Origin of the sequence: Alkalihalobacillus sp. BA299 (assembly GCF_017745675.1) — a bacterium.
In the GTDB taxonomy this organism is placed as follows: Bacteria; Bacillota; Bacilli; order Bacillales; family Bacillaceae_F; genus Alkalihalobacterium.
Map to the genome: position 1 here is coordinate 1 of NZ_JAFLJM010000002.1, position 57,671 is coordinate 57,671.

Genomic DNA, 57,671 nt, shown 5'->3' on the forward strand with positions numbered 1-57,671 from the left:
ACACGTTTGATGGACCGAAGCGACCTCGAGCCGATGACACCTGCAGCTAGACAAGAAAAGCGGAAGCGGCCGTTTAGCGACGTACAGACTGGACTGAACCGTAGGAGATAAAGGAAACACGATGAACGTTAGTGAGGCGATGTTGACTTATCGTAAGGAGAAGAGCGAAGTCCACTAGACGCTGGGCGCTGGAGGGCCAGCCTTTATCCTTACACAAAACGACACCCTGTCTGTAAAAATAGACAGGGTGTTTTTTATTAGTAATTTTATTATAAAATTAATTACAAGAATAGTTTGTTCTGTTCTACATAGCGTTTTGCTTTTTCTTCTTGCGCCTCTAAAAATACGTTATATAATTTCGAAAGGAAATTTTTCATATGATGAACCTCCTTTTGTTATTAGGTGATTTCATTTTATCTTGACTTGTTTTTTTATACAAAGCCTGTTATCCCTAATGAAAACGAGAACATTCGAAATGTAAGCGAATAGCTTCTTTTCTTTTCTCTCAATTTCACCCTTTTTCATCATATGTCAATAATTTTAATTCCCAACGTTGAATTTTGGATGTCCTCATATCAAAACCCTACTTTTGCAAATAAAAGTAGGGCTTTTGCAACTGAGCAAGGGAAAGTAAATCCACTTTGCTCCTCTGCTAACATATATAATACAATCATCTAGCTACCCAGCAATCGATAGCTCTGTGTTATTTATTTTGTGTGACGTTCTTCAAGTACGGCTAACACCTCATCAAGCGGTAGCTTTTGCTCGCGTAACAGGACGAGTAAATGGAAGAGTAAATCGGCAACTTCCCATTTTAACTCTTCTGGGTCACGATTTTTCGCAGCGATAATGACCTCTCCAGCTTCTTCGCCAACTTTCTTTAAAATTTTATCAACGCCTTTATCAAACAAGTATGTCGTATAGGATTCTGCAGGCATTTCCGCTTCACGCTCAGCGATCAATGTTTCAAGTCGTGTGATAATCGAAAAACGATCTTCTTTCGCACTTACCTCATCCTTCAATAGGGAATCGGCAAAGCAGGTGTACACCCCTTTATGACATGCTGGGCCACTTGGTTCAACCAAGACAACTACTGCATCCGAGTCACAATCATACCGTAAATCAACAACCTTCTGCGTATTACCAGACGTTGCACCCTTGTGCCAGAGCTCTTGACGAGAGCGGCTATAAAACCATGTTTCTCTCGTTTCGATTGTCTTTTTTAGCGACTCTTCGTTCATATAAGCTAACGTAAGTACTTCTTTACTTTGCGCATCTTGGACGATCGCAGGGATAAGTCCTTTTTCATCAAATTTTAATTCAGTTATGTTCATCGCATGGGCACTCCCTTCTCTTTAAGTAGCGATTTCACTTCCGCTACAGACGTTTCTTTATAATGGAAAATGGAAGCAGCCAACGCGGCATCACATTTCGTCTCCGAAAAAACATCGTAAAAGCATTCCTTCGCACCTGCTCCTCCAGAAGCAATGACAGGTACAGTTACTGCTTCATTCACCGCTTTTGTTAACGGGAGATCAAAGCCTGTTTTTTCTCCGTCTTGATCCATACTCGTCAGAAGAATTTCTCCGGCACCTCGACGAACGGCTTCCTGCGCCCAGTCAATCACTTTCCAGTCAGTCGGTGTCCGGCCACCGTGTGTATACACACGCCACGTGCCTAGTTCTTCATCATATTTCGCGTCAATCGCGACTACGATACATTGAGAACCAAAGTAATCCGCTCCTTCAGTAATCACTTCAGGTCGATTAACGGCCGCTGTATTGAGTGAAACTTTATCAGCTCCCGCGCGCAATACTCGCTTCATGTCTGCTAATGAATTGATCCCACCACCAACAGTAAACGGAATCGCAAGCTTGGCCGCCACTTCTTCCACGACTTCGACCATCGTTTCTCTACCTTCATGAGACGCGGAAATATCAAGAAAAACAAGTTCATCTGCACCTTGCTCATCATAAAAAGCAGCAAGCTCAACAGGGTCTCCTGCATCACGTAAATTCACAAACTGAACACCTTTGACGACACGTCCATCTTTTACATCCAAACACGGAATAATTCGTTTTGTTAGCACTTACTCCACCTCACTTAACGCTTGCTTGAGCGTGAATTGGTTCGTGTACAGTGCTTTACCAATAATCACACCGCGAACACCTTCTGAAGCATAAGGCTTCACTTCGGCAAGGTCGGCCAATTGACTAACACCACCAGAAACAATCACTTCTTTACCTGTAGCATTCGCGAGTGAACGACACGCTTCAACATTTGGTCCTGTTAACATACCATCACGAGAAATATCAGTAAAAATAAATACTTCAGCACCGTGGTCGGCCATTTCTTTGCCAAGTTCTTCGGCTTTTACTTGTGACGTTTCAAGCCAGCCTTCTGTTGCAACATAGCCGTCACGCGCATCAAGGCCAATTGCGATTTTTTCCCCGCCGTATTTGGCGAGCATATCTTTTGTAAATTCAGGATCGTTAACCGCGACACTGCCGAGAATGACACGATCCACCCCTTGCTTTAAATAAAAAGCCACATCTTCTTTCGTACGAATTCCACCACCAATTTGTACTTTTACGTTAAGCTCTTTAGCGACACGAAGAACATACTCGGAGTTGACAGGCTTCTTGGCTTTTGCACCATCAAGGTCAACCATATGGATCCATTCTGCCCCTGCTTCAGCGAACGTTTTTGCCATCTCAAACGGCGAATCTCCATATACCGTCTCTTGATCATAATCACCCTGGATTAGTCGTACACATTTTCCACCACGCATATCAATTGCTGGATAAATGGTTACTTTACTCATTTGACGCGCTCCCCTCTACGACTCTCACATAGTTTGCAAGAATACTCATACCGATCGAACTACTTTTTTCCGGGTGGAACTGAGTCCCCATAATATTGCCTTTCCCTACAACCGCAGGAACTTTGCCATCATAATCACTACTCGCAATGACCACAGTGTCATCTTCTGTGCGCACAACATAAGAGTGAACGAAGTAGACGTGACCATTTTCGACATCTTTTAAAAGCGCATGCTCCGGCTGGTGAAACTCAAGCTGGTTCCAGCCCATATGCGGCACTTTATACGCTTCACCTTGCGCAGTTACGCCAGGAAACCGACGTACTGCACCAGGTAATAGATTCAGCCCCTTTGTTTCCCCGTTTTCTTCACTTTCTTCAAATAACAGCTGCATCCCTAAACAAATCCCAAGCAACGGCTTTCCTGCCTTCGCCCAGTCAATCACAAACTGAGCAAGACCATCGTTCTGTAAAATCTCCATCGCATCACGGAAAGACCCTACACCTGGTAAAATAAGCCCGTCTGCTTTTTGAAGGTCTTCTACTTTTTCAGACACAAAATAATCTTTATTTAAGCGCTCGAGTGCCTTGCTGACGCTATGTAAATTCCCCATCCCATAATCAATGACACCGATCATTTATAACATTCCTTTCGTTGACGGAACACCTTTTACGCGCTCATCGATTTGTGTGGCTTCATCTAATGCACGTGCTAATGCTTTAAATACCGCTTCAATCATATGGTGTGTGTTGTGGCCATAATGAACGATCACATGTAAGTTCATTCGTGCTTCAAGCGCGAGCTTCCATAAAAATTCATGTACTAATTCCGTATCGAATGTGCCGACTTTCTGACTCGGAAATTCCGCACGAAACTCGAGATGCGGGCGATTACTTAAATCAACAACGACTTGAGCAAGTGTCTCGTCCATCGGCACAAATGCATTTCCGTAACGTTTAATTCCGCGCTTATCACCTAGCGCATCTTTCAGCGCAATCCCAAGACAAATTCCGATATCTTCGGTCGTATGGTGATCATCGACTTCCACATCGCCTGTAGCATCGATCGTTAAGTCAAAGTGACCATGCTTTGTAAATAAGTCGAGCATGTGCGTCATAAAAGGAACGTTTGTATTTAGATTGGATTTTCCTTCGCCATCAATACCAAATTGTAATTTAATTTGTGTTTCACCTGTGTTACGCTCAATGCTTGCAGTACGTTCCATGTTACTTTTCCTCCTCTAGTCGCTTATCAATCGCTCGTGCATGCGCTTCTAATCCTTCAAGACGAGCAAGGGTTGTTATTTTATTGCCATTCGCTTGAAGTGCGGCTTGGCTATAGTAAATAATACTGGATTTTTTTGTAAAATCATCAACATTTAACGGACTTGAAAACCGCGCAGTACCATTGGTAGGTAACACGTGATTCGGTCCCGCAAAATAGTCGCCCACTGGCTCTGAGCTGTAAGGGCCGAGAAAAATCGCTCCAGCATGCTTAATTTTTCCTAATAAAGTGAGCGGTTCTTCGGTTAACACTTCAAGATGTTCCGGAGCAAGCTGGTTCACTGTATCAATCGCTTCCGCTAAATCACTCGTAACATAAATCGCACCATAATCACGGATCGACGCCTCCGCAATATCTCGTTTCGGTAAGGTTTCAAGCTGCACAGCCACTTCATCAGCAACTTCTTGCGCAAGCTCTTCACAAGGTGTGACAAGGATCGCAGACGCCATCGGATCATGTTCTGCTTGAGAAAGGAGATCTGCTGCGATAAATACCGGATTCGCTTTTTCATCTGCGAGGACAACGATTTCGCTCGGGCCTGCGATCATATCAATATCGACTTGCCCAAACACTGCGCGTTTTGCAAGAGCAACGTAAATATTTCCAGGCCCAACAATTTTATCGATCGGCGCAATCGTTTCAGTACCATACGCTAATGCAGCAACCGCTTGAGCACCACCGACTTTATACATTTCAGTAACACCGAGTTCATTCGCTGTCACGAGTACCCCTGCTGGCCAAGACCCATTCGAGTGCGGCGGGGACACCATCACGATGCGCTCAACCCCTGCAACTTGAGCAGGAATAACATTCATCATGATAGATGATGGATAAGCCGCTCGTCCACCGGGTACATAGACACCGACCGAATCAAGTGGCGTCACTTTTTGTCCGAGCATCGTCCCGTCTTCTTTTGTCGTAATCCACGTTTCCCGCTTTTGTCTTGTATGAAAATCACGAATATTATTGATCGCCTCGCGAATGGCCGCTAGAGCGTCTGCATCGATTTCGTCATACGCTTTTTCGATTTCTTCGGGTGTTACTGCAAAAGACGCAAGCTTGACCCCATCAAATTTTTCAGTCAGAGCACCGAGCGCATCATCGCCATACGCTTTGACTTTATCAATGATTTCGGTGACCGCTTGTTGTTGGGTTTCCGTTCCTGCTTCAATCGTTCGCTTAAGAGAGACGTCCTTCGTTACGTTTACAATTTTCATAGGTCATCCCCCTCAATGACTTTTGCCAGGCGTTCAACTAAGTCATCAATCCACTCATCTTTCATTCGATAACTGACGGGGTTAACGATCAGACGGGACGTAATGTCCATAATTTTTTCTAATTCAACAAGTCCATTTTCTTTTAACGTCCGACCTGTTGAAACAATATCGATAATTCGATCCGCCAAGCCAACAAGCGGGGCAAGCTCAATCGAACCATTTAGCTTAATCACTTCCACTTGCTCGCCTTGTTCTTTAAAATAACGGATCGCGACATTCGGATATTTCGAAGCGACTTTTGGGGCAATTTCGCTTTTTTTCTCATAGGTTGGCAACCCTGCAACCGCTAAATAACACTCACTAATTTTTAAATCAAGCACTTCATAAACATCTCGTTCTTCCTCTAGCATCGTATCTTTCCCCGCAACACCAACGTCAGCCACTCCATGCTCAACATACGTCGTAACATCCATCGGTTTCGCTAGAATGAAGCGCAATTTTGCTTCAGGTGCATCGATGATTAGCTTCCTAGAAGCATCGAACTCATCAGGCAATGCGTAACCCGCTTTTCTTAATAAATCAGCCGCTTCTTCAAAAATACGACCTTTTGGCATCGCCACCGTTAACCACTCACTCATCACCAGCACCTCCATTCTTCGCTTTTCCAATACAATATACGACCTCTGCAAATTGTTCCGATAGAACATCGACATCATTAATACCAGCTAAATCTTGTAAAATAACGGCTTGGCCTTGCTCTCTTTTTTCCATCGCAAGAGCAATGGCTTCTTTTCTTCGTTCGTTACTAAAAATAATGCATGTTTGTGGTGTTAGCTGTTTTTTGGAGCCGATTGCTTCGATAAGTAAATCGAGACGAATGCCAAATCCTGTTGCCTGAGCCGGTCGATCAAAATTCGCTAGTAACTCATCATAACGCCCACCGCTTCCAAGCGGGATACCTAGGCGGCTGCCATAGCTTTCAAAAACAACTCCCGTATAGTAGCTCATATGCATAACTAAATTTAAGTCAATTTTTAAAAATTCAGTCACACCGTAGCACTCTAACGCTTCCCATAGCTTCGACAAATCTTGTAGCGCTTGTTCTCCAGCTTCGCTTTGCACCAATTCACTTGCTGCATTGATTTTCTCACTGCCCCCACGTAATTGAAGTAAATTTAAGAGGCGACTTTTATCAATAGAAGAAAGTGGTAAGCTCTTTACATGTTGACGATAGCCTACATAATTTTTTTCATATAAATAACGTCTTAAGACATTTGCTCGCTCTTCGTTTCCAACAACTTCAAGCAATAGCGCATTCACATATCCAATATGACCGATCGCTACTTGGAAGTTTTCTACTCCCGCTTTTCGTAGCGTAGCAATCATTAATGCTATGACTTCGGCATCAGCACTTGCTGTTCCATCGCCAACGAGTTCGGCCCCAATTTGCTCAAACTCCGCTGGTTTCCCACCTTCACGCTGCTGTGAACGATACAAGTTCGTATGGTACGCAAGGCGTAGCGGATACGCTTCATTTTTTAAGGTTGAAGCTGCAAGTCTTGCAATCGGTGCTGTCATATCCGGTCGAAGAACAAGTGTGTTCCCATCTTGATCTAATAACTTAAATAGTTGTTGATCTAAAATCGCAGATGCCACTCCGACGGTTTCGTAATATTCCAAAGTTGGTGTTTGAATCGAACGGTAGCCCCAACGAGAAATTTCTTCATTTATTTCATTGGCAATTCTTTGCTTCGTTTCAAATAATTCGGGCAACGTATCTCTCATCCCGATCGGTTTTTCAAACATAAATGGTTTCGACATTTTTCCACGCTCCATACTTCGTACTTTGCTCGTTTTCTGTAGTTTAACAGTTTGTACGTTCAATTTGTACTCTAACCACGACACTTTAGTACGCTAATATACTAACAAGATAAAGGATGTTATTTAGTAGTTTACACGCATCTCCTATAATCGTCAACTCATGTTACGTTGAAATTCATTAATTTGGGCTATAGCACAAGGTAAATATGATAATTCTTTGAAATCTACACAAACTATAGTAACACTATTGGAAATGAAAGGAACGATATTGATGCAAAAATTTTTCTTAATTGCCATAATTATTGGAATTCCATTGTCGTTTCTCGGCGATTTTTTACATTGGTCACATAATTTAATGTTTGCTATCTACGCTGCAACTATTATCGCTCTTGCTACATTTATGGGAAGATCTACAGAAAGTATTGCTGTTCATGTTGGCGAACGGCTTGGTGGACTATTAAATGCAACGTTCGGTAATGCAGTGGAGTTAATCATTTCTATCTTTGCTCTAAAAGTAGGCTATATCTCAATCGTACTCGCTTCATTGACAGGAGCGGTGATTGGCAATTTATTATTAGTTTGTGGCTTATCCTTTTTTGTTGGAGGGTTAAAATACAAGCGGCAGAAATTCAATGTTCATGACTCGCGGCACAACTCAGGTTTACTGATGATGGGAGTGATCATTGCCTTTGTCTTTCCTCATATTTTTGCCAGTCAAACGACACATAATAACGCAATGGTGCTAAGTGTGAGTGTAGCGGTTGTGCTTATCCTCCTGTACATGGCTGCTCTCTTATTCCGTCTCGTCACGCACCGCGGTGTTTATCCGAACATAGAAGAAGGAACTGAACACGAAGTTGCCGAGTGGACAAAACGAAAATCATTTATCATTCTCTTATTGTCAACCATTGGCGTCGCCTTTGTCAGTGAAAAGCTCGTCCACACCTTTGAAACTGTCGCGGAATCATTTGGCTGGAGTGAAGTATTTATCGGGGTCATTGTCGTCGCCATTGTCGGAAACGCAGCCGAGCACGCTTCAGCTATTTGGATGGCCTACAAAAATAAAATGAATGCTTCGATTGAAATAGCGATTGGCTCATCTATACAAATCGCGATGTTTGTTACGCCAGTCCTAGTTTTGCTATCCTTAACATTTGGCAATCCAATGCCTCTCGTTTTCACGGTTCCAGAGTTGATTGCGATGGTCCTTGCCGCCTTACTCACGATCATCATTACAAACGACGGCGATTCAAACTGGTTTGAAGGAGCCACCTTGCTCGCCGCGTATGCCATCATGGGGATTGGGTTTTATTTAATATAATTGTCGTACCATTTAGCGTTAATGAAGAGGCCGAGTTTTGAACTTTAGGTACTTTATTTTCAAGTTCGGGTGTTTTATTTTCAAGTTCGGGTGTTTTATTTTCAAGATTGTGCTTTTTATTTTCAAGTTTGTGCATTTTATTTTTAAGTTTCAGTCATTTATCGATTTCTCAACAAAATTTGACATGATTCAACACTCTTCGTCTACAGATTAACGGATTTATAATTTCCCTGACTACAACAAAAAGCCGACTGATTTCTAAAAAAAGAAACTCAGTCGGCTTTTTTATAAATATAGCAACAGTTCTACTCCATCATCTGCGCCTTACTCCGTTGCTCCATTTCTTCCTTCGTATAAATGACACGCATCGGGTTTCCGCCGACAAAGCTGCCAGCGGGAACATCTTGATGAACGAGGGTACCCGCTGAGACAATCGCTCCATCGCCAATCGTCACACCAGGCAAGATCGTTGAGTTTGCCCCGACCATTACTTCATCGCCAATCACCACATCGCCGAGACGATATTCATCGATCAAATATTCATGTGCGAGGATCGTGGTGTTATAGCCGATAATTGAATTCCGCCCAATCGAAATTTTCTCAGGGAACATGATATCCATCATTACCATTAACGCAACTGCCGTCTGATCACCGACCTTCATTTTCAACAAGTGCCGGTACATCCAATTTTTCAGCGAAATCGATGGTGTATAACGCGCAATCTGAATGACGACAAAGCTTTTCACGACCTTCCAAAATGGAACCGTCTTATAAATTTGCCAAAGCGAATTACTGCCTTCAACGGGATACCGTTTCGTCCTTCTCACAATTATTCCACTCCAACAATTTTCAATAAATCTCTCATATCGTCTAAAACATAATCAGGCTTAAACGAACGAATAAACGCTTCACCCTTAATCGTCCATGCAACGGCGGCTGTTTTCGTCCCTGTATTTTTTCCACCTAACACATCATACTGACTATCTCCAACCATTATCGTCGTCTCTGCCGTTGAGCCTAGAGCTGTCATTGCCTTTTCTAATGGTTCTGGGTCAGGCTTCACCTTTTCGACATCATCAATGGCAACAATCACTTCAAAAAATCGATCCAAGCCTGTGACCTCAAGGCCACGTAGCGCAGTATTTTTCATTTTCGTCGTTACGACCGCTAGCTTATATCCTTCCTGATATAAACGTTCAATCGTTTCAAACACACCTTCATATTCTTTTACTAACAAGTCGTGATTCGATAAATTATGATCGCGGTACATTGCAATCATTTCATCCACACGTTCAGGATCGATGCCTCTAAAACTATCAACGAGCGGTGGACCAATAAACTCAATCACTTTCTCACGCGTATACTCACCCGGATAATAGTGCTCAAGTGTATGCAAAAATGAAGCAATGATTAAATCATTCGTATTGATCAATGTTCCGTCTAGATCAAATAATAGTGTATCAATTTTCATGAAAAGCTTCCTTTCCTGTTACTTGCTGCTTTTTCTCAAGTCGGTTCCAAACAAAGGCAATCCCCACCGTTAAGATAATAGCAACGACAAGGCGAATGATCAGTAGTGGCCAAACAGGTATCCCAAGTGGAATAAAAATTAATGTATCTTCAATGACCGCATGACATGCGACGAGAAAGATAAATACTAAATACAAATCTTTCTTTTTTACCCCATCTTCTTTAACTGCCTGAATCATCACCCCTGCGCCAAAGGCAAGGCCGAAAATCAATCCAGAAGCAAGCGTCGTCGACGTATTTTCACGAATTCCTAGCATTTTCGTAAACGGCGACATCCATTTTGAAAATACTTTTAACCAATTTAAATCTTTCATAATTTGAATAAATACCATTAGCGGGATCACAATGATAGCCAGTTGTGCTATTCCTAGTGTAGCACTTTCAATTCCTTTCCATGCAATCGCTAGCCAGCTTGAGATCTCAGCTTCTTTCCCAGAAGAAACGAGCCCATATTGTGCAACTTCGCTTCCACCCTTCCAAATAAGGTGGATCATCCAAGCAGAGAAAAACGCTAAGCCAAGTCGAACCGCCAAAACGACCGACATTCGAATGCCGACTTTAGCTGCAACTGCAGACTCAATGAACAGATTATGAGAAAAAGAAAGCATAACAGCTAATATAAAAACTTCCTTGACCGATAGCTCCATCGTTAAAATGGCACCAATTGCTGCATATAAATTCAGTACATTTCCTAACAGTAATGGAATTGCCGCATCCCCAGGTAAACCAATCCAACCCATGACAGGAGACAGCCATTGAGCAACCCACTCAAGAACTGGGGTATAGCCGAGTATCGTAATGATGAGCGTGATCGGGAAAATAATTTTCCCTAACGTCCACGTTGTTTGTAATCCTACGAGTAATCCTCGTTGTAAAGTTCCCACCGTGAGCTCCTCTCCTAACTACACTTATTTTTTCTTTTTCTTTTTGGTCTTTTTCGATTTCGTATGACTTGAAGGTGTTTGGGCTGCCGGCTCATCATCTAAATAGTTTCTCGCAGCTAAGCCGGTTTTCCGACGATAAATCCAAAGAATAATTGCACCAACAATTAAAAGGATCGAAACGATTTGAGCAGCACGCAGTATATCCCCGATCATTAAATTGTCTAATCGCATTCCTTCAATAAAGAAACGCCCAACCGAATACCAAATCACATAGCTAAGGAAAATCTCCCCTTGCTTCAAGTTCACACGACGTAACCACAATAATAAAACAAAACCGAGAATATTCCAAACCGATTCGTATAAAAAGGTAGGCTGATAATAACTTAGTCCAAACTGAGGGTCATTAATATACATTTGATTAATAATGAACTCAGGAAGCATTAAACGTTCTAAAAATTCACGTGTAACAGGCCCACCATACACTTCTTGGTTCATAAAGTTGCCCCAACGTCCAATGGCTTGAGCAATAATGATACTCGGTGCAGCGATATCGAGGAGCTTCCAAAGCGAAATCCCTCGCTTCTTGGCAAAAATATAGGCTGTCACTACACCACCAATTAATCCACCATGAATCGCTAATCCACCTTCCCAAATAGCAAACACTTTTATCGGATTATCAGCATAATGCTCCCAGCGAAAAATAACATAATATAATCGTGCAGAAATAATCGCAATTGGTAATGCCCAAATTAAAAGATCAGCAAACGTATCTTTTGGCAAACCACGTCTTTCTGTTTCTCTTGTCGCTAATATGTAACCAATAACAACACCTAATCCAATTAATAACCCATACCAATACACTGTAATTGGCCCTAATTCAAGCGCAATTCTACTTAATGGCTGAATTGTTTCCTCCATAATATTTCACCTCTTCAATCCTTATAAATAGTCGTCTCGATCTCCTTCTTCGATCACATCTGTGAGCCGCTCGGAAAATTCTTGTGCGGCATTAATACCTAAACGCTTCAAACGGAAGTTCATCGCTGCTACTTCAACGATTACAGCTAAGTTACGACCTGGGCGAACAGGAACAGTTAACTTCGGAACCTCCACGTCTATAATTTTTAACGTATCCTCCTCCAAGCCTAACCGGTCATATGCTTTCTTTTGATCCCACAACTCTAGATTAATCACAAGTGCAACTCGTTTAAACGGACGGATCGCACCCGCTCCAAATAATGTCATGACATTAATGATGCCTAGACCGCGAATTTCAAGTAAATGTTTAATTAATTCGGGCGACCGACCAATTAACGTATCTTCATGTTCCTGACGAATCTCGACTGAATCATCGGCAACTAGCCGGTGACCACGACGTACTAAATCAAGAGCTGTCTCACTTTTACCAACACCACTTGCTCCCGTAATCAAGACACCAATCCCGTAAATATCAACAAGCACCCCATGAATCGCTGTCATTGGTGCAAGGCGACTTTCTAAAAAATTCGTCAATCTACTACTTAGACGAGTCGTTGTTAACGTCGCTCGTAAAATCGGTACGCCTTTCTCCTCTGAAGCCTCTACAAGCTCAGCAGGAACATCTAGCCCTCTTGAAATAATAATACCTGGAGTATCATATGTGCAAAGTTTAAGCATTCGCTCCTTCTTATCATGATCACTTAGCTGTTGAAAGAACGACAGCTCCGTACGCCCTAGTAATTGAAGACGATTCGCAGGATAATATGTAAAAAAGCCCGCCATTTCAATACCAGGCCGTGAAATATCACTCGTTGCGATGGGGCGATAAATTCCTTCCTCCCCACTAATAAGCTCCAATTGAAATTTCTCTATCAAATCATTTGCAGTCACTTTCGCCATCCATATTCCTCCATCCTATACATCACATTACCTTCACATTATACCCTTAAAAGTACTCATGAAAAAAGAGGCGGATTTTTTAAGTGTGATGAAAATGACAAAAGCACTGAACATCAGATATGGTTCAGTGCTTTTCCGTTTAACACGATTAATAAGTTTCCTATTTCCGCAATGGCTCGACAATCATTTTTTGAATGAGGGTATTCAGAATTGTAATAATAATAGCCGCCAGTACGGCCATCCCAAATCCATTGATGTCAAAAGAAGACCCCATAAAGCCAGCTGTTAGCTTTAAGGTAATCGCATTAATAACAAATAAAAACAGGCCCAATGTCAAAATCGTTACCGGCAAAGTTAAAAATACTAAAATCGGCCGAACGATAAAATTTAGGATGGAAAGAATGATACTTGCAAAGAAAGCAGCCCCAAAGCCCGAAAGATGAAACGATGCAAAGAAATGGGCCACAATTAGCAACGTTATACTATTCACGAGCAGATGGATGAGCCAGCCCATTATTCAATAATGTCTCCTTCATTTGGTACAACGACTGCTGCTGCAATATAGCCAACTAACAGTGGAAACCCAGCTGTTACAAAGAAAAGGATCACAAATAAAATACGAACAAGAGAAGGATCAAGATTAAAATAGTCTGCAATTCCACCGCAGACGCCGGCTATTTTGCGATCGTGCACAGTTCGAAATAATCTTTTTTTCATTTTCCTCACCTCACATTGTTACGAACGCTGCTCTACTTGAATAGAGCCTGTATTCGTTTCACTTTCTAATTTTAAACGTGGTGAACATTCTTTGTTCGCGATAAAAGAAAGCGTTTTTTGAACAAAATCCTTTTTCTCTTCAACGATTTCTAACCCATTTAAATCACATGTAAAGCCGCCGACATTTGTTTCAAGCTTTCCTTCAATACGGAGTTCTGCTGGAACCGATACAATAATGCTTCCTGTTGTTGCTTTTAAATCAGCATAACATGGCTCAGAAACTTCATCGAGTCGATAACGAATTGCACCATTGACGGTCTCAACATTCACATCAATATTTTTTCCTTCAAGCGTAATCGCACCATTCATCGTCTTCACTTCACACCAGTCATTGTGAATTGCAGTAATGTCTACCGGTCCGTTAACCGTTTCAGCATAAAGACGCTTACTTTTGACATCAGACAAATGTACACTACCATTAACGACTTTAATCTCTAATTTGTCTCCTTGAAGCTTTTCCCCTTTGATGTGCCCATTAAATGTATACACCTTTATCGCTTCATATTCGGCCTTCGGAATATAACAAGTTGCCTGAACTTTAATTGTTTTTACTTTCGTATAAAAGCGAATACGATCTTCTCTTCCTTCAAAAATGGCTTCTTGTAAAAACGTTTGACGCCCTTCTTCCATATCTCGAGCCCGATATACCTTCGCTTTACATTCCACACGAATATCTTGCTCATCCCATGGCACCAACGTAACAGATCCATTTTCTAGCGAGAAGTCAAGCTCTTTTCCGTTAAAGTTCTTATGATGAAAAATATGTTCGACTTCTACAAATGAACCGAAGTTAAAATCTAAATCCAAATCTTTAATTTTTTGAATCGCCGTTTCGATAAATCCCGTAAGTACAGATGCCCCTGACGAATGACGATACGTACGTCGTGATTGACGTTTACTATCCCAATCGACGCGATCAGACAATGCCGTTTGCTGTTGTTGTTCAGACTTCCTTTCTTTATTGTCTTGGTGCTCATCTTGTTGAAGGGCATTTAATAATTTCAATCCTTCTTCCGCTGTGATTTTACCGTCCTCAATCATTTTTAAGATCATTTTTCGCTCTTCCATTTAGACCTCTCCTCTACGAAAAATCTTTCACAACTCAATAATACATACGTGATATGAAGAAAAAAGTTACATTTATTTTAACAACTTAAGAAAAGCGGAAGGTGTCTGCTTATCAGCGACAAGCGCTGGAGGGCCAGCAATTAGTGTCCTGATTTTTGGACACGTTTGATGGACCGAAGCGACCTCGAGCCGATGACACCTGCAGCTAGACAAGAAAAGCGGAAGCGCCCGGTCACCGACGTACGGACTGGACTGAACCGCAGGAGGTTTCAATCCTGTTCGGTTCAAATGCAGATCTTATTTTTTCAATAATTCTTTTTCCTTTACACGCGCTTCCATCCGCTCTTGATCACGTTCTAAAATCGGTTTTAAGTAATGCCCTGTGTATGAGCCTTTAACGGTAGCGACGTCTTCAGGTGTTCCAGTAGCGACAATTTCGCCACCTTTATCGCCACCTTCTGGCCCTAAATCAATAATGTGATCGACGGTTTTAATCACATCTAAATTATGCTCAATGACAAGAACCGTATCCCCGTTATCAACTAACCGTTGCAGAACATGTAAAAGTCGATCAATGTCATGAACATGTAAACCAGTCGTTGGCTCATCTAAAATATATAGCGTCTTACCTGTCGAGCGACGATGCAGCTGGGAAGCGAGCTTCACACGCTGTGCTTCTCCCCCAGATAACGTTGTCGCCGGTTGGCCCAGTCTCATATAACCGAGACCAACATCAGCAAGTGTCTCGATTTTTCGCTTAATCTTTGGGATATTCGCAAAGAACTCTAAACCATCTTCCACCGTCATTGCTAACACATCTGCAATCGTCTTACCTTTATACATGATATCTAGCGTTTCACGGTTATAGCGCTTCCCGTGACAAACTTCACACGGTACATACACATCAGGTAAAAAGTGCATCTCAATTTTAATAATCCCATCGCCACGGCACGCCTCACAACGTCCCCCTTTGACGTTAAAACTAAACCGTCCTTTTTTATACCCACGTACTTTCGCTTCATTCGTTAATGCAAAGACATCGCGAATATCATCAAACACACCTGTATACGTCGCCGGATTTGAGCGAGGGGTACGACCGATCGGTGACTGGTCAATATCAATGACTTTATCCACGTGTTCAAGCCCAGTAATTTCTTTATGTGCACCCGGCTTATCTTTCGCTTTATGCAGTCGTTGCGCCAATGATTTATATAAAATTTCATTAATAAGTGTACTTTTTCCAGACCCTGATACTCCGGTGACTGCTACAAAAATGCCTAACGGGATCTCCACATTGACTTTTTGCAAATTATTTTCACTCGCTGCTTTAATGGTCAACATGCGCCCATCCGATTTGCGTCTCTCGACAGGAAGCGGGATGAATTTTTTCCCAGACAAATATTGCCCTGTTAACGACTCAGCGTTCTCCATGATTTCTTCTGGAGTTCCTTGCGCCGTAACCGTTCCTCCGTGGACACCTGCTCCTGGACCAATATCAATAATATAATCAGCAGCAAGCATTGTATCTTCGTCGTGTTCGACGACAATTAACGTATTTCCTAAATTACGCATATGCTTTAACGTCTCAATTAAGCGATCGTTGTCCCGTTGATGTAAACCAATCGAAGGTTCATCTAAAATATAAAGGACACCCATTAACGAGGATCCAATTTGTGTAGCCAAACGAATGCGTTGGGCTTCGCCGCCAGATAGTGTTCCGGCCGATCGCTGTAACGATAAGTAGTCGAGTCCTACATTGATTAGAAAGCCAAGGCGTTCATTAATTTCTTTTAAAATCAGGCGAGCAATCGCAATTTCTTTATTGGTTAGTTCCAGTTGGTCAAAGAACAATTTGGCGTCTTTCACAGAAAGGGAGGTTACTTCACCAATATGCTTGCCACCAATTAAAACAGAAAGGCTTTCTTTTTTTAGGCGATTGCCTTTACATTTCGGACAATGGTGTTGCGCCATATACCCTTCCATTTGCTCCCGGATATAGTCGGATGACGTTTCGTGATACCTGCGGGCAATATTATTGATAACCCCTTCAAAAATAATATGATTTTCGCGAATTTGTCCAAACTCATTTTCATAGCGGAAATAAATTTTCTCCGTACCACTGCCATATAAAACTTTATTCAATAACGATTCAGATATTTGTTCAACAGGCACATCCATATCAATCCCGTAATGATCACAAACCGATTTAAGTAATTGCGGATAATATTGTGAGCTTGTCGGTTCCCACGGCGCAATCGCATGATCATTTAAAGACTTGGAACGATCCGGGATGACGAGGTCAAGATCGACTTCAAGCTTCGTTCCTAACCCATCACATGATGGACATGCCCCGTAAGGACTGTTAAAAGAAAACATCCGTGGCTCTAGCTCCGGAATTGAAAAGCCACAGTGCGGACACGCATGATGCTGACTGAAAAGAAGCTCTTCTTCCCCGATAACATCAACGAGGACACGACCATCACCTAGTCCTAGAGCTGTCTCAATCGAATCTGTCAGACGCGCCCCAATCCCTTCTTTCATGACAATTCGGTCAATCACCACTTCAATGCTATGCTTTTTATTTTTATCAAGCTGAATGTCTTCAGCAACTTCACGCATTTCGCCATCCACGCGAATTCGAACAAAACCTTGTTTTTTTATATCCTCCAACACTTTCACGTGCTCACCTTTACGGCCCGAAACGATAGGTGCTAAGATTTGCATTTTCGTCCGTTCAGGGTACTTCATTATCCGATCGACCATTTGTTGAACCGTTTGAGAACTGATTTCCACTCCATGCTTTGGACAAATCGGTCGCCCGATTCGCGCAAACAGAAGTCGCAAGTAATCATAAATTTCCGTGACGGTTCCAACCGTAGAGCGTGGATTTCGACTCGTTGTCTTCTGGTCAATTGATATCGCTGGTGATAACCCTTCGATCGCATCGACATCCGGCTTGTCCATTTGTCCAAGAAATTGGCGGGCATACGCGGACAACGATTCCACATAGCGTCGTTGCCCTTCTGCATAAATCGTATCAAAGGCAAGGGAGGATTTCCCTGATCCTGACAGTCCCGTTAGGACAACCAGCTTGTTGCGCGGGATCGTCACATCAATATTTTTTAAGTTGTGAGAACGCGCTCCTTTAACGATAATATTTTCGAGTGCCATCTTACCTTCATCCTTCCGCTTTTAGCTCTAAAATTAAATCACGCAATTCTGCTGCACGTTCGAAGTTTAAATCTTTCGCTGCGTCTTTCATTTCTTTTTCCATTCGCTCAATCATCGCATGGCGATCTTTTTTACTCATTTTCATCGTCGGTGCTGTAGTGTAAGTTTCATCCGTTTCTGCAGCGTATGTCGCTTGAATGATCTCTGGAATTTTCTTTTGAATGGTCATCGGTGTGATGCCATGTTTTTCGTTGTATTCTTCTTGAATTTTTCGGCGACGATTCGTTTCATCCATCGCAATTTTCATCGACTTTGTGATTTTGTCCGCATACATAATGACATGACCGTTTGCATTACGAGCCGCCCGGCCAATCGTCTGAATAAGCGAGCGCTCCGCACGCAAGAATCCTTCTTTATCGGCATCCAAAATCGTCACTAACGAAACTTCTGGAATGTCTAGCCCTTCTCTTAATAAGTTAATTCCGACGAGCACATCGAAGGTTCCAATTCGGAGCTGACGGACAATTTCCAGCCGCTCAAGCGTTTTAATTTCAGAATGCATATACTGAACGCGGATGCCGACCTCTTTTAAATAATCCGTTAAATCCTCGGACATTTTCTTCGTTAATGTCGTCACGAGTACTCGCTCTTTTCGTGCGACTCGTTCATTGATTTCCCCGATTAAATCATCAATTTGGCCTTCAATTGGACGAACTTCAATTGTAGGGTCCAGCAATCCAGTTGGGCGAATGATTTGCTCAACGACTATTGGCGTTTTTTCTAGTTCGTACGGGCCTGGTGTAGCCGACACGTAGACAATTTGATTCGTTTTTCCTTCAAATTCCTCAAACTGAAGCGGACGGTTATCTAACGCGGATGGTAAGCGAAATCCGTGATCTACAAGAACTTGCTTACGCGCCCGGTCTCCGTTATACATCCCGCGAATTTGCGGTAACGTCACATGCGACTCATCAACGACGATTAAATAATCATCTGGAAAAAAGTCGAGCAACGTATACGGTGTATCTCCTGCCTGGCGAAACGTCAGGTGTCTCGAATAATTTTCAATCCCAGAGCAAAAGCCCATTTCTCTCATCATTTCAAGGTCATAGCGCGTCCGCTGCTCGAGTCGCTGGGCTTCAAGGAGTTTGCCATTTTCATTCAGCTCTTTTAAGCGCTCCTCTAGCTCAGCTTCAATGTTCACAATCGCTCGATTTAGCTTTTCTTCACGAGTAACGAAGTGAGATGCTGGGAAAATCGCGACATGATTTCGTTCACCTTTGATTTCTCCTGTTAATGCATCTACTTCCGTAATCCGTTCGATTTCATCGCCAAAAAACTCAATACGAATACACTGTTCATCACGTGATGCAGGAAAAATCTCTACCACATCACCACGAACACGAAACGTACCGCGCGTGAAATTAATATCATTACGATCATATTGAATGTCGACTAAATCCCGCAAGAGCTCATTTCGCTCTTTTTCCATTCCTGTTCGAAGTGAGACGACGAGGTCACGATATTCTTCTGGAGAACCTAAACCATAGATACACGAAACACTTGCAATAATAATGACATCCTGTCGCTCAAACAGCGAACTAGTTGCAGAGTGTCTCAGTTTATCAATTTCATCATTTATACTCGCATCTTTTTCAATATATGTATCCGACTGAGGGACGTACGCCTCCGGTTGATAGTAGTCATAGTAGCTCACAAAATATTCAACCGCATTGTTCGGAAAAAACTCTTTAAACTCACTGTAAAGCTGCCCAGCTAATGTTTTATTATGAGCAATCACCAACGTTGGTTTGTTCACTTCTTTAATTAAGTTTGAGATCGTGAAGGTTTTACCTGTCCCTGTTGCCCCTAATAGTGTCTGATGAATTTTGCCTTCATTAATACCTTTGACAAGCTGTTTGATCGCTTCAGGCTGATCTCCTTGTGGTTGATATTGAGAGACTAACTGAAAACTGTGCTCCACGGCATGGTTCCCCCTTACATTTTAAGAAACTTTACTACCATTTATCGTCAAAACTGTATAGCAAAAGCCTAAGTTTTTGTTGTTGCCACACATTTACTCCTACACAATTGTGATCGTTTCAACTTATGTAAACAAACTTCTTTATTCTTTTTCCAATGTTTTCATTATACCACACAGCCACCACTTTTACACAATTTTAACGAACGTATATTCCCTGTTTTTTATCAACAGGGGTATTATAGTAAAAATTATCCAGGCGCTTGTCAAGAAGTGGGCATTTTGATGGAGTTACTTCTTCTTGTTGGAGAGATTTTAGATTGTTGGGAGAATTTAGATTGTTGGGGAGATTGTAAAATGATATTTGCTCGTTTAGGTAACTTACTAAGTTTCTGGAAAGTCTAACTTATATTTTCTTCCCTTTGTTTGACCTGAATGCTGAAGCGGGATTGAAGCTAATAGCTTTGAGGCAATCGATCGAGATGAAATGTGTAGAAATGATCTTAGCTCTTCGTTAGTTATTGTGCTTCCAATCAGGAGAGCATAGTCCTGTAGCGAGGGAATATAAGCGTTGCGGGAATGGTACTGACAATGAAAACAAATCCAATTGTTCCCTTTTTTAATCATCGGGATTTCAAAACATAATGGACAATGGACACCTGTAAGAATGTCCTCTTTATGGATCCCTAGCTTTTCGAGAATGTTATAGTTGGAAATGGTATGTTGTTTTATTAAAAATGAGGTAACTTTTTTTAATTCTTTTAATGTGGCGACTTCTTGTAAATTCATTTCAGCTATGCGTTTGATTTTATAAGGAAGTGCTGCGGAATGGATAACTGTATCTTTCGGGCCTCCCTTTATAATTGTCGAGGGATTACTAATAACAATAAAGGAAAAAATGGGGATCTGTGGCAATTTATTTTTTTTCAACCATCCTTCTAATTGGGTCTGCTGACGTTTGACTTGTAGGAGTGGATCCGGAAAACCCTCTTCTCTATCACTTGATTGACGGATCAACTGGTGAAAAGTTTGGTCAAAAATAAGTGAACCAGAAATATTCTTAACTTCGAGGATAATACAAAATGCTGGGGATATTATCAAAGTATCAATTTGAAAGTAGCGTTGCTCACTGTCGAGGATTCTGAGATCGTGTAAGATCAAATAATCGTGAGGTAAAAATGATAAGTGGAAATCAATAGCCTTTTCTCCATTGTAACCAGCTATACTTTTAGCCAACTCTTCTTCTATGTATTGCCGTTTGGGGTGGTTAGGAGCTAGTCGTCTTAGTAGTGCTTTTAATTTTAGTATTTTTAATGGTATTTTGCGATTTTTTTTAATCATAAAGTCACTCCCTTTACTCATTTGAGAGTAGATTCTGCGTGAAAACTATCAAATCCTTTAAGCAATTACTATTTTTATAGGTTTTTTCTATGGTGAAGTAGATTAGGAGAGAACGTATTTTCAATTTTTTGTATTTATCGGTCCAGATTTCAATTTTTTGAGCCGAATTTAGGATTTATGGTCCAGTTTGATCATTTTATTGTCCAAATTCCGACTTTTATTGTCCAAACTGTGACAAAATTGTGACAACACCCTCAAAATACACTTTTACATATTTTGTAATCAAAATAATTTATCCTATTCGTTGACTTGACTCTGTTCAAGCATCAACACATGCGATGTTTACTTTATTGGAGAAATTTAAAGCTCCCATCTTATTAGAATGGGAGCTTTTTTTCACGATATTCTTGTTAAGGTCGACCTGTTGTTTCAGGCTTATTCGCTTTACCTTCCTCTGCTCGCTCTTGGGCCTGTTCCTTCGCTTCATTCGCCTTCTCTTGCGCTTTTTCCTGTGCTTCTTTCGCCTTCTCTTGTGCTTTTTCCTGCTCTTCCTTCGCCTTCTCTTGTGCTTTTTCTTGCGCTTCCTTTGCACGCTCTTGTGCTTTTTCCTGTGCTTCTTTCGCCTTCTCTTGTGCTTTTTCTTGCGCTTCCTTCGCTCTCTCTTGTGCTTTTTCCTGAGCTTCTTCTGCTCGTTCTTGCGCTTTTTCTTGAGCTTCTTCTGCTTTTTCTTGCGCCTCTTCTCTAGCTTGCTCACCTTTCTCTTTTGCCTGCTCTGCTCGCTTCATCGCTTCTGCAAATCGTCGCATCGCTTTTTCTTTATTTTCTATCGCTTTTGCAATTCCTGCTTTAGCTTCTTCTGGAAGGTCTTCTCTTTCTAGTAATGCACGAAGGTTTTCGCTACGCTTCGCTATTTTTTCCGCAACAATCGCTTCGACTTCGCTGATGTCGTCACCTTTTGCCTTAGCATCGTCTAAGTTTTTCTCAACTTCGACAACATGCTCAGTATACTCTTCTAAAGTATTTTCAGCTGCTTCTTCATCTCCGCTTTCTAGCATTTCCTCAGCTTCAAGTAAGCGCTCCTCGGCGTATTCATCTTTAAGTAGTGCTTTTTCTAAACTATCTTCTGTCAGCTCATACTCAGCTTCTTCTATTAAGCGAGAAGTATCGTAAAGTTCAGATTCTGGGCTAACATATTCATTCTCAGCCTCTTCTGCATGGACGGGTGCCGCAATCAAAATTAAGCTTGCCACTGTTGCTACAATAAATTTTTTCATGTGATCGTACTCCTTTTTTAAATTAGTTTTGTTCTAAAACCATTCAATATGTCGCTTTAGCTCTTCCATTTTCTCTTGATTTGCATCAAAATCTTCAGCTGGCACCATAAATGTAATAATGCTTGTACCATTTTCACGCTGGTCAATATAAATATCGGAACGAATACTTTCTTTTCGATCAGACTGAAAGGCGAGATAATGCTCTGTTTCTTCTATAATCGTAGATTTTTTCAGTGCTGTCTTTAATTCTTTTTTAATTTCTTCTAGCTGCTTATTAGTAGATACAACGGTAATAATTGCTTTTGCCTGGTCGTTTTCAAACGTTACATTTACTGATTCATTGCCTGTTTCTTTCTTGAATTCCCAGTTAGAAGTTTCATAGACTCTGAACCCAGCTTCCGAATTTTCATAAAGCAGTGCTTGCACATCGTCTGCTTCGCTATGTACCTCAGCTTCTTCACCATTCTGTTCCTGTGAAGTGTCATTAGAGCCACATCCAGTCATCAGAAAAACTGAACAAAGGGAAAGAGCGAGAAATACAAATGCTTTCTCTCTAACTTGTTTACCTACTTTTTTCATCATGTCGATTCTTCTCCTTTTACGTATGGTAGCTGGCTAACATCGGTTATCCCTTTAGTCCCTATAGCTTTGCGTCACCACCTTTCAATGGTTTTGCCTTTTTCAGTAAATCATTCTATCTACCTATACGGTCACCCATTCTTTTTTTAGGGGGTCATTATAAAAAAATTTTAAACAAAATTAACGGAACTTTCTACTACATTTTTATCAAAGTTACTCACATACATATAGACTAAATTACTAGTAAGACTTGATAAACGGCAAAAAAGTCTTTCAACACGAAAAAAAAAAAAAAAACACAGCTACATTTTACGGCTGAATCACGTATTATACGAAAATTTTAATTTTTGTGAGTATCTATTTTATAGTTTACTTCCATAAAATAAAAAACCCCTCAGAGTTAGCTAATTAACTAGCTCTGTGGGACCTTAACTTCTATTACTTTTTCCACCCATTCACTTACTCGTATGACGGAAATGTACCAAATCTGTTCTCTATAGTAGAGTTCATGCCCATTTTGAAAAACATTTTTACACAACCGAATTTTGCAGTTCGTATTCTGCCTTTAATAACAATACGCCAAGCTGATGATGCTCACCATCGTAGAGTGCGGTTTGGGCAAAACGAATTTCACCGTTTTCATCCATGACCTCTAGTTTACAAAATGCCGAATTCCTTTGGAGTGCATCATAGAATTGAATTTGATCATTCACTTTTTGACCATTTACTTTTACAATTAATTCACCCACTTGCAACTGAAGCTTTGCTGCAGGTGAACGCGGGATAATCCCGAGAACCATAACGCCTGACTTTTGCGGGGTAAAATAACCCGTTTTCCTCTCATCTCTTTGTTTGGCCCTGAGCCAAATGAACTCTCTCCCTAAAATGGCTGCACTTGCAGTAATGAAAGCTATCCATGGATATAAGTAAGCAGCAGCACTCAACAAACTAATAACAATCCCTAGGACAATGACACGTGTTCCTATTTTTTGAATAAAAGGAGCTGGCATTGAACTTTTAATAAGTTGGTGAAAGCCGACGAGAAAAGGCACGAAAATAACGGAATACGAGCCCTGCTCTCCTATCGTTAGAACCGGCCAAAAGTCACTACTCGGTAAGACGCCATTCGGTAATAAAAGAAAAACAGGGACAAACCATAAACGCTTTGATTCATGTGCTCCGATCAGCTTGCCTCGCTTACTTTTCAAATATTTCGGTGACGTATTTTTATGGCCATTCGTTCGAATTAAAAAGCCTTCGCCAATCAAGAGTAGTGCCATTAAAATGACGGCATGAACGATCAAGCTTTCACTAAACTCAAACACAAGGTCCCCTATAAATGGAGCAGTGAATCCCAATGATCCAACCATAAATAACAACATTACAACCAAAACAAACGGAATGACATAAGACGGTGAAATCAACCTCACATGTGTAGTGGCAATGAATACCATATACAGTAGGGTTGCAAGGATAATAAATTCAACAGAAATGACAATCCCTAAACCAATCGCAACAAGAGATATTAGCATCCCCGTCACAATACCAGGTACTAATGAAATAACCGTTTCATCAATAAAATCATAAACCTTTGTGTGAAAATCTTTTCGTTCACGTTTTACCCGTGCAATTCCAATCAATAGCATCGTGAAAAAACCAATATAAAATAATGGATGTAAAAAGACGTAGCCAATTCCTTGAAGTAATGTAACAAACCATTCCATAATCATTTTCCTAGTCCTTCCCCCTGATGAATAAGAAAAGTGCAAACACCTTGGTCAGCCACGACAAGCGCTGGAAACTCCGACTAAAAAGTGAGTATTGACTAACGCAAGCAGAGTTGAAACGACCTCGAGTGGCTAGGCGATGGAGCTAGACATCCTCGAAATCTATACTTTCTTATTCTATCAGAAAAAAAAGTACATGCGTAGCCTACTTCGCCACACATGTACTTCGACAACAGCCTCGTATTTTCCTGCTTTTTACGAATTACTTTGTTTAATAATTAATTCAATAGCAGTTTGGAGCTGACGATCAGTTTTATCATCACGGACTACCTCACTAATCGCTTCGTGTATCGCAGATGCCGTTTTTTCATCAATAACTCCTGTAGCTTCTATGTTTTTCGTATTTTGAAAAGCAGTTACAGCTTGCTCCGTTTGTTTACTGAAGTAACCATCCGTACGACCAGGTTCAAAGCCTAAACCTTTTAACATAAGCTGTGCACTTCGGACTTGTTCGTTTAACATGTCATATGATAACACTTCCTTTACATATAACGGTGGCAAATAGAAAAACTCAGGCTGAGATACTTCAACAGTCGGTTCAACACCGACTTCATTAATAAAATTCCCATCTGATGTTAACCACTTAAATAGGGTCAGTTTGATTTCGCTTCCATCGCCTAATTTCAGCGCTTGCTGAACCGTTCCTTTTCCAAAGGTTGTCTCTCCAACAAGATCGTAGTCTCCGGCTTCCTTCAATGCACCCGCAATGATTTCAGACGCTGATGCACTTCCGCGGTCGATCAGACCAATGATTGGGTAGTCTTTCGCTTCTTCTAATGATGAGATGTAGCGTACTTTTTCACCCTCACGATTTTCAATTTGAACAATCGGTTTACCAGAAGGGATAACTAGTTTACCGATTTCTTCAGCGACATTTAGAAGTCCACCAGGGTTTCCGCGTACATCAATTATTAAACCAGCAATGCCCTGTTCCTCTAAAGCTAACAATTCACGCTCAAACCGTTCAGCTGTATCATTTGAAAACGAAGTAATTTCTAATACCCCTACATTTTTACCTTTATGCTCAATCGTCTTCGCACGAACGGTTTCATGTGGAATGACGTCTCGTACGACCGAAATCTCAATTAATTCTGAACTTGAAGGCCTTTCAATCGTTAATGATACACTTGTCCCTTTTTCACCGCGTATTTTTAAAACCGCGTCATATAAAGTCAATCCTTCAATACTTTCACCGTCAATTTCAACAATACGATCTTTTGGCATTAATCCCGCTTTTTCAGCTGGAGAATCTCGGATCGGTGAAACGATCGTCACTTGACCGTTCGTCATGCTTACTTCAGCACCGATTCCCTCAAAATGCGACTCGAGAGACTCCATAAATTGCGAAGCAGCTTCTTCATCCATATAGACAGAGTAAGGGTCCTCAAGCGCCCCGACCATACCTTTGATAGCTCCTTCTAGCAGCACCTTCTCGTCCACTTCGTTAACATAACGTTCAGTGATAAGCTCCATGGCGTTTAATAATTTGGTCGCTGCATCCATCTCCTCTTTCGTATCAACGGTTTCAGCTAACACAGGTTGCTTATCATCTCCAACCTCTTGATCGAACCCATTAATAAACACATACATACCACCTGCACCAATGACTAGTGAGATGATGATAGCGATTGCTAGTGTTTTTCCTCTAATATTGTTCATGTCTTCCACCTCTCTTGCAGAAAAGGCACCGCATCGACTAGATGCAATGCCCTACCATTCATATAGTTAGTATATGTTAGCCTGTACAATTTATGTTCTTTCCTATGTAATACTATACTATAAGCGAAAGCAAGAATAAAGTGAACCTTCTTTAACGATAATAACTTGTCATCAAAAATGGTTGTCCATAGGTTTCGAGCCATGAATAATATTTCCTAAAAAAACAAAGGGTGACTCACCCTGCCTGAACTCCTCGATCTTACCTATATATAATTACTACTTCAAATTACCGCAGCTATATTATAAGGTTGAGGTGCCAGACACTTAGATTAGCGTCACCCTACTTGTAACTAGAACATTTATTTAATTGAGTTGCCTTTAGTTTTATTGTTTAAGTGAGAGCCATCGCAGTTCCCTTGAGCATCTTTTGTATTTCCACATGCACATTTAGCCATTTTCTCACCTCCTTCAATTACTTGAAATAACTTAGTCGGGCAAAATAAAACGAATAACTATCTATTTAAAAATCTTCACTCGCTCTTCAACTGGCTTAAATTCTTTTGGGGATGCTTGTGCTGTTGGTTTACCGAATGGCATTTGAGCTGTTAGGTTCCAATGACTTGGAATATTCCACTCTTTTTTCACTTCATCATCAATGAGTGGATTGTAGTGCTGTAAGTTAACCCCAAACCCTTCTAGCTCTAACGATGTCCAAATGACATATTGAAGCATTCCATTTCCTTCACTAGACCAAATCGGAAATTTATCTTTGTACGTAGAAAACTGCTCTTGAAGTGATTCAATGATCCTTTGATCTTCAAAAAATAAAATCGTACCGTACCCGCCGCGAAATCCATCCATTCTCGCTTGAGTATCCGCAAAGTCTTCTGCAGGAACTATTTTTTTCAACGTTTCAGTTGTTATATCCCATAACTTATTATGTTGTTCGCCTAATAATAATACGACTCTTTGAGTTTGTGAGTTAAAAGCTGACGGCGTGTGCTTGACTGCATGGTTAATCACTTCTTGAATTCGTTGATCAGAAACGACTGCTTCTTTGCTAATTCCATAAATTGTCCGCCTTGCTTCTACTGCTGAATAAAAGTCCTTTGAATGGTCGTCGCCTTTAATTTCTGCTTTGGGAGATGTTTCCCCAAATAATTTTGTTAATAAGCCCATTTATAACACCTCTTTTTTTAAGTAAATTTATATTCCTTACTCTTAATGTAGTAGATTTAGTAAATTACTTACTTTATGTAAGTTAGTATATTTTAATAAATTAATTGTGTCAAGTAATTTTAAAACTTAAAGTAGCAGCATTACAGTTTTTGGTTCTTTTATGGTATGATAGAAGTATTAGGAGTGATGGAACATGAACAAATCGCAAATCTGTCCTAGATTCGAGGAAGCAATGAGCATTTTAAGTAAACGTTGGACTGGATTGATTATTTATCAATTACTTTCTGGGCAACAACGTTTTTGTACGATCGAATCCTCCATTGGAATTAGCGGAAGGCTTCTCTCAGAAAGATTAAAGGAATTGGAAAGTCACGGGATTGTTAAACGTGAAATTTTCCCAGAAACTCCTGTACGAATTGAATATTCTTTGACAGAAAAAGGGTTATCTTTAGAACCGCTTATGAAGGAAATTGAAAAGTGGTCTCAAACGTGGATAAACACTGATCATATAGTAAAAGACGAATAAAACCGCTTGTTGAATACAAACAAGCGGTTTTATTATTATCGGACGATGATCCAAAACGTTATTTCTTATCTATTAATACTCTTCACATAAAGTGAAACTTATCCTACTCTACTTAAACCATACATTTCAGGAAATGATTGGAGTTTATATATTTCCTTAATACGTAATGGCAATGGTGGATGGGATGAAAGAACGTGACTTAACCACAAAAAGAAGCCTGTTTCTTTACTAGCAGTATTCAAGTATTCTTCAATATGGACATCTTTAGCTAACCGTTTTCCTACAGCTAAAATAGCCAATGCATTAATGGATGCTTGCGAGTCCTTCGTATATGCCGTCGCAACTCTATCACAAGTATATTCACAAGCTCTTGAGTAGGCATTTCCTAAAAACGGAACCCAAAGAGCTGGAAGGATCAGTATGTTCTTTGATATATGCTTTCTTTTTAGATGAGCTAGTTCATGTGCAATTACAAAATCAAGCTCATTCGTATTTCCCTCTTCTACAATCTCTACAATATCAGAATATAAAACAACAAAATTCCGGCCAAAAAACCGAGTAGCAAAAGCATTTAAGATCCCGTCAGATTGAACAATATAGATTTCAGGAAAATCAGTTAGCTCCATGTCTAAACCTATTTCTCTAGCTCTTTTATAAATCTCAGGAAATTGCTTCTCTGTAAGCCTGACTCCATTATTTCTAATATGCCCTATAGAAATTCCATGTAAAAAGAATGTTATTAATACACCAATTAAAATATAAACAATACCTATAATAGATATGATTAGGGCTAAATATGTAGAAATACTTATTAATAAACAAAGGATATAGTATGATTTTTCGTTATCATGTATTAAACGCGGATTCATAACTGTCACTCTCTACTCCTGCCCAGCTGCTACTTCTCTTTTGTTTTCGCCCATTATTTTAATTTCATTAACGATTTGGTATTCAATCTCGCTGTTTTTCTTGTTGATCATTCCGTTGATTAGAAAAATATCGATGAGTGCCCAAATACCTAATCCACCAAATGTTAATGTCATCGCAATAGCTGATCCTGTCTTACCTAAGTAATAACGATGACCTCCTAGCCCTCCTAAAAAGAACCATAAGATCCAAGTAGTTGCCGAAGACTTCTTACGGTTATCCATCTCTGAAGCTAGTAATTGAAGTTGATGCGAAGATAAACCTTGTTTTAACGCCACATTATTCATAATAGTACCTCCAAATATTTGTAATTTCTTGTTCATTATAAAGTAAACAATACAATGGTACTAGTATTTTTTGTTTATAATATCAAAATTTGTAGATTTTAAGAAAATTTTAACTAAACCTTAACAATACCACTACTATATTCATGTTGACCGAAGCGACCTCGAGCCGATGACACCTGAAGCTAGACATCCTCGAAATCTATACTTTCATATTCTACTAGCAAAAAAGTCACCACATGTGACATTACATGTGGTGACTTTTTCTGAGCTATTTGATCGTTAACACTTATTGAATATATTTCAATGGGTTGACTGAATTAGACTTTGCTCCATTCCACGGGCCTTCATGCACTTCAAAATGTAAATGAGGCCCTGTTGATGCACCAGTTGAACCCATACTACCAACTTGTTGACCGCGACTCACTCGCTGTCCATTTGAAACCGAAATGGCACTCATATGAGCATAAAGAGTTGTCAAGACTTGTCCATTGACATTATGGGAGATCATCACTGTATTTCCATAACCATTCATATACCGAGCTGCGATAACCGTTCCGCCCTCAGCTGCATAAATGGGTGTACCTGTGCTGTTTGAAATATCGAGCCCATGGTGCATTTTTTTCACGCCAGTAATAGGATGAGTACGCCAACCGTACTGCTTTCCTGGAGATGAAGATCGACCACTTGCAGGTCGCATCAAGACGCCACTTCCACTTGAAGGTGCAGATTCAACCGAAGGTGAAGAATTACTTCTGCTCGGTTGTTCTTGTTGCTGCTGTTTTTGTTGCTCTAACTCTCGTTGTCTTTCTAGCTCTTTTTGTCGTTCGCGCTCTTTCCAAGCCTCAAGCTCTTGTTTTATTGCTTTTTCTTGCTGCGCTAATATTTGCTCTGCATCTTCAATTTCACCTAAATCAGCATGAAGCTCCTCACTTTGTGCAAGTAGCTTTTTCATAACTCGATCTTTTTCATTCTTTTGCTGCTCTAACGTTGCCATTAACTGTTCCAATTCGACAAGGTGATTTTCAAGCTTCACTAATTGTTCTTCAACTGCTGCTTTCTTTTCCTCTAGTAATCTATGATCCTCTAAATGCGCTTCTAAAATACTATGATCCTGTTGCGCAATCATGGAAAGTGCACTTAAACGATCGAGGAAATCACCGAAGCTTTTTGAACCTAAAATCACTTCGAGGTAACTGACACTACCTCCATTTTGGTACATCGTCCGCGCACGTTCTTTTAAAAGCTCATCACGCTCATCAATTCGTTCTTCGATAATTACAAGCTCTTCTTTCAGCAGCTCTATTTCTTCACGGATTCCCTCAACTTCTGCTTTCTTTTGACTAATTTTTTTATCCGTTTCCGCTACGTCCATATCTAGTTTTCTAATTTCTGCTTCAGTCTGTTTCTGTTCTGATTCAACTTCCTTTAGTTCAGCTTCTTTCGCTTCAGCTTCCTCTTGCTTTTCTTGGCGTTCTTGTTGGATATCTGAAATTTTATTTTCTAACGTTGAATTCGCCCAAACAAAATTAGGTCCAAAGCATGTAAATACTGTGCTTGTCGCTAAAACAAACGCTAACAAGACTAACGTACTTCTTCGCCTCATCCAAAAGTTCCTCCTCGCCCTTCTTTCGTTCCTAGATTTCATTACGCTTTTAAAAATTTCCGTACGCTCATCATACTTCCCCAAACACCAATAAACGCACCGATCACAAGAAGAATACCTGCCACTTGATAGATTGCTGGGAACACTGGGACAAGTTCAAAAAACATCACTTCTAATCTAGAACTCATAATCTCATAAAAATAAGAGTATCCAACAATGATAAGAACAATCGGTACTAATGCTCCAAATACGCCGATAAACAGGCCTTCGACGAAGAATGGCCAACGTATAAATCCATTGGTTGCTCCTACTAATCTCATAATCTTAATTTCTGGCTTCCTGGTAACAATTGTCATCTTGATTGTATTGGAAATGAGGAACATTGCCGTAAACATCATACCAGCGACTAATACGAGCCCGAATGTTCGCATAAAATCAGTTACCGCAAAGAGTCGATCGACGACATCCTTTCCATAATTGACGGTTTCGACATGTGAAAGTTCTTCGATTTTAGTTGCTACCGTTTCTGTTAACTGTGGTGTTTCTGCACGTACAACAAATTTATCATTAAATGGATTTTCTGAACGTAACCCTTCGAACACAGGTGCCATCTCATCCATACTATCTATAAACTGATCGAGTCCTTCATCACGATCGACAAACTCAATGCTTTCAACATATTGAACACTTTCGATATCTTGCCTTAATGCATCCTGCTGCTCTTTAGTAGCCGTTAAATCAATATAAACGTGAATTTCAACATCATCTTCAACTGTTGAGGCGAGATGGTTCATATTGAGAATCAATAGTAGAAAAATCCCAACTAAAAAAAGCATAATCGCTACTGCACTTATCGATGCAAAGGACATCCAGCCATTTCGGCCAAGATTTTTCATACCTTCTTTCCCGTGACGAGTAAGGGTTCTAAATTTCATAGCCGTAATTCCCCCTTACTTCATCACGAACAACACGTCCACCCTCTATCGCAATTACACGCTTCTTAATCGTATTTACGATTTCTTTATTATGCGTAGCCATAACGATCGTCGTCCCTCGATTATTAATTTCTTCTAGGGTGTCCATAATTTCCCATGCTGTGTCCGGATCCAGGTTACCCGTAGGCTCGTCCGCTATTAATACGCTCGGATTATTGACAATTGCCCGAGCGATGGCAACTCGCTGTTGTTCTCCACCGGATAATTCACTCGGGAGAAACCGTGCTTTATTTTTTAGTTTTACAATATCTAAAACTTTCATGACTTTTCTTTTAATGGTCGAAGGATTTTCTTCGATGACCTCTAGCGCAAATGCCACATTTTCATAAACTGATAGCTTTGGTAACAATTTGAAATCCTGAAAAACGACGCCAATGCTTCGGCGAACAATCGGTACTTGTCGATTTTTTACCTTCGAAAGGTTTGTCCCATTAATGGAAATATCACCTTTTGTCGGTTTTTCTTCTCGGTACATCATTTTAATAAAAGTAGATTTCCCTGCACCGCTAGGTCCCACTACATAAACAAATTCGCCTTTGCCTATCGATATATCAATCCCATTAATGGCACTAACACCATTCGGATACGTCTTCCATACATCTTTCATATCTATCAACACAATCACTTCCTACATCTAGTTGAGTTGCTCTTCCATTCATTTGATTATTAGAAACAGACGATTTTTCGCCAATAATAGAGAAAATCGTTGTCTTTTCTTATCTTTACACCGTAATAAAAATTTACATTTCTAAAGTGAAATAAAAGTCAATCATGCATATGAAGGACTCTACTCTCTGTTATTCTATGAGGATTGCTGTTGAACCATATTCGACAACCTCAATTTATGTCGTTTTTTCTTATCTAGTCCATTATAACACCATTACTTTTACATGGGGGTTGATTTTTATTACAATTTTATTTCAATGGATGGGAGATTGTGTAAATGTTTAAGGTTATTTCTATTAAATGAGGGAAGATGACTCCAGGTGAGTGTAAGTTAAAGAGGTTTTATCTTTTCTATTTCCTTGAACCTTGCATCGGCAGGGACCGTACATGCCGATGCATCAAGAAATAATCATTACTTTCATATTTCGGAGTGAATAAACATTAAATTTCCGACCATACTAATCTACTATTTCCCATCATATTGTGAGGAAATGATGGACCTTTATCATTTTATTTTTGGACATGTTGAACAGTATTTACCATTCGCCGCTACTTTGTAATAAAAACAGCATGTTTTGCGAATACGAACTGACTGGTCAGAAGTAGCAATCGTACATTTAGGGTTATTAAACTTTGCCAGTGGATTTTCAGTTTCTCCAAATAAGGAACCAGATGCGTCTTTAAGTAGATATTGATAATCATCATGAAGACGTGATTTCTGGTTTTCATCTGTTTCTCCACTAATTCGTTTCTCATACAGAGAATATACTCGAATAGCTGTATTTTCCCATAAAATAGACATAGGAACATTAGCTACATTAGAAATCGACCGCCATATTTTTACAAGATGCTCATTAAAAACGGTTTTAATAATTTCATCACGCATTTCATTTCGATTCTTATTAGTTAGTTCTTTAACTTGATAATCTTTTAAACTTATATATGATGACCAAGATTTATGATGGTTAGCCGATTCAATACAGCAGTTTCCAATTGATACATCCAACTTTTTATTGTACATCGTCATGGAATATAAGCTAGGAGCAACCGTTAAAAAGGCATACCTCTTTGAAAATTGTGATGCGGTAATCATCCTAGATGGTGATTGGAGTATTCTAGTTAATGAATCCAAATATTTTATACACTTTTCTTCGTCCAATAAATCTATCGATGGAATAGAATGAAATTGGTCAATTGATTTATTTATTCTCATACTAAAATTTTTTTTTAAGTACTCTAGCTCTTCTTGTTTAAACGACGGCCACATTATTTTTTTCACCTTTTACCTTTCTCCCTCTTCCATGTGGGATACATAATGGCGTACCGAACAAAGGATCAACCGTTATAATGCATTCCATTCCAAAAACAGATTGAACCATTTTACAAGTTACAATTTCCTCTGGTTTTCCTTGAGCAAAGATGTTTTTATCGTGAACCGCTACAATATGATGAGCGTATCGGCAAGCCAAATTCAAATCATGAAGAACCATTACAATTGTTCGATTCTCCTTCTCATTTAAATCAAATAGTAAATCGAGTATCTCGATTTGGTGACTCATATCTAAATAAGTTGTCGGTTCATCCAAAAGCAAAGTTTCCGTTCCTTGGGCAAGAGTCATTGCAATCCATACTCTTTGACGCTGTCCCCCAGACAAAAAGTCAACAGGGACATCTGCAAATTCTAACAAATTCGTAGACTTCAAGGCGATATTAACCATTCGTTCGTCTTCTTTAGACCATTGATTTAACCAAGTTTGATGAGGATACCTACCTTGCCTAACTAATTGATGAACAGTCAATCCTTCCGGTGCAGCAGGCCCCTGTGGAAGAATAGACATTCGTTTTGATATTTCTTTTGTTGGGACTTTAGCAACATCTTCTCCATCCAAAAGCACAGTGCCTGAACTAGACTTTAATAATCGTGCCATTGTTCGTAGAAGAGTAGATTTCCCGCAGCCGTTACTTCCAATTAAAACCGTTATTTTTCCCTTTGGAATTTTCAAATTCAAATTTTCTATTATGGGCTCAGTTCCATAGGATATTGTCAGTTCTTTTGCCTCCAAATCCCTCACATTTTACCTCCTTATCAAAATTGATTTCTATTCTTAAATAATAAATAAAGAAAGAAGGGTGCCCCTACGCCGGCAGTAAAAATTCCAGCAGGGATGTCCAGTGGATAAAAGCTTGTTCGAGCTAGCATATCAGCGATAAATACAAGTAGACTCCCAGTTAGCGCAGAAACGATAATTAAACTACCAAAAGGGCGACCAACTAACTTTCTAGCGATATGAGGTGCAATTAGACCTACAAAACCGATTGCTCCAGCTATAGACACAGCAACACAAGCTAACATTACACTAAATAGAAGTAATAAAAACCGGTTGCGTTGAACAGTAACGCCTAATCCAGCAGCAACATCATCACCTAGCTCCTGTAAATTAAGACTTCGAGCTAAATAAAGTACAATTGGAACAACTATAAAAACGACTGGCACTATAATATTGAGGTCCGTCCATGACGCACCATAAACACTACCTGTTAGCCAAATATAAGCTTTCCCAGCTGAAAAAAAAGGACTCATAACAAGCATTAATGTTGTTCCAGCACCCATTATGGCGGACATTCCAATCCCGATTAGTACAAGGCGAATCGGAGTAACACCCTTTTTCCAAGATAATAGATAAATTATTAGAGAAACAATAATAGCACCTGTAACCGCAGCAAGTGGCAATAATTTAATACTTACTATTCCTCCTAGAAACGTTATAAAAGCGACAGCTGCGACCGATGCACCACCTGTAATTCCGATAATATCTGGCGAAGCAAGCGGATTCCGAATAATCCCTTGTAAAATCACACCTGATATACCTAAAGCAGCACCAACAAATAAAGAAACAAGCACCCTTGGTAATCTTAATGTTTGGATAATATAATCATATTCACCAGAACCACTTCCTATAATAGTTCTAATGACTTCTACGGGAGAGATGACTGTATTACCTAAACTCGTACCTATTACCCCAGATAGGATTACTAAAAGAGAAAGAAAAATAATGACTATCACTGACTTGGTTTCAACCTGTACAGAAATGAATTCATTTTTATCACGAAAAGTTATATGTTTACTCATATTTTTGTCACCCCTTTACGGGCAATGTACACAAAAAAGGGGCCTCCAATAAAAGCCGTCATAACACCGATTGGTATCTCTTGTGGCATAATAACCAATCTAGCGACTACATCCGCAGACAATAATAAAACAGCTCCTAACATTGCAGAATAGGGTAGAATCCAACGATAGTCGTTCCCAACAAATGCACGCGCTATGTGTGGAATTACTAGACCAATAAAACCAACAGCACCAACGACAGCGACTGAGCTACCAGCTAACAAAACAACAATAATACCCATCATACATTTCACTAAAACAATATTTTGTCCCAACCCTTTTGCAATATCATCGCCAGTTGTGAATAGATTAATTACTCTCCCCATAAACATAGACACGATCCCAGCTACGATAATAAAAGGTAACACAGGAATCAACATTTCAAGTGTGCGGCCACTAACTGAACCCGCTAACCAGAACAATACATCTTGCATACCCGTTTCATTTAATACCAAAATTGCTTGTGTCATGGAAGCAAAAAGAGCGGTTATTGCCGTACCGGCTAATACAATTTTTATTGGAGTCAATCCATCTCTACCAATGGAACCTAAAAAATAAACAATAATAGCAGATAGAGCCGCTCCTAAAAAGCCAAACCACATTAAATGAATTAATGATGAGATCGAAAAAAAGATAACTGCTAACACAATAAAAAATAAAGCACCCGCATTCACTCCAAAAATACTAGGAGATGCCAAAGGGTTTCTTGTTAAGGCTTGCATTAACGCCCCTGCAATCGCTAAGCTTGCCCCCACAACTGTTGCAATAACAGCACGAGGTAACCGTTCGGTATGAATAATCATATGCTCAATTGAGCTTGTTTCATAATATAAAAAGGCTTCAAATACGCTCTCTATTGTAATAGCCGTTCTACCAAAAACAATGCTTGAAATAAACGAGCAGATAAAAAAGAGTAATATAAAAAATAAACCTGATACTTTCATTTTGTTATTCGAAAAAAACATATTCTCACTCTTTCATGAAATGATAGATAAAGAGAGAGGATGATAAAATGAAACTTCAACATCCACTCTCGCTATCTAACTAGTTTTCTAATTCGAAAATTCCATACAAATCATCTAACATCATATTTGCTGTAATGTACCCTCCAGCACTGTTCCATTTAACTTCGTCCACCTGAATGACTTGATCATTTTTAACAGCATCTAGATTCTCCCAAAGTGGATGATTGGTCCATTCTTCATACGTTTTTTGGATCGCTTCTGTATCAGTCCCAGAATTAAAATTAAAAATCATATCTGCATTCATATCCGGGATAGCTTCTTTCGATGTTAGTTTTATTCCCCACGTATCTTCGTCATGGCCTTCGGGTCTAGTAAATCCAAGCTCATGTAAAATATTACCTGCATAACCCATGTAAAAAATACGTGCATGATCTGCTCTAAAGTTTGTGATAGCTACTTCTATTGGTAATCGGTCACCCATTTTTTCTTTAAAATCAGCTACTCGATTCTCCCAATCAACCAACAATTGATTTGATTTATCCTCCATATTAAGAGCTTCACCCATTAATTCAACTGTAGTTTTCCACTCATAAACTTGCCCTCTCATAACTGTAGGGGCAATCTCAGATAGTTGTTCATAAATATCTTCATGGCGTGTCATGGAAGCTATAATTATGTCGGGCTTAAGCTTATGGATCTCCTCTAAATTAGGCTGGGTTTCCAATCCAAGCAACTGAACCCCTTTAAGATCATCCCTTAAATATTCATAAATGGGCTTCTCCACCCATGATTCAACAACCCCTATAGGCTTCACTCCTAATGCAACTGCAACATCGGTAGCACCTTGGTATAGAGTAATAATTCTTTCAGGTGTACCATTAATTTTAGTAGAACCCATTGCATGCTCAATCACTCTAACATTTTGATTTTCGTTTGTTTGTTTTTCACTATTTTCCTGAACTTCTTCTTTCGTTTGTTCTTCAGTATCCTCTTGATTACCACTAGGAGTTGCTCCTGATTTCTCATTTGATCCACAACCAGCAACTAGTAACATCAATAACAGAATTGCTGCTAGTATAAATAATGTTTTTCTTGTTCTGAACATTTCTTTCTCTCCCTTTTTCTATTCAATAATTGATCCTTATTGATATTGATTTTCATTATTAATGATTAGGAATTTTCAACCTCATGTTAATGGACATTTAAGTCTACTATTTGTACTATTCCGTCAAAAATAATTGATTTAGTTTATTTAAAAACAGATTATGTGATAGGGGATTATAACTCGTATAAAGATGCTGGCTATCATACATACAATAAACGTTTCCATTCCTAACCGCCTTTAAATCTTGCCATAGCTTGTTTGTAAAAAGCATTCTCACTTCTTTTCGGATCGCTTCGTCCGTATATTCCGTACCATCGTGTTTATAGCTCGTTAAAAGGATCCGATCCGCATCGAAATTAGATAGCTCTTCTAGACATATTTCTCGATAATGGGCGATATCGCCAACATTCTTAGGAACATTTAACTTTAAATCCCTATAAAGAACCGTTCCCATATTACGTTGACCATACACACACATCTTTCCTTTTCCGACCCCAACTATTAAGATAGTTTCATCTTCAATTTTATTTTGGATTCCCTTACCAATCATTTCAGCTTTTCTATCATAATGTTCTAACCAGCTGTTTGCTTTTTTTTCTTTACCTACAATCTTTGCAATCATTTGAAAGAGTTCTCGCCAGTCGTGGGAAAATGGGAGGGTGACGGTCGGAGCAATTTGGTCAAATATTTTCTCTTTTGGAGATTTATCAAAACTTTGGTAATCTCGCGTAATGATTAAATCCGGATTGGCTGTCATCAGCTTCTCTAGATCCGGCTCAGAGTCACCAATTGCAATTGTATTTTGGAGTTGGGTTGTAATCGGATAGGCTTTATTGATAACAGCAGCGTATGGTTCGATGCCAAGCGCCATTAAATGACCTGTTGATAAATGTTTAAGTGAAACAATTCGATTCGAATATTTAAATTTTTTTATGTAAATGGTTGGTGAACATCCTGTTACCGCTTTAAACTTTCGACTAAAATAAAATTCATCACTGAAACCGACCTTGTGAGCTATTGAACTTAATTTATCCTCAGTGAGGACAAGCAGCTGCTTTGCTTTTTTGATACGTATGTCAGCTAAATATTCCATTGGACTTTTCCCAGTCTCTTTCTTAAAAGCACGTGAGTAATAATCAGTACTTACCCCGGCAATATCAGCAAGATTTTTTCGTGTAATATTCGAGCAGTAATTTTGCCCCATATACTCTTTTGTAAGAGTTATCGCCTTGTTCAAATCCTTCTTTTGGTTATGAATGGCATCATTGAATAGAAATAACATCATTTCTTGAAAGATAATATTTGCAGACATAGGTCCCCATACATCCTTACTATGGAACTTCCTATCAATGTCATAAAGCTTATCAATCAAAACGTGAAAGTTTTTGATTGATAACTCAACCGGACAACCTATCTTTCCTGGAGTATAGGCGTGAGTATCTACAGCCTGAAGAGCGTGAAAACGCAGCTGAAAATAATCACATGTGTAATTAGAATCTATAAATAGCTTTACTTTTGCATCAGGCGATAATAAGAAAATATTTTGCCTTTGTAAGGAATAACTTCTTTCATTGATAATAATGTCTCCTTTGGCCTCTTTAAAAAGCAAAATTACATGCGATAAATTATTTTGTTGTTTAAGCAAGGACTGACTTGAATTTACATGTTTAATATCTTCCAATTTATAAATATAAGACGCTAAATGGTCAGAGAGAGATTTATCGTCATTCATTGGTTTCACTCCTTCTTATGGACCGATTTTATCAAGTTATTATTTACTGCTCCTACACTCGACCTTATAATGATAATCATTTTCAATTACACTACTATCTTATCAATACTTATAATCAACGTCAATCAATGAAACACTTTACTACAAGTAAACCAACTATAATCCATTTGCCAATATCACAAAAACTAGGTAAATTCCAGCAAAATAACTATAAGAGATCTTCGTTCCACTTTATCGCCCCAACAAAAAAAGACTCCTCCGTTACATGAGAGAAGTCTTCTTTTACAATATCAGTTCTTATTGATCGGCTAGCCAAGCTGCAAGGTTTTCTGCTTCAGCACCTTCCACAATGTTGGGTTGCATTGGGCCCTTTCCTTCCCCTAACACGTGAATGATTTCGTCATACGTGAAAGCTCCACCAGCTAACTTAGGACCAACACCACCTTCAAGGTTTCCACCGTGACAGCTCATACAGTTTGCCTCATACGTTGCTTCAGCAGCTGCTGCATCATATGTACCGCCCGCTGTTTCTTCTACTGGAGCCTCTTCTTCTGCTGGTGCTTCTTCTGCTGGTTCGTCAGCAGGTGTATCTGCACCGCCACCACATGCTCCTAAAACTAAGATAGACGCCCCTGTTAATGCCATTAAAAATTTTTTCATGAGCAAAGACCTCCTTACTCTAGCATATTTGTAGAAAGATTCTACAATGTAAATTATAACTCAATCATTGGTTTTTAAAACCCTCACCAAGTACCTCCGTGGCATTGGTAACAACAACAAATGCAGATGGGTCAGCACTTTTCACTATTTGTTTCAATTTTGTGACTTCTGTTTGATGAACGACACACATTAGAACTGGGCGCTTTTCATTTGTGTAACCGCCATATCCAGATAATTTCGTGACACCCCGATCTACATCTCTTAATATACTTTGCCTCACTTCTTCTTGATTATTCGAAATAATTAACGCGACTTTTGCATAACCGACGCCCATTTGTACTAAATCAATCGTTTTTCCGGTTATAAATAACGCGATTAGCGCATATAGCGCAAGCTCAATATTAAATACGATCGCCGACGTCACTACGATGAGGCCATCGAGGATAAACACACACGCCCCGAGTGAAAGACCGGTGTACTTATTAATAATTTGCGCTGCTAGATCGGTTCCTCCAGTACTTGCGGCCGAACGGAACACAATTCCGAGCCCTAAACCGACACCAATTCCACCAAATAAGGCACCAAGTAACGGATCCGCCGTTGCTGGTTCGACATGGCGCGTCAAGAAAACAACATAGGGTAAAAAGAGCGTACCAATCAACGTTTTAACCCCATACTTCATCCCGCCAAGGAGGAGTACACCTAAAATAAACAATGGAATGTTAAAGGCCCACTGTGTAAATGCAGGTTCAATGCCAAACACATCAAAAACAATTGTACTTATCCCACTAACTCCACCGGAAGCAATTCGATTCGGTAGCAGGAAAAGATTAAATGCGACGGCAACAATCGCTGAACCAAGCAAGATTTGTCCATACTCTAGCGCCATACGTACCTTTGGATGTAATTCATTACTTCTTCGTTTTGTCATCATCATCATCATTCTCTACACTCACTTTTATAAAAGGTTTAATGAATGGTGCCAGGTACCTTTACTACGCTAAAGATGCCTGACACCACACCATCCTCGTAATTTATTCCGTTGGATAGTATAGCACTGGTTGTATAATGTGTAAACGCGAGCCAATTAACGCTTTACAAAGCTAAAATTTGCTACTTTGTATTTAGCTTTACTCCGATTATTAAATTTATCCATATGAACGAAACGGTGCCTGATACCTTTAGCGAACTAAAGGTGTCAGGCACCGTGGTGATTTGGATTGAGGCTGTTCACATTTTGGCAAATAAAATAGCGATTCCGGACAATAAATCTTGGATTCTGGACCATAAAACATGAATTCCCGACAATAAATCTTAGAATCTGGATCATAAAACATAAATACCTATAACGCAATAAAGTATAGGTGCCACCATCATTATTACGAAACGATAACACTGCACTACTACTTCACTACTTTACATCATCGAACGTAAGTATGCATCAATAAAGCCGTCGAGTTCGCCATCCATAACGGCGTTCGTATTTCCGATCTCGAAGTTCGTTCGGTGATCTTTCACTAAGCTATACGGGTGAAAGACGTACGAACGGATTTGACTGCCCCAGCCAATGTCTTTTTGTTCGCCTCGAATTTCAGCAAGCTCTGCCTGCTGCTCTTCAATTTTCAATTGATAGAGCTTTGCCATAAGCATTTTCATGGCTCGTTCACGGTTTTTAATTTGCGAACGCTCCGTTTGACATGTCACAACCGTGTTCGTCGGCACGTGGGTAATCCGAACAGCAGAGTCCGTCGTATTAATATGCTGACCACCGGCGCCACTTGCTCGGTACGTATCAATTTTCAACTCTTCTGGCGATACATCGATTTCGACATTGTCATCGAGTTCAGGCATGACTTCACACGAAACAAACGACGTGTGTCTTCTACCTGAAGAGTCAAACGGTGAAATTCGCACGAGACGGTGTACTCCTTTTTCTGCCTTCAAATAACCATACGCATTATGGCCTTTAATAAGGAGCGTCACACTTTTCACACCTGCTTCCTCACCCGGTAAATAGTCAAGAGTCTCGACTTTAAATCCTTTCTTTTCCGCCCAGCGTGTATACATTCGAAGCAGCATTGACGCCCAATCCTGAGACTCCGTTCCTCCTGCCCCTGGATGAAGCTCTAAAATAGCATTATTTTTATCATATGGCTCACTTAATAACAGCTGCAGCTCATATTCATTTAACGCTTTCGCCAAGCTTTTGACTCCTTCATCTAGCTCATCCATAAACGAATCGTCGCCTTCTTCTTTCACGAGCTCGTATGTGACTTCGAGGTCATCGTACGATTCTTGCAGCTCTTTATATGTGTTTACCATTTCTTTCAAAGCATTGGATTCATTGATGATTTGCTGTGCCGCATCTTGATCATTCCAAAATTCAGGCTCAGCCATCCGTTCTTCCAATTCACTCATTCTGGTCTCTTTTGCCTCTAAGTCAAAGAGACCCCCTAAAGTCCGCTAATCGCTTAGCCATTATCGACAATTCTTGCTTTACTTCTGTTAAATCCATATACCTTCACCCCATTAAATAGTTCGAACCTTATTAATATATGTCAAACACAATCAAAAATTGAGTGCAAAGAAGCAGATGCCACGACGCATCTGCTCCGTTACCTTATAACCTACCGCAGCATTGCTTATATTTCTTCCCGCTTCCGCACGGGCAAGGGTCATTTCGTCCAACTGTATTATTTTTACGGATTGGTGTGCGTTTTTTCTCGCCGCCTTCACCAGGAGCAGCACTCGCATGAACCGCTTTGCCTTCAGCCACTTCTTTACGCTCAAGGTTTTGCTCCACCTGTGCTTTCATAATGTACATCGCCACTTCATCTTCAATCGAAGCAACCATTTGCTCAAACATTTCAAAGCCTTCAAATTTGTATTCACGCAATGGATCATTTTGACCGTATGCACGTAAATGAATCCCTTGACGAAGCTGATCCATTTGGTCAATGTGATTCATCCACTTGCGGTCAACCGAACGAAGCATAATGACTTTTTCAAATTCTCGCATATGCTCACTCGTAAATTGCTCTTCTTTTTGATCGTAAGCAACTTTTACTTTTTCAAGAATGAACTCTTCCATTTCCTCAGGATCTAAGCCTTTTAAGTCTTTTTCAGTAATTACGCCTTCAGGTAGAAGCATCGTCTTCACGAAGTTTACAATCGCAGCAATGTCCCAATCCTCAGGCACTTCAGTTTCTGGCGTATGAATAGCAACGTTCCGTTTGACGACGGATTCAATCATCTTCTCAACGATTGCACGAAGGTTATCTGATTCAAGTACTTCCATCCGCTGTTTATAAATGATTTCACGCTGTTCACGCATAACATCATCATACTGTAAAATTTGTTTACGCGCATCGAAGTTGTTTCCTTCCACACGTTTTTGTGCTTGTTCTACCGCACGACTTACCAGCTTACTCTCAATCGGCTGATCTTCCTCTAAACCGAGTCGGTCCATCATCGTTTTCATATTATCAGAGCCAAAACGACGCATAAGCTCATCTTCCATTGATAAGTAAAACTGTGACGTACCCGGGTCCCCTTGACGACCAGAACGACCACGGAGCTGGTTATCAATACGGCGCGATTCATGGCGCTCTGTACCGAGTACAAATAATCCACCAAGCTCTTTTACACCGTCACCAAGCTTAATGTCCGTACCACGACCGGCCATATTCGTCGCAATCGTTACCGCACCTTTTTGCCCTGCCATCTCAATAATTTCCGCTTCACTAAAGTGGTTTTTCGCATTTAGAACGTGATGAGGCACACGTCTTTTCTTTAAAAGATTCGACACAAGCTCAGATGTTTCGACACTGACTGTCCCGACAAGCACCGGTTGCCCTTTTTTATGAAGCTCTTCGATTTGATTGACGACCGCATTGAACTTCGCTTGCATCGTTTTATAGATCAAGTCAGGTCGGTCATCCCTTGCAATCGGCTTGTTCGTCGGCACGCTCATAACGTCCATTCCATAAACTTGCTGAAACTCTTCTTCTTCCGTTTTAGCTGTACCTGTCATCCCTGCTAGCTTTTGATAGCGACGGAAGTAATTCTGGAATGTAATCGAAGCAAGCGTCATACTTTCACGTTGAATTTCAAGACCTTCCTTCGCCTCGATTGCTTGGTGGAGACCATCACTGTATCGACGGCCTTTCATCAGGCGCCCAGTAAATTGGTCAACAATGACGATTTCCCCTTCATCAACGACATAATCCGTATCACGATGCATAACGACATGCGCTTTTAACGCCTGATTAATGTGGTGGTTGAGAGAAACATACTTTTGGTCAAATAAGTTATCGATATTAAAGCCTTTTTCTGCCTTATTTACCCCTTCTTCGGTTAAAAGAACTGTCTTCGATTTTTCATCTACAGTATAATCGTCCTCTTTACGAAGCGAGCGAACGAATGCATTTGCTTGAACATATAAGTTTGTTGAGCGTTCAACTGACCCTGAAATAATCAGTGGTGTTCTCGCTTCATCAATTAAAATCGAGTCAACCTCATCAATAACCGCAAAATGAAGCGGACGCTGAACCATTTGGTTTTTATAAAGCACCATATTATCGCGAAGGTAGTCAAAGCCATACTCATTATTCGTCCCATATGTAATATCAGCCGCATACGCTTCCTGCTTTTCTTCCTTTGAAAGCCCGCTCACATTTAAGCCAACCGTAAGCCCTAAAAATTCATACAGCTCACTCATAATTTCGCAGTCACGACGTGCTAAATATTCGTTGACGGTTACAACGTGGACGCCTTTTCCAGTCAACGCATTTAAATAAACGGGCAATGTTCCAACTAACGTTTTACCTTCCCCCGTCTTCATTTCTGCAATATTTCCGTTATGTAAAACGATGGCACCTAAAAGCTGGACGCGAAACGGACGCATCTTTAACACACGTTCCGCTGCTTCACGAACTACGGCATACGCTTCAGGCAACAATTTATCTAGCGTTTCTCCGTTATTGTACCGGTTTTTAAACTCATCTGTTTTAGCTCGCAGCCCATCATCTGATAGCTTTTTAGTATCATCAGCTAATGCTTCTATCTCATCAACGATTTTTTCGTATTTTTTCAATTGTCGCTGACTCGGATCACCAATTACTTTTTTTAATAATCCCATCATAGTAATTCTCGTCCTCTCTTCCTCTCAATTCAACGAATCGCTAAGGAGACTGTCTCCTCGACCAACTCTACACACTTAAATTTAATTTTAGCAGTTTGCACCTTTAGTTACAAGGTAACACACTTTTTGCACGATTTTTATTACTTCAAAGAAAACCTTTACTGCCTTTCCGACAAAAAATAGGATGCAACCACATCATTTCTCGGGAAATCGACATGCAGGAAATCCACTTTTCTAGGAAATTTTCATCTGAAATTGCAGTCTACTATCAACTGTTGCAGATTTGTGATGGTTAATGAAAGGAGGGAGTGGTGTTTTTTAGGCTGCGTAATATTTGCGAGGTACGTGGTTTGAGTTGCAATAGGAGTAGTACTGTTCAATACAGGGACAACATTCATAGACATTTCTGATAGCCCGTATATTTTATATTCAACACCACTAATAGGCTTGTCGAAACATAAAAAGAGTACAGCGTTATAAATAGCTGTACTCTTCTGATTTAAAAATCACTCTGGCTCAATGAGACCATAGCGGCCGTCTTTACGACGATATACGACGTTTGTTTCGCCGTTTTCTGCATTATTGAATACGAAGAAGCTATGACCTAACATATCCATCTGTAATACGGCTTCCTCTGCGTCCATCGGTTTAAAGGTGAAACGCTTCGTACGAACGATATCGATGTCTTCACTATCAATATCCTCTTCAGTTAACGGTTCAATGTCATTTTTAAACATATATTTAAGGGTGCCATCTTGGCGGAATTTTCGATTTACTTTTGTTTTATGCTTGCGGATTTGACGTTCAAGCTTTTCAACGACAAGGTCAATCCCAGCATACATATCTTCATGTTTTTCCTCGGCACGGAGTAATAATTGCGGCATCGGGATCGTAACCTCGATAATATTTTGGTTATTCATCACCTGCAATTTTACATGGACCTCAGAAAGAGGGGTTGAATCGAAGTACTTTTCTACTTTACTTACTTTCTTCTCAACATAATTTCTTAAAGCTGGAGTTATCTCTAGGTTTTCGCCACGAATGTTAAAGTTCACAGTGAAACTCCTCCTTTCCTATGTCTATTAATATTCTATATACCCCGCAAATAATCCTTCATAAACTTAAGAAAATCATCAGAAAATTTGTCGAAACTGTAACCAAATTATTACTTTTGTGTCAGGCACCTTTAGTGCTCTAAAGGTGTCTGACACCACATTGGGCATCACACTGTGTCGCCACAATAAAAAACCTGCCCCTCACATTAAAGGAACAGGTTTATACATTTCGTTGTATATGATGCATAAAGCTAAAAATTCATTTCCAACCCAGGGATGTGAATTACAGCTTTGTTACGTTTGCAGCTTGAGGTCCGCGAGCACCTTCAACGATTTCGAATTCTACAGATTGACCTTCGTCAAGAGTTTTGAATCCTTCAGTATTGATAGCTGAGAAGTGTACGAATACATCGTCACCATCTTCACGCTCGATAAATCCAAAACCTTTTTCTGCATTAAACCATTTTACTTTTCCTTGCATGCTTTCACATTCCCTTCGTAAATTAAATCATTGTGAAAATATTCCACAGTTTCACTATATCAGAACTTCTATATAGGCGTCAAACCGGTTTCGTACCCAACTTTGCGACAAATATTGACGAAAATCTCGCCTATGAATTTCCGTCTATGCTCCATATCACCCACTAATTTTATGGTATTAAAATGTTAAATATAGTGAACTGTGGATTTTCGCTATTTATTATCTCTATAATCGAAGAAAATATACACTTTTGATTTAAAATATTATTTTCCTTTCATTAACAATACCCTTCTTCCTCCTCATAATGACATAAAAATTCAATTTTTATGTCGAAACAATCGGTACATAGCTCTAGCTATCGCCCTTCCCTTATATACAAAACTGAAATAAAAGTCACAATAATTTTACAATTACTTCAAAAAAGAGTGATTGAATACCTATTTACTAATCTGCTAATATTAAGATGGTTCAAATCTTGACGAAGTTTGTTGTTTTTTAGGTTTAGAAAATAAATTTTCCCCCATTTACCTTCAACACAGCCACACTCCTCTAGATAGAGCTGTGAATGCTCTTACCGCCTCGGTAGCCGGGGTTCGGTACGTAAGCATAACCACCTCTTCTGTCCCTCACCACTATGTTCCGATTAAGGTATTAGCCCTCCAATGCGGTGTACTAGGAAAAGCACCAGCACCTAGACCTCCATACATAGTAAAAATTTCTCTCTATACACCGTACTTTTTAAAACCCAGCCATACTGTGCTTTTCTATATATGTGGTTATGTGACCAAACCCTAAAAAAAGACCTTTATCACCTGATAATTTCCCCTGTTGTAAATAGTAAAATTATGTTAAAGTTAAAAGCTGAAACTGTTTATTAACAAGGGGGGGTACGTATGAGATCTATAAAAGGAGGATTGGCTGCCTTAGCACTATGCTTTGTTTTAACAGCATGTGACGAGCCATCTAACAACGAAAATGTAGAGACCACATTATCAGTTGATGAAGTCATCCAACATTCCATTGAAGCGATGAATGAGCTACAAAGCTATACAATGGAAATGAATAATGAACAACAGCTTGAAATGCCTGACGAAGAAGCTTTTCAAATGGATATGACGATGATTGCAGACATCACGATAGAACCCCTACGTCTTTATCAGAAAATGACAATGAGCGGCCTCGACGAAAATATTGAAGCCGTTGAAACCGAAAGCTACTTTACAGAAGACGGGATGTTTGTCAAAGACTCCATGGAAGGAGGCTGGATCAAATTTCCTGAAGAATTTTCACAAGATATTCTCGAATCCGCAAAAATGCAAATGAACGCTGAAGAGCAACTTAAAATATTTCAAAAATTTTCTGAAGACACGCAGTTAACAGAGGATGACACACATTATATCTTAACAACTCGCGGTTCAGATGAAAATTTTAAAGAGATGGCACAAGAAGTAATGGGCTTCATTGATGAAGCGGGCGAAATGATGGATGAGCTACTATCCATGATGGATATCGAAATGTTTACATACGTCATTTACATTGAAAAAGACACATTCTATCAAACAAAAATGGACATGGAAATCACGATGCAAATGTCAATGGAAGGCGAAACCATGAAATCCGTTCAACGCATGAATGGTATTATGTCTAACTTCAACACCGTCGGCGACATCACCATTCCACAAGAAGTAATAAACACCGCCGAAGAATTCAACTTCGAATTCCTCGAAGGCCTAGAAGATATGGAAGACTTCGACTTCAAAGAGTTTGACTTTGAGGATATTCAGGAAGAGGAAGTAACGGAGGAACCAGGTGTAGAAGAAGATGTGGTGGAGGAAGGGCAAGAATAGGTAGAAGCAATCATAAAAAACGGTGAGAGGTACCTTGATCGACTAAAGGTCTCTGTCACCGTTTTATTATTAGTTAAGATCTTTTCATCAATGATCATCTACTTGAAAAACAATATGCATTTTATCACCATTAACTTTTATTCTTCCTCTAATTCTTCAGGAAAGATTTCATCAAGCTTAATTTCATAAAAAATGGAATACCATCAATTAACTCAACTCGTTCTCCTTCGGGCCATTGCAAATAATCAGCATATGAATAGGTTTTTGAAAAATCAGGACCCATAGCAGGCACTTTTCATCCCCTCTGTTTTTTCCTAATTATAACATATGGAAAGATAAGAGAAACATGAACCTAAACAACTGGCTTTTGTTCACTATATGTATTAAACGTTGCTATTTCAAACCTAGTTACATTCTAAAATTGGACAAAAGATTACAATTTCTGGGGAGTCACAGTGACAATGATAAAAAAATGACGAGAGGCACCTTTCGTCGACTCAAGGTGCCTCTCGCTGTTTTATTAGTTTCTTCTGAATTAAGGTCTTACTTGAAATACACCATCTCTTATAAACTGCATAACTTGTTCAACCTTAACATTCGTATGATTCGCAATATCAATTGCATTGGCATTCGGATGTTTTTTTAAGTACAGTTTGATTTGCTGAAAGGTTTCTCTGTACATAAAGTAACAATGATTGCAATGAGATCTCGTCTTGATCTCTATCACCTTTCCACAATCAATACAAAAGCCAAAATTATTCATAAGCTCTCCTTAAATGAGAGTAACTCAAAACCGAGTATCCTACCCTCGACTACAGTATGTACGACGTACGTACACCCTTATGGAGTCACCCTGCATTTCTATAGGCCTCGTTTATCAAAAAAGGCACCCTCCAATGTTGGACCATCATATGGATTATCGTACTTTCTGTTTTGCTTTTTCCTCATCTTAAAGTTATTAATGTCCGTTTGGATTTGCATCTGAAAGGTAGCTAATTTTTTCTCAATCACTTGATTAAGTGCTACTATCTCTCTGCCTTTATCTCGGTCTTTTTCAGTCATTGAGACTTGTCCGAGTTTGGAAATGAGAGCTTGACGTTCTGCTAAAAGCTTTTCAACTACTTCAATAAAGTTGTCTCTAGCATCATTCTCTTTTGGTAGCTGCGTCAGCAAATGAGTGTGAAGTTTTTTCGTAACCGAAAAAATATCTTCTACTAAAGAATTCATTACCCTTGAACTCCATGACGTTGTTTACGGTCCATCTGAACGGCTTCCTTCCACGTATCACGAAATGATACAACGAGCTCCTCAGCTTCCTTAAGCTTCTCCGTACTATTTTCAATATTCGCTTCTATTAATCGGTTAAGAATAAAGTCATACAAACTCATCATATTTTTGCCTAAATCAGTTTCTGTTTTTAGAGTAACCATTAGTTCACGAATAATATTTTGCGCTTTTGTCAAATTGATGTTTCTTTCCTGTACATTACCTTTTTCAATGGCCTGTTCCGCTTGTTTAATAAATTTTAAACATCCATTGTATAGCATAAGCGTAAGTTCTCCTGGAGATGACGTTGTTGCTTTATTTTGTTGATACGCTTGGTACGGATTATTGACTGCCATTTATTAACATCCTTTCTATTATTACGCTCCACCCATAAACTGCATTAAGCTAGCACCTTGAGCATTCGCTTGATTTACGGCTTGTTCCATTCTCGTAAATTGTGACCAATAGCGATTTTCTATATCTGCCAAACGCCGTTGAAAACGGTCGATTTGTTGATCCACATCGATTAGCTCCCGACCTAGTGTAAATTGATGGTTCGTTCGATTTTCATTACCAGCACGGGAAGTAACTTTTTTCATTGAGTCATTTATCGTTGTTCTTATTTTAGGTACTAAACCGCCTTCATTGTTAAATAATTGATAGACAGAGTTAGGATCGTCTTCTAAAGCTTGTCGGAGCTTCGTTTCATCAATTTCTAACCTTCCACCATCACGATAATTACTCGTTGTGTCTATTCCAATTTCTGTCAAATGACTAAATTCGCCAGTTGTTTGAACATTTGAATATAAATCATTCCGCATCTGTGTTAAAACAGAAGAAAGGATCGGATCCCGTCGTAATAAACCACTCTTTGCTTTCTCATCCCATAATTCTGCCTCACGTTCAGACATTTCTCTCCGCTGTTCATCTGTTAGTGGTGGAAAGTCTCGATAGGTAGGCTCGCTTGTTTTTAATTGTATTTCTGCAATCGTTTCATTGTACTTATCTACAAATGCCTTAATATTATCAAAAGCATTGTCTGTGTTCGAAGAAACAGTTACTGTTTCCGGACCTGTTGTTTGCATAACATTGAAAGACAAGCCACCAATTGTTATACGATTCGACCTTGACGTTTCTTCGATCGTTTCACCAAATGTAGGGTCTTCAAATGTCACTTGAGCATTCTGTCCCGCAGTTTCATTTGCTTGATCAATGTTTAATACATCGTTTAAAAAGCTTGTATCACCATCAAAGTAGATTTGTCTTACCCCAGTACCATCATCTATCCCAGCAAACTCTCCAGTTTCCTTTCGTTCGATGACGACTTTATCATATGTACTATCGTAATAAGCGCGAACTCCAAGGTCCGAATCATTGATTTCCTTAAATAGTTGATTTAGAGATTTTGACGTATCTACTGTAAACTCTCGAGTGACCGCTTGATCGTTACTATTATGAGTCGTAATAGAAAATGTAGTCCCATTATAAGCGGTTAAATCCCCTAAAGCCGTTTCTTGTTCGTTCATTGCTTTTGTCGCTGAGACTTTAGCATCTGCTGAGGAAATGGAAGCTGTACTAATATTTCTTGTCTTCGTTGCCACTTGCTTTACTTCAAAATTATAAGTGCCGTTTTGGACAGAGGAATTAGCCGTTACCGTAAAAGCTGCTTCATTTGAAGACTTCGCTTCTCGTGTATTAAAAGCAGAAGTCAATCTTAAGGAATAAGCGGATTCCTCAAGAGCTTTTAATTTTAAATTCATATTTCGATAAGCATCACGCTGCCATTCAATTGTTTGCTTTTTTTGGAAAAAGCGATCTAAAGGTTGTCGTTCTACCTTCATCAAATCACGAATAATACTCTCTGTGTCTATTCCACTTGCTAAACCACCAATTCTCATAATTCACACCACGCTTTATATTTTTTTATCAATAAATAACCCGATCGTCTCTTTCATCGCTACATAAATATCTAGTAATTTCTTAGGAGGAACCTCTTTAATAACTTCATTTGTCTGCTGATCGACTATTGTAATGTAGTATTCATTTAATTCTTCATGAAGATTAAACTTTAAACTTGTGTTCGCCGATTTTAAAAATTCATTCACCCCGTCTATTTTCTTCAAAACATCATCAATAGCCTTATCTTGCTGTTTTTCAGATTTTTCGTTACTTTCCACTTGTTTGTCTAGCGACTGATTTCCTTCGTTTCTTAAGGTTCGCACAACAGGTGGAGTCGAAGGAAGAGAACGATTAATTTCCATAAAATACTCTCCTAATCTATTCTTTTTGTTTATATCGGCTACTTTTTATATTTTATTAAAGTTTTTTTATTTAGTTATCAAATATTCCACCTAACTATAAATACCATTTTTATTTTTATGATTAAAACATTAATTTAGTATTCTAGCTTCCTGTTTAAAAAAAATAGGAGTAAAGACCAAGTAATTGGTTTTTACCCTATTTTCTTTTTTAATTATTTTTAAACACCTTTTATTAAATTATAAACCCTTTAAATGACTAAATACTTCTTTCAACTCCATTATTTTGGTACCTTTTATCTTAGCTCCACCCTCTGTAGCATCAACAAATGCAATGTTAGGTTCTTGTTTTATTCTATTTTCAATCCACCTTAAGTATATTGATAAAGTTTTACTGGTATTAACAGATTTTCCATCTATTCCTTTAATCATTCTTAAATTTTTACTATGAATTATATCTTTAATTAAATCAGTTTCATCAGCATGGGATTTACTATTTGTAAACGCTAGATCTTGTCCTACAAATATAATTGGGTTTGCCTTAAACTTTATAGCAATGTCAAGTGCTGTTGTAGCCACTGAACCGCCAGTTTTTACAGTTTCAATATTATTTTTTTTAGCATACTCCTCAGCTTTTATATACCCTTCTTGAAAAGCTAAATACTTCTTTCCTTGATAATATTGTAGAACTTGTTTATTACACGTAGACAAGGCTATTAATGGTTTCCTTATATTTATACCAGCTATTTGATTATAGACTAGATCTTGTGGATCAGTCATTATAATATAATCAGGAATTACTCCAACATTTAATAATGGTCTTAATGCTGTACCAACTGATAAAATAATTGCTTTATTTTTTAATTCTTTTAGTAAATGCTTATTCTTATCCAATGATGGGCCTGCTGAAACAATAACTAATGCTTTATTTTCAAATTTACCAAATAATACATTTACAGCTTCATCAAAATGATTTATATTAAGGTCAAAATTTTCATCTAAGGTACTTTTGAATCTTTTTATTGAATTTACTTTTACTCTATATTCTTCTAGCAGATGTTTTATTTCTATTAAATCATTTGGTATTAATTGAACAGAAGGATAATGTAATATCATGATAGAATTTTTGAAATTAATCCTTGTTAATTCTTTATGAAGTTCTAGCCTAGTTTCCTTGAAAATCAATTTCACATTATTTTTTTCAAATAATATGTTCAAATCAACATTCTTAAGTGCTTCAATTAAAACATTTCGATTTGTCTCTATAATAGTCAATTCTAAACTTGGGTTTCGTTTTATTAATTCCTTTAGATGATAACCAAATCCTAAGCCATAAACAATATAACTATTTATTTCATCTGAAAAATGATCATCTATATACCTTTTGGCTTCATGTAAGGGATCGTATTTGCTATGCAAATATAATGTTTTCCCATTTATAGTTACTCTTAAAGTAGATAACCCAACTTTTGTTTCAACTACTTCATATTCTTTTATAGTATCCTGTGTATTTTTTTGTATACTATGATAAATTGAAGCAAACCTTCTTTTAATTACATCAAGATTTCTCTTATAAGTAACATTCATTGAATGGTCATCCCTTACCATGATCAAGATATAACTTGATTCCCCGAATCCATGTTTGAAAGTTCTCTAATAACTCATATTCTAATAGATCTGCAATTAATACATAGTCTTCATCTTTAATGGCTTCTGTAACTTCATTTAGAATTGGATTAATTTCATTTTCATCAAAAACTACGTCATACTTTTTTAAAATATCCTTTGTGTGATAAAGAACTTTTATGCTCCAATTGATACCTTCTATAGCTTCTATTAGTAATTTTAATGCTTCATTTTCTCTTTGTTTTCGAAAATCATCTATAATTTTTTCAATTGCTGGTATTAACTTCAAGTTATACATTTCATACTCAGTATATATCTCTCTAATATCTATATTCATAGATAATGACCCTCCAAATTAAATACTATTTAAAATTAACTTCTCTTTCTGCAAATGCTTCCCGTGAAATAAAAATTGATTCATGAATATAAACATATTGCTTAATCAGTCCCTTTAATAATACTCTTCTCTTTTCGTAATTACATTCAATATCTTCTAACTTATTATGTGTACTTGTAGTGATACTGTCTAAATATCTTCTCCCCGTTGGGTGAATGAACACCATGTATATTTCTAAAGATTCTATCTCTTTAGTGACCTCTTCTATTTCTATAAACTTAATTTGAAAATTTCCACTTTTGTAATCATCTAAAAGTTCCTTAACCATCTCTAATCGCGCTTGAGACTTATCGTACGCTTCATTTAATTGTGAACTTGCCTTTTCTTGAAATTGCTCATATTGTAATTCCTTCATTTCAAGTGGACCTGATGTTGCTTCTAAACACATTTCCTTAATATTATATTTATTATTACAATATAATTCTATAGCTTCATTAAACACTAAATTTGGTATACCTTTTATTTCAAGTCCGCCTTCAGTACAATTATAAACATTAGTCTTCTGATGAAAGGCAACATAATCTTCAAACCAGTTTTTCATTGTTATAAAGTCTGGTCTTGTATAAGTCTCTTTACCATATATATCTTTTTTAATTAAATATTGCATTGCTTTTTGATCATCATCTATCTGGTGATCCGCATTATTATGAGCATCACCTTTAGCGTACCTTTTTTTATTTGTATAAGCCAAATCCTGACCAATTAAAAATATTTGAGAAGGCTTTAATGAGAAAGCAAAATCTAGTGCAACATTAGCAACTGACGGACCGGCTTTAATTGTACTAGTATTTACATTCAATTCCTCATATATAGGTAATTCAACATCCAACTTCATCCAAAGCTTTTTACCTTCATAACCTTCTAAAGCTCTATAATGAATAGTTTTACTATAAACAAAAATTGGATCTGTAAAATGGGTATTTTCAAAAATTCTAGACTCTGCCTCATTTCCATCAATACCCATAATGATATTTGGGCAAATTCCGTTCTTTTCTAGGATATTGACTGAAGAACCTACTGCAATGATTAAAGCTCGATCATCTAATGTATTTAATAAATGCATATTTTTTTCTAACGATGGTCCAGCTGAAACAATAACAATAGGTACACCTTCAAACTTTTTTTGAAGAGAGTTGATAGAAGGATGCTTAGTAATATATCGTAAGTTTCGAATTGTATTATATAGCCATTTAGGTGCCGAAACCTTCTCAGTTATTAAATTACCACGAGATAACAGTGCTTGTTTCGATAATTGTACCTGAACCTCATCAATATAATTTTTATATATCCTCTTATAATATGGTAGCTTGAAGGTACATACCTTTTTAACTTTATTCTCCTGAATAAATCCATCAATAACACTTCTTACAACATATGGTTCCAAACTAATTAAAAATACTATATCACCACTTCTGAGATATTCTGTAAGGTTATGTTGATGAAGTGCTCTTACAAATATAGAGATATTAGGTTCTACAATAATCCATTTTTTATCATGGTATTTTGTCAATAATAAGGGCAAATAATAACCTAAACCTAAACCAAATATTAATAATGTATCTTCCTCATTCACTGTCAATCCTTCAATCCAATTCTGTGCTTCTTTTTCTGGATTATATCTACTATGTACGTAGATACCGTCTGAATCAACAATTGTAAAACTTTCATTTCTACATTTAACTAAATTGTACTCTTTAGACTCAACATAATCTTCTATTCGAAGGTATAGATTGGGATAATTTTCTTTAAGGACCTTTATATTATCTTTAAACACTTTTTTCTCCTTTGATACTTTTTATAAAAAAAGTCGACACAAAAGCGCCGACTTTTTTAAATAAATATTATTTAAATTAACGTAATAACTGTAGTACAGCTTGTGGCTGTTGATTTGCTTGAGCCAACATGGCTTGAGAAGCTTGATTAAGAATATTTGAACGAGTGAAGTTCATCATTTCTTTAGCCATATCAACATCGCGGATACGAGACTCAGAGGCTTGGATGTTTTCAGATGCATTGTCAAGGTTCTTAATTGTATGCTCAAGGCGATTTTGGTTTGCACCTAACTTAGAACGTTCAGCAGAAACTGTCTTAATTGCAGCATCGATTAGAGAAACTGCTGAACCTGCAGCTGTATGAGTTCCTAGAGATAAAGCATTAACAGATAATGCTGTAGCATTCATTGTAGCAATTGTTAAAGTAAGTTTTACTCCCTCATCAGCACCAATTTGGAAATTAGCAGTTAAACTACCATTTAATAATTTCTGTTCGTTAAATGTAGTAGAACTTGCAATTCTATTAATTTCATTAACTAATTCGTCTAGCTCATCTTTAAGGGCATCTCTATCAGCAGTCACATTCGTATCATTTGCTGCTTGCACTGCTAATTCACGCATACGCTGTAAAATATCATGTGTTTCGTTAAGTGCACCTTCTGCAGTTTGAATTAAAGAAATACCGTCTTGAGCGTTACGAGATGCTTGTTCTAAGCCTCGAACTTGCGCACGCATTTTTTCTGAAATTGAAAGACCTGCAGCATCATCACCAGCACGATTAATACGAAGGCCTGAAGATAATTTCTCCATAGACTTTCCATTAGCATTCACGTTCATGCCCATTTGACGGTGTGCATTCATTGCGTTTAGATTGTGATTGATAATCATAATAAAATTCCTCCTTGAGTTTGCTCCGCCCACGTCCTTGTGGATGGATTTTGATTTTTATGTAGGCAATAAGAACGATGCACCGGCCGGACACAACTTCCTTATTGCTGCTACATTACTAATATCGACTTGGTTCGGCAAAAGTTTAATAGTTTTTTATATTTTTTTCATGTTCTTATATTTGTAACAAATTGGGTAATGTTATAGTCTAAATACCCAAACGTTCATTAGTTGGGATTACAGCTCTTCGTCCAACTGAATGGTATTCTACTTTTGCTATTTTTGCTTCTTCTATTTCAAAGCAATTTCGGCCATCATAAATAATAGCGTTGTTCATAAGGTCCCTGTATTTATTGAGTGGAAAACTCTTAATTTCCTCCCACTCCGTTACTATAAATGTTACATCTGCTTGTGAAAGTGCTCTTTCGATCGATGGGGCATACTCGACCTCTGTCGGTAACACTTCTTTTGCATTTTCCATTGCAATCGGATCATAGGCAACAACAAGTGCACCTTCTCTTACTAACGCTTCTGCGATAACAATGGAAGCCGCTTCTCTCATATCATCTGTATTTGGTTTGAACGATAGCCCTAATAAAGCAATTCTTAATCCTCGCAAACTACCAAACCGATCTTTTGCTTTTTCGACGAGTAACGCTTGCTGCTTGTTATTCACTTCGATCACTGATTTTAATAGATTGAATTGGTGTTCAACATTTCCAGCGATTTGG

The 57,671-nt window shown here is 38.8% G+C and carries 55 protein-coding genes and 1 riboswitch (1 of these 56 running past the window's edge); of the genes, 3 read left to right on the plus strand and 52 right to left on the minus strand.

Annotated elements, in window-relative coordinates; all coding sequences use genetic code 11:
• Window positions 1-707: 707 nt before the first annotated feature.
• The 8 genes from hisIE to J0N78_RS02375 are packed head-to-tail and all read right to left on the minus strand — an operon-like array spanning window position 708 to window position 7,143.
• Window positions 708-1,334 carry a bifunctional phosphoribosyl-AMP cyclohydrolase/phosphoribosyl-ATP diphosphatase HisIE gene (gene hisIE / locus J0N78_RS02340; RefSeq protein ID WP_209121416.1) on the minus strand — a complete coding sequence of 209 codons (627 nt, stop codon included), beginning with the start codon at window positions 1,332-1,334 and terminating at the stop codon, window positions 708-710.
• Window positions 1,331-2,089, minus strand: a complete 759-nt coding sequence (gene hisF, locus J0N78_RS02345) for an imidazole glycerol phosphate synthase subunit HisF (protein ID WP_209121417.1) — start codon at window positions 2,087-2,089, stop codon at window positions 1,331-1,333. The genes hisIE and hisF overlap by 4 nt, the downstream gene beginning before the upstream one ends.
• Entirely contained in the window at window positions 2,090-2,824 is a 735-nt protein-coding gene (gene hisA, locus J0N78_RS02350) for a 1-(5-phosphoribosyl)-5-[(5-phosphoribosylamino)methylideneamino]imidazole-4-carboxamide isomerase (protein WP_209121418.1), read from the minus strand.
• A complete protein-coding gene (gene hisH / locus J0N78_RS02355) occupies window positions 2,817-3,458 on the minus strand; it encodes an imidazole glycerol phosphate synthase subunit HisH (RefSeq protein WP_209121419.1) in 642 nt (213 codons plus the stop codon). Before hisH ends, hisA begins: the two co-directional genes overlap by 8 nt.
• Entirely contained in the window at window positions 3,459-4,046 is a 588-nt protein-coding gene (hisB, locus tag J0N78_RS02360; protein ID WP_209121420.1) for an imidazoleglycerol-phosphate dehydratase HisB, read from the minus strand.
• Window position 4,047: 1 nt separating this feature from the next.
• The gene (gene hisD / locus J0N78_RS02365; protein ID WP_209121421.1) at window positions 4,048-5,322 is read right to left on the minus strand and encodes a histidinol dehydrogenase; all 1,275 of its coding nucleotides are present in this window, start codon (window positions 5,320-5,322) and stop codon (window positions 4,048-4,050) included.
• Complete coding sequence (gene hisG / locus J0N78_RS02370) at window positions 5,319-5,960, minus strand: ATP phosphoribosyltransferase (RefSeq protein WP_209121422.1); 642 nt, start codon at window positions 5,958-5,960, stop codon at window positions 5,319-5,321. The genes hisD and hisG overlap by 4 nt, the downstream gene beginning before the upstream one ends.
• The gene (locus J0N78_RS02375) at window positions 5,953-7,143 is read right to left on the minus strand and encodes an ATP phosphoribosyltransferase regulatory subunit (RefSeq protein ID WP_209121423.1); all 1,191 of its coding nucleotides are present in this window, start codon (window positions 7,141-7,143) and stop codon (window positions 5,953-5,955) included. The genes hisG and J0N78_RS02375 overlap by 8 nt, the downstream gene beginning before the upstream one ends.
• 271 nt (window positions 7,144-7,414) lie before the next feature.
• On the opposite strand from J0N78_RS02375, the gene cax reads away from it, so the two are divergent.
• Window positions 7,415-8,464 carry a calcium/proton exchanger gene (gene cax / locus J0N78_RS02380; RefSeq protein WP_209121424.1) on the plus strand — a complete coding sequence of 350 codons (1,050 nt, stop codon included), beginning with the start codon at window positions 7,415-7,417 and terminating at the stop codon, window positions 8,462-8,464.
• 305 nt (window positions 8,465-8,769) lie between these two features.
• Here the strand turns inward: cax and J0N78_RS02385 are convergent, their stop codons facing one another.
• The 16 genes from J0N78_RS02385 to J0N78_RS02460 form a co-directional block, all read right to left on the minus strand.
• The gene (locus J0N78_RS02385; protein WP_209121425.1) at window positions 8,770-9,291 is read right to left on the minus strand and encodes an acyltransferase; all 522 of its coding nucleotides are present in this window, start codon (window positions 9,289-9,291) and stop codon (window positions 8,770-8,772) included.
• Window positions 9,292-9,293: 2 nt separating this feature from the next.
• Entirely contained in the window at window positions 9,294-9,935 is a 642-nt protein-coding gene (ppaX, locus tag J0N78_RS02390) for a pyrophosphatase PpaX (protein WP_209121426.1), read from the minus strand.
• Window positions 9,925-10,878: a nucleoside recognition domain-containing protein gene (locus J0N78_RS02395; protein WP_209121427.1), complete on the minus strand. Its 954-nt coding sequence runs from the start codon at window positions 10,876-10,878 to the stop codon at window positions 9,925-9,927. Before J0N78_RS02395 ends, ppaX begins: the two co-directional genes overlap by 11 nt.
• Window positions 10,879-10,902: 24 nt before the next feature.
• On the minus strand, window positions 10,903-11,796 hold the full coding sequence (gene lgt, locus J0N78_RS02400; protein ID WP_247747087.1) for a prolipoprotein diacylglyceryl transferase: 894 nt from the start codon (window positions 11,794-11,796) through the stop codon (window positions 10,903-10,905).
• Window positions 11,797-11,817: 21 nt separating this feature from the next.
• Window positions 11,818-12,756, minus strand: a complete 939-nt coding sequence (gene hprK, locus J0N78_RS02405) for an HPr(Ser) kinase/phosphatase (protein WP_209121428.1) — start codon at window positions 12,754-12,756, stop codon at window positions 11,818-11,820.
• A 160-nt stretch (window positions 12,757-12,916) separates the two neighbouring features.
• On the minus strand, window positions 12,917-13,270 hold the full coding sequence (locus tag J0N78_RS02410) for a phage holin family protein (protein WP_209121429.1): 354 nt from the start codon (window positions 13,268-13,270) through the stop codon (window positions 12,917-12,919).
• Window positions 13,270-13,473 carry a PspC domain-containing protein gene (locus J0N78_RS02415; RefSeq protein WP_209121430.1) on the minus strand — a complete coding sequence of 68 codons (204 nt, stop codon included), beginning with the start codon at window positions 13,471-13,473 and terminating at the stop codon, window positions 13,270-13,272. Before J0N78_RS02415 ends, J0N78_RS02410 begins: the two co-directional genes overlap by 1 nt.
• 18 nt (window positions 13,474-13,491) lie before the next feature.
• Window positions 13,492-14,601: a DUF4097 family beta strand repeat-containing protein gene (locus J0N78_RS02420; RefSeq protein ID WP_209121431.1), complete on the minus strand. Its 1,110-nt coding sequence runs from the start codon at window positions 14,599-14,601 to the stop codon at window positions 13,492-13,494.
• A gap of 297 nt (window positions 14,602-14,898) precedes the next feature.
• Entirely contained in the window at window positions 14,899-17,772 is a 2,874-nt protein-coding gene (uvrA, locus tag J0N78_RS02425) for an excinuclease ABC subunit UvrA (RefSeq protein WP_209121432.1), read from the minus strand.
• Window positions 17,773-17,779: 7 nt separating this feature from the next.
• Window positions 17,780-19,756 (minus strand): excinuclease ABC subunit UvrB, encoded by a 1,977-nt coding sequence (gene uvrB / locus J0N78_RS02430; RefSeq protein WP_209121433.1) that lies wholly within the window; start codon window positions 19,754-19,756, stop codon window positions 17,780-17,782.
• Window positions 19,757-20,137: 381 nt separating this feature from the next.
• Window positions 20,138-21,094 carry a nuclease-related domain-containing protein gene (locus J0N78_RS02435; protein WP_209121434.1) on the minus strand — a complete coding sequence of 319 codons (957 nt, stop codon included), beginning with the start codon at window positions 21,092-21,094 and terminating at the stop codon, window positions 20,138-20,140.
• Between the two features lie 410 nt (window positions 21,095-21,504).
• Window positions 21,505-22,368: a DUF5667 domain-containing protein gene (locus tag J0N78_RS02440; protein WP_209121435.1), complete on the minus strand. Its 864-nt coding sequence runs from the start codon at window positions 22,366-22,368 to the stop codon at window positions 21,505-21,507.
• Window positions 22,369-22,401: 33 nt separating this feature from the next.
• Entirely contained in the window at window positions 22,402-22,950 is a 549-nt protein-coding gene (locus tag J0N78_RS02445) for a hypothetical protein (RefSeq protein ID WP_209121436.1), read from the minus strand.
• Between the two features lie 21 nt (window positions 22,951-22,971).
• Window positions 22,972-23,055: riboswitch (cyclic di-GMP riboswitch) on the minus strand.
• Window positions 23,056-23,477: 422 nt separating this feature from the next.
• Window positions 23,478-24,677 carry a PDZ domain-containing protein gene (locus tag J0N78_RS02450; RefSeq protein ID WP_209121437.1) on the minus strand — a complete coding sequence of 400 codons (1,200 nt, stop codon included), beginning with the start codon at window positions 24,675-24,677 and terminating at the stop codon, window positions 23,478-23,480.
• 252 nt (window positions 24,678-24,929) lie between these two features.
• Window positions 24,930-26,393: a S41 family peptidase gene (locus J0N78_RS02455; RefSeq protein ID WP_209121438.1), complete on the minus strand. Its 1,464-nt coding sequence runs from the start codon at window positions 26,391-26,393 to the stop codon at window positions 24,930-24,932.
• A 516-nt stretch (window positions 26,394-26,909) separates the two neighbouring features.
• Window positions 26,910-27,572, minus strand: coding sequence for a nitroreductase family protein (locus J0N78_RS02460; RefSeq protein ID WP_209121439.1), 663 nt, complete (start codon window positions 27,570-27,572; stop codon window positions 26,910-26,912).
• Between the two features lie 193 nt (window positions 27,573-27,765).
• On the opposite strand from J0N78_RS02460, the gene J0N78_RS02465 reads away from it, so the two are divergent.
• On the plus strand, window positions 27,766-28,098 hold the full coding sequence (locus J0N78_RS02465; RefSeq protein WP_209121440.1) for a winged helix-turn-helix transcriptional regulator: 333 nt from the start codon (window positions 27,766-27,768) through the stop codon (window positions 28,096-28,098).
• A gap of 98 nt (window positions 28,099-28,196) precedes the next feature.
• Here J0N78_RS02465 and J0N78_RS02470 read toward each other — a convergent pair whose 3' ends face one another.
• From J0N78_RS02470 to J0N78_RS02550, 17 genes are all read right to left on the minus strand, one after another.
• Entirely contained in the window at window positions 28,197-28,967 is a 771-nt protein-coding gene (locus J0N78_RS02470; RefSeq protein ID WP_209121803.1) for a M48 family metallopeptidase, read from the minus strand.
• A 12-nt stretch (window positions 28,968-28,979) separates the two neighbouring features.
• Window positions 28,980-29,312, minus strand: a complete 333-nt coding sequence (locus J0N78_RS02475; RefSeq protein ID WP_209121441.1) for a TM2 domain-containing protein — start codon at window positions 29,310-29,312, stop codon at window positions 28,980-28,982.
• A 286-nt stretch (window positions 29,313-29,598) separates the two neighbouring features.
• A complete protein-coding gene (locus J0N78_RS02480; protein WP_209121442.1) occupies window positions 29,599-30,915 on the minus strand; it encodes a murein hydrolase activator EnvC family protein in 1,317 nt (438 codons plus the stop codon).
• A 41-nt stretch (window positions 30,916-30,956) separates the two neighbouring features.
• Window positions 30,957-31,850, minus strand: coding sequence for a permease-like cell division protein FtsX (ftsX, locus tag J0N78_RS02485; protein ID WP_209121443.1), 894 nt, complete (start codon window positions 31,848-31,850; stop codon window positions 30,957-30,959).
• Window positions 31,840-32,526: a cell division ATP-binding protein FtsE gene (gene ftsE / locus J0N78_RS02490; RefSeq protein WP_209121444.1), complete on the minus strand. Its 687-nt coding sequence runs from the start codon at window positions 32,524-32,526 to the stop codon at window positions 31,840-31,842. Before ftsE ends, ftsX begins: the two co-directional genes overlap by 11 nt.
• 555 nt (window positions 32,527-33,081) lie before the next feature.
• Window positions 33,082-33,855, minus strand: a complete 774-nt coding sequence (locus J0N78_RS02495) for a (2Fe-2S)-binding protein (RefSeq protein ID WP_209121445.1) — start codon at window positions 33,853-33,855, stop codon at window positions 33,082-33,084.
• A complete protein-coding gene (locus tag J0N78_RS02500; protein ID WP_209121446.1) occupies window positions 33,827-34,648 on the minus strand; it encodes an ABC transporter ATP-binding protein in 822 nt (273 codons plus the stop codon). Before J0N78_RS02500 ends, J0N78_RS02495 begins: the two co-directional genes overlap by 29 nt.
• 14 nt (window positions 34,649-34,662) lie before the next feature.
• Window positions 34,663-35,706 (minus strand): FecCD family ABC transporter permease, encoded by a 1,044-nt coding sequence (locus J0N78_RS02505; protein WP_209121447.1) that lies wholly within the window; start codon window positions 35,704-35,706, stop codon window positions 34,663-34,665.
• A complete protein-coding gene (locus J0N78_RS02510) occupies window positions 35,703-36,710 on the minus strand; it encodes a FecCD family ABC transporter permease (protein ID WP_209121448.1) in 1,008 nt (335 codons plus the stop codon). Before J0N78_RS02510 ends, J0N78_RS02505 begins: the two co-directional genes overlap by 4 nt.
• A 79-nt stretch (window positions 36,711-36,789) precedes the next feature.
• Window positions 36,790-37,815 (minus strand): ABC transporter substrate-binding protein, encoded by a 1,026-nt coding sequence (locus tag J0N78_RS02515; RefSeq protein WP_209121449.1) that lies wholly within the window; start codon window positions 37,813-37,815, stop codon window positions 36,790-36,792.
• Window positions 37,816-37,930: 115 nt separating this feature from the next.
• The gene (locus J0N78_RS02520; protein ID WP_209121450.1) at window positions 37,931-39,547 is read right to left on the minus strand and encodes an ABC transporter substrate-binding protein; all 1,617 of its coding nucleotides are present in this window, start codon (window positions 39,545-39,547) and stop codon (window positions 37,931-37,933) included.
• Between the two features lie 297 nt (window positions 39,548-39,844).
• Entirely contained in the window at window positions 39,845-40,207 is a 363-nt protein-coding gene (locus J0N78_RS02525) for a c-type cytochrome (protein ID WP_209121451.1), read from the minus strand.
• Between the two features lie 64 nt (window positions 40,208-40,271).
• The gene (locus J0N78_RS02530) at window positions 40,272-41,138 is read right to left on the minus strand and encodes a YitT family protein (RefSeq protein ID WP_374193864.1); all 867 of its coding nucleotides are present in this window, start codon (window positions 41,136-41,138) and stop codon (window positions 40,272-40,274) included.
• 485 nt (window positions 41,139-41,623) lie between these two features.
• A protein-coding gene (gene prfB, locus J0N78_RS02535) for a peptide chain release factor 2 (RefSeq protein WP_374193848.1) occupies window positions 41,624-42,722 on the minus strand; the annotation gives its coding sequence in 2 pieces (ribosomal slippage) (window positions 41,624-42,649 and window positions 42,651-42,722; 1,098 coding nt in all).
• Between the two features lie 105 nt (window positions 42,723-42,827).
• The gene (gene secA, locus J0N78_RS02540) at window positions 42,828-45,350 is read right to left on the minus strand and encodes a preprotein translocase subunit SecA (protein WP_209121453.1); all 2,523 of its coding nucleotides are present in this window, start codon (window positions 45,348-45,350) and stop codon (window positions 42,828-42,830) included.
• Between the two features lie 506 nt (window positions 45,351-45,856).
• A complete protein-coding gene (gene hpf / locus J0N78_RS02545; protein WP_209121454.1) occupies window positions 45,857-46,405 on the minus strand; it encodes a ribosome hibernation-promoting factor, HPF/YfiA family in 549 nt (182 codons plus the stop codon).
• 283 nt (window positions 46,406-46,688) lie between these two features.
• Window positions 46,689-46,886, minus strand: a complete 198-nt coding sequence (locus tag J0N78_RS02550; protein ID WP_209121455.1) for a cold shock domain-containing protein — start codon at window positions 46,884-46,886, stop codon at window positions 46,689-46,691.
• A gap of 893 nt (window positions 46,887-47,779) precedes the next feature.
• Between J0N78_RS02550 and J0N78_RS02555 the strand changes: the two genes are divergently transcribed.
• Entirely contained in the window at window positions 47,780-48,733 is a 954-nt protein-coding gene (locus J0N78_RS02555) for a DUF6612 family protein (RefSeq protein WP_209121456.1), read from the plus strand.
• Window positions 48,734-48,881: 148 nt separating this feature from the next.
• Here the strand turns inward: J0N78_RS02555 and J0N78_RS02560 are convergent, their stop codons facing one another.
• From J0N78_RS02560 to J0N78_RS02610, 11 genes are all read right to left on the minus strand, one after another.
• Window positions 48,882-49,025, minus strand: coding sequence for a hypothetical protein (locus tag J0N78_RS02560; protein WP_209121457.1), 144 nt, complete (start codon window positions 49,023-49,025; stop codon window positions 48,882-48,884).
• Between the two features lie 243 nt (window positions 49,026-49,268).
• Entirely contained in the window at window positions 49,269-49,496 is a 228-nt protein-coding gene (locus tag J0N78_RS02565; RefSeq protein WP_209121458.1) for a hypothetical protein, read from the minus strand.
• 98 nt (window positions 49,497-49,594) lie between these two features.
• Window positions 49,595-49,960: a flagellar protein FliT gene (fliT, locus tag J0N78_RS02570; RefSeq protein ID WP_209121459.1), complete on the minus strand. Its 366-nt coding sequence runs from the start codon at window positions 49,958-49,960 to the stop codon at window positions 49,595-49,597.
• The gene (gene fliS / locus J0N78_RS02575; protein ID WP_209121460.1) at window positions 49,960-50,355 is read right to left on the minus strand and encodes a flagellar export chaperone FliS; all 396 of its coding nucleotides are present in this window, start codon (window positions 50,353-50,355) and stop codon (window positions 49,960-49,962) included. The genes fliT and fliS overlap by 1 nt, the downstream gene beginning before the upstream one ends.
• A gap of 21 nt (window positions 50,356-50,376) precedes the next feature.
• A complete protein-coding gene (locus J0N78_RS02580; protein ID WP_209121461.1) occupies window positions 50,377-51,897 on the minus strand; it encodes a flagellar hook-associated protein 2 in 1,521 nt (506 codons plus the stop codon).
• Window positions 51,898-51,912: 15 nt separating this feature from the next.
• Complete coding sequence (gene flaG / locus J0N78_RS02585) at window positions 51,913-52,260, minus strand: flagellar protein FlaG (RefSeq protein WP_209121462.1); 348 nt, start codon at window positions 52,258-52,260, stop codon at window positions 51,913-51,915.
• A gap of 237 nt (window positions 52,261-52,497) precedes the next feature.
• On the minus strand, window positions 52,498-53,844 hold the full coding sequence (locus tag J0N78_RS02590; protein WP_209121463.1) for a motility associated factor glycosyltransferase family protein: 1,347 nt from the start codon (window positions 53,842-53,844) through the stop codon (window positions 52,498-52,500).
• A gap of 7 nt (window positions 53,845-53,851) precedes the next feature.
• A complete protein-coding gene (locus J0N78_RS02595) occupies window positions 53,852-54,220 on the minus strand; it encodes a DUF8042 domain-containing protein (protein ID WP_209121464.1) in 369 nt (122 codons plus the stop codon).
• Between the two features lie 25 nt (window positions 54,221-54,245).
• Window positions 54,246-56,054 carry a motility associated factor glycosyltransferase family protein gene (locus J0N78_RS02600; protein WP_209121465.1) on the minus strand — a complete coding sequence of 603 codons (1,809 nt, stop codon included), beginning with the start codon at window positions 56,052-56,054 and terminating at the stop codon, window positions 54,246-54,248.
• 76 nt (window positions 56,055-56,130) lie between these two features.
• Complete coding sequence (locus J0N78_RS02605; RefSeq protein ID WP_209121466.1) at window positions 56,131-56,940, minus strand: flagellin N-terminal helical domain-containing protein; 810 nt, start codon at window positions 56,938-56,940, stop codon at window positions 56,131-56,133.
• Window positions 56,941-57,148: 208 nt separating this feature from the next.
• Window positions 57,149-57,671, minus strand: the final stretch of a protein-coding gene (locus J0N78_RS02610) for a UDP-glucose dehydrogenase family protein (protein WP_209121467.1). 800 nt of this gene lie beyond the right edge of the window; 523 of the gene's 1,323 nt are visible here — the last part of the coding sequence; the start codon falls outside the window, past its right edge — the gene reads right to left on this strand; it ends in the stop codon at window positions 57,149-57,151.

Coding starts and splice junctions, on each gene's coding strand:
- hisIE (WP_209121416.1), bottom strand. CDS start 1,334: ATGAACATAACTGAATTAAAATTTGATGAAAAAGGACTTATCCCTGCG.
- hisA (WP_209121418.1), bottom strand. CDS start 2,824: ATGAGTAAAGTAACCATTTATCCAGCAATTGATATGCGTGGTGGAAAA.
- hisH (WP_209121419.1), bottom strand. CDS start 3,458: ATGATCGGTGTCATTGATTATGGGATGGGGAATTTACATAGCGTCAGC.
- hisB (WP_209121420.1), bottom strand. CDS start 4,046: ATGGAACGTACTGCAAGCATTGAGCGTAACACAGGTGAAACACAAATT.
- hisD (WP_209121421.1), bottom strand. CDS start 5,322: ATGAAAATTGTAAACGTAACGAAGGACGTCTCTCTTAAGCGAACGATT.
- hisG (WP_209121422.1), bottom strand. CDS start 5,960: ATGAGTGAGTGGTTAACGGTGGCGATGCCAAAAGGTCGTATTTTTGAA.
- J0N78_RS02375 (WP_209121423.1), bottom strand. CDS start 7,143: ATGTCGAAACCATTTATGTTTGAAAAACCGATCGGGATGAGAGATACG.
- cax (WP_209121424.1), top strand. CDS start 7,415: ATGCAAAAATTTTTCTTAATTGCCATAATTATTGGAATTCCATTGTCG.
- ppaX (WP_209121426.1), bottom strand. CDS start 9,935: ATGAAAATTGATACACTATTATTTGATCTAGACGGAACATTGATCAAT.
- lgt (WP_247747087.1), bottom strand. CDS start 11,796: ATGGAGGAAACAATTCAGCCATTAAGTAGAATTGCGCTTGAATTAGGG.
- hprK (WP_209121428.1), bottom strand. CDS start 12,756: ATGGCGAAAGTGACTGCAAATGATTTGATAGAGAAATTTCAATTGGAG.
- J0N78_RS02410 (WP_209121429.1), bottom strand. CDS start 13,270: ATGGGCTGGCTCATCCATCTGCTCGTGAATAGTATAACGTTGCTAATT.
- J0N78_RS02415 (WP_209121430.1), bottom strand. CDS start 13,473: ATGAAAAAAAGATTATTTCGAACTGTGCACGATCGCAAAATAGCCGGC.
- J0N78_RS02420 (WP_209121431.1), bottom strand. CDS start 14,601: ATGGAAGAGCGAAAAATGATCTTAAAAATGATTGAGGACGGTAAAATC.
- uvrA (WP_209121432.1), bottom strand. CDS start 17,772: ATGGCACTCGAAAATATTATCGTTAAAGGAGCGCGTTCTCACAACTTA.
- J0N78_RS02435 (WP_209121434.1), bottom strand. CDS start 21,094: ATGATTAAAAAAAATCGCAAAATACCATTAAAAATACTAAAATTAAAA.
- J0N78_RS02440 (WP_209121435.1), bottom strand. CDS start 22,368: ATGAAAAAATTTATTGTAGCAACAGTGGCAAGCTTAATTTTGATTGCG.
- J0N78_RS02445 (WP_209121436.1), bottom strand. CDS start 22,950: ATGATGAAAAAAGTAGGTAAACAAGTTAGAGAGAAAGCATTTGTATTT.
- J0N78_RS02450 (WP_209121437.1), bottom strand. CDS start 24,677: ATGATTATGGAATGGTTTGTTACATTACTTCAAGGAATTGGCTACGTC.
- J0N78_RS02455 (WP_209121438.1), bottom strand. CDS start 26,393: ATGAACAATATTAGAGGAAAAACACTAGCAATCGCTATCATCATCTCA.
- J0N78_RS02460 (WP_209121439.1), bottom strand. CDS start 27,572: ATGGGCTTATTAACAAAATTATTTGGGGAAACATCTCCCAAAGCAGAA.
- J0N78_RS02465 (WP_209121440.1), top strand. CDS start 27,766: ATGAACAAATCGCAAATCTGTCCTAGATTCGAGGAAGCAATGAGCATT.
- J0N78_RS02470 (WP_209121803.1), bottom strand. CDS start 28,967: ATGAATCCGCGTTTAATACATGATAACGAAAAATCATACTATATCCTT.
- J0N78_RS02475 (WP_209121441.1), bottom strand. CDS start 29,312: ATGAATAATGTGGCGTTAAAACAAGGTTTATCTTCGCATCAACTTCAA.
- J0N78_RS02480 (WP_209121442.1), bottom strand. CDS start 30,915: ATGAGGCGAAGAAGTACGTTAGTCTTGTTAGCGTTTGTTTTAGCGACA.
- ftsX (WP_209121443.1), bottom strand. CDS start 31,850: ATGAAATTTAGAACCCTTACTCGTCACGGGAAAGAAGGTATGAAAAAT.
- J0N78_RS02505 (WP_209121447.1), bottom strand. CDS start 35,706: ATGAGTAAACATATAACTTTTCGTGATAAAAATGAATTCATTTCTGTA.
- J0N78_RS02510 (WP_209121448.1), bottom strand. CDS start 36,710: ATGTTTTTTTCGAATAACAAAATGAAAGTATCAGGTTTATTTTTTATA.
- J0N78_RS02515 (WP_209121449.1), bottom strand. CDS start 37,815: ATGTTCAGAACAAGAAAAACATTATTTATACTAGCAGCAATTCTGTTA.
- J0N78_RS02520 (WP_209121450.1), bottom strand. CDS start 39,547: ATGAATGACGATAAATCTCTCTCTGACCATTTAGCGTCTTATATTTAT.
- J0N78_RS02525 (WP_209121451.1), bottom strand. CDS start 40,207: ATGAAAAAATTTTTAATGGCATTAACAGGGGCGTCTATCTTAGTTTTA.
- J0N78_RS02530 (WP_374193864.1), bottom strand. CDS start 41,138: ATGACAAAACGAAGAAGTAATGAATTACATCCAAAGGTACGTATGGCG.
- secA (WP_209121453.1), bottom strand. CDS start 45,350: ATGATGGGATTATTAAAAAAAGTAATTGGTGATCCGAGTCAGCGACAA.
- J0N78_RS02550 (WP_209121455.1), bottom strand. CDS start 46,886: ATGCAAGGAAAAGTAAAATGGTTTAATGCAGAAAAAGGTTTTGGATTT.
- J0N78_RS02555 (WP_209121456.1), top strand. CDS start 47,780: ATGAGATCTATAAAAGGAGGATTGGCTGCCTTAGCACTATGCTTTGTT.
- J0N78_RS02565 (WP_209121458.1), bottom strand. CDS start 49,496: ATGAATAATTTTGGCTTTTGTATTGATTGTGGAAAGGTGATAGAGATC.
- fliT (WP_209121459.1), bottom strand. CDS start 49,960: ATGAATTCTTTAGTAGAAGATATTTTTTCGGTTACGAAAAAACTTCAC.
- fliS (WP_209121460.1), bottom strand. CDS start 50,355: ATGGCAGTCAATAATCCGTACCAAGCGTATCAACAAAATAAAGCAACA.
- J0N78_RS02580 (WP_209121461.1), bottom strand. CDS start 51,897: ATGAGAATTGGTGGTTTAGCAAGTGGAATAGACACAGAGAGTATTATT.
- flaG (WP_209121462.1), bottom strand. CDS start 52,260: ATGGAAATTAATCGTTCTCTTCCTTCGACTCCACCTGTTGTGCGAACC.
- J0N78_RS02590 (WP_209121463.1), bottom strand. CDS start 53,844: ATGAATGTTACTTATAAGAGAAATCTTGATGTAATTAAAAGAAGGTTT.
- J0N78_RS02595 (WP_209121464.1), bottom strand. CDS start 54,220: ATGAATATAGATATTAGAGAGATATATACTGAGTATGAAATGTATAAC.
- J0N78_RS02605 (WP_209121466.1), bottom strand. CDS start 56,940: ATGATTATCAATCACAATCTAAACGCAATGAATGCACACCGTCAAATG.